73 protein-coding genes, 1 tRNA gene, 4 pseudogenes and 2 riboswitches (1 of these 80 cut by a window edge) are annotated in these 55837 nt (G+C 35.1%); of the genes and pseudogenes, 16 read left to right on the forward strand and 62 right to left on the reverse strand.

From position 1 onward, the window contains the following. Positions 1–58: 58 nt before the first annotated feature. The 25 genes and pseudogenes from EKQ63_RS22625 to EKQ63_RS22725 all read right to left on the reverse strand — a co-directional run bounded on the left by EKQ63_RS22625 (position 59) and on the right by EKQ63_RS22725 (position 11324). A complete protein-coding gene (locus EKQ63_RS22625; protein ID WP_001012146.1) occupies positions 59–601 on the reverse strand; it encodes a site-specific integrase in 543 nt (180 codons plus the stop codon). Then, positions 601–1083: an ArpU family phage packaging/lysis transcriptional regulator gene (locus tag EKQ63_RS22630; RefSeq protein WP_098487824.1), complete on the reverse strand. Its 483-nt coding sequence runs from the start codon at positions 1081–1083 to the stop codon at positions 601–603. The genes EKQ63_RS22625 and EKQ63_RS22630 overlap by 1 nt, the downstream gene beginning before the upstream one ends. Before the next feature lie 27 nt (positions 1084–1110). Next, positions 1111–1281: a hypothetical protein gene (locus tag EKQ63_RS29980; RefSeq protein ID WP_081366284.1), complete on the reverse strand. Its 171-nt coding sequence runs from the start codon at positions 1279–1281 to the stop codon at positions 1111–1113. Positions 1282–1385: 104 nt separating this feature from the next. After that, positions 1386–1568 carry a hypothetical protein gene (locus tag EKQ63_RS22635; RefSeq protein WP_143881520.1) on the reverse strand — a complete coding sequence of 61 codons (183 nt, stop codon included), beginning with the start codon at positions 1566–1568 and terminating at the stop codon, positions 1386–1388. A 20-nt stretch (positions 1569–1588) separates the two neighbouring features. After that, entirely contained in the window at positions 1589–1711 is a 123-nt protein-coding gene (locus EKQ63_RS22640) for a DUF3983 domain-containing protein (protein WP_048539310.1), read from the reverse strand. Between the two features lie 23 nt (positions 1712–1734). Continuing rightward, a complete protein-coding gene (locus EKQ63_RS22645; RefSeq protein WP_143881521.1) occupies positions 1735–2034 on the reverse strand; it encodes a hypothetical protein in 300 nt (99 codons plus the stop codon). 26 nt (positions 2035–2060) lie between these two features. Further along, positions 2061–2228 (reverse strand): hypothetical protein, encoded by a 168-nt coding sequence (locus EKQ63_RS29985; RefSeq protein WP_176520097.1) that lies wholly within the window; start codon positions 2226–2228, stop codon positions 2061–2063. 73 nt (positions 2229–2301) lie between these two features. Beyond that, a complete protein-coding gene (locus EKQ63_RS22650; RefSeq protein ID WP_143881522.1) occupies positions 2302–2535 on the reverse strand; it encodes a hypothetical protein in 234 nt (77 codons plus the stop codon). 36 nt (positions 2536–2571) lie between these two features. After that, positions 2572–3499, reverse strand: a pseudogene (locus EKQ63_RS30395) (DNA cytosine methyltransferase). A 43-nt stretch (positions 3500–3542) separates the two neighbouring features. Further along, positions 3543–4922 carry a DNA cytosine methyltransferase gene (locus EKQ63_RS22665; RefSeq protein ID WP_143881523.1) on the reverse strand — a complete coding sequence of 460 codons (1380 nt, stop codon included), beginning with the start codon at positions 4920–4922 and terminating at the stop codon, positions 3543–3545. Between the two features lie 47 nt (positions 4923–4969). Continuing rightward, a complete protein-coding gene (locus tag EKQ63_RS29990; protein WP_190240622.1) occupies positions 4970–5125 on the reverse strand; it encodes a DUF8088 domain-containing protein in 156 nt (51 codons plus the stop codon). A 40-nt stretch (positions 5126–5165) separates the two neighbouring features. Further along, positions 5166–5885: a hypothetical protein gene (locus EKQ63_RS22670; protein WP_143881524.1), complete on the reverse strand. Its 720-nt coding sequence runs from the start codon at positions 5883–5885 to the stop codon at positions 5166–5168. A 250-nt stretch (positions 5886–6135) separates the two neighbouring features. Then, positions 6136–6645 carry a dUTP diphosphatase gene (locus EKQ63_RS22675; RefSeq protein ID WP_143881525.1) on the reverse strand — a complete coding sequence of 170 codons (510 nt, stop codon included), beginning with the start codon at positions 6643–6645 and terminating at the stop codon, positions 6136–6138. Between the two features lie 19 nt (positions 6646–6664). Beyond that, positions 6665–6916 (reverse strand): helix-turn-helix domain containing protein, encoded by a 252-nt coding sequence (locus EKQ63_RS22680; protein WP_074565272.1) that lies wholly within the window; start codon positions 6914–6916, stop codon positions 6665–6667. 25 nt (positions 6917–6941) lie between these two features. Then, the gene (locus EKQ63_RS22685; protein WP_000717826.1) at positions 6942–7109 is read right to left on the reverse strand and encodes a DUF3954 domain-containing protein; all 168 of its coding nucleotides are present in this window, start codon (positions 7107–7109) and stop codon (positions 6942–6944) included. Positions 7110–7127: 18 nt separating this feature from the next. Beyond that, complete coding sequence (locus EKQ63_RS22690) at positions 7128–7487, reverse strand: cell division protein SepF (RefSeq protein WP_143881526.1); 360 nt, start codon at positions 7485–7487, stop codon at positions 7128–7130. Further along, positions 7480–7758, reverse strand: coding sequence for an AbrB/MazE/SpoVT family DNA-binding domain-containing protein (locus EKQ63_RS22695; protein ID WP_073543801.1), 279 nt, complete (start codon positions 7756–7758; stop codon positions 7480–7482). Before EKQ63_RS22695 ends, EKQ63_RS22690 begins: the two co-directional genes overlap by 8 nt. Positions 7759–7774: 16 nt before the next feature. Continuing rightward, positions 7775–7969, reverse strand: a complete 195-nt coding sequence (locus EKQ63_RS22700; protein ID WP_143881527.1) for a hypothetical protein — start codon at positions 7967–7969, stop codon at positions 7775–7777. Between the two features lie 34 nt (positions 7970–8003). Further along, a complete protein-coding gene (locus EKQ63_RS22705; protein WP_143881528.1) occupies positions 8004–8879 on the reverse strand; it encodes a DnaA ATPase domain-containing protein in 876 nt (291 codons plus the stop codon). Beyond that, positions 8821–9669: a phage replisome organizer N-terminal domain-containing protein gene (locus EKQ63_RS22710; protein WP_000852573.1), complete on the reverse strand. Its 849-nt coding sequence runs from the start codon at positions 9667–9669 to the stop codon at positions 8821–8823. Before EKQ63_RS22710 ends, EKQ63_RS22705 begins: the two co-directional genes overlap by 59 nt. A 5-nt stretch (positions 9670–9674) precedes the next feature. Continuing rightward, entirely contained in the window at positions 9675–9851 is a 177-nt protein-coding gene (locus EKQ63_RS29995) for a hypothetical protein (protein ID WP_000364156.1), read from the reverse strand. Positions 9852–9880: 29 nt separating this feature from the next. Continuing rightward, a complete protein-coding gene (locus EKQ63_RS30000; RefSeq protein WP_190240623.1) occupies positions 9881–10045 on the reverse strand; it encodes a hypothetical protein in 165 nt (54 codons plus the stop codon). A 12-nt stretch (positions 10046–10057) separates the two neighbouring features. After that, complete coding sequence (locus EKQ63_RS22715) at positions 10058–10318, reverse strand: hypothetical protein (protein WP_000626615.1); 261 nt, start codon at positions 10316–10318, stop codon at positions 10058–10060. Positions 10319–10351: 33 nt separating this feature from the next. Beyond that, complete coding sequence (locus tag EKQ63_RS22720; RefSeq protein ID WP_143881529.1) at positions 10352–11083, reverse strand: ORF6C domain-containing protein; 732 nt, start codon at positions 11081–11083, stop codon at positions 10352–10354. Beyond that, positions 11046–11324, reverse strand: coding sequence for a helix-turn-helix domain-containing protein (locus tag EKQ63_RS22725; protein ID WP_143881530.1), 279 nt, complete (start codon positions 11322–11324; stop codon positions 11046–11048). Before EKQ63_RS22725 ends, EKQ63_RS22720 begins: the two co-directional genes overlap by 38 nt. Positions 11325–11578: 254 nt before the next feature. Here EKQ63_RS22725 and EKQ63_RS22730 point away from each other — a divergent pair, with 254 nt between their 5' ends. Further along, positions 11579–11923, forward strand: a complete 345-nt coding sequence (locus EKQ63_RS22730; protein WP_074602597.1) for a helix-turn-helix domain-containing protein — start codon at positions 11579–11581, stop codon at positions 11921–11923. A 13-nt stretch (positions 11924–11936) separates the two neighbouring features. Here the strand turns inward: EKQ63_RS22730 and EKQ63_RS30515 are convergent, their stop codons facing one another. The 3 genes from EKQ63_RS30515 to EKQ63_RS22735 form a co-directional block, all read right to left on the reverse strand. Beyond that, positions 11937–12059 (reverse strand): hypothetical protein, encoded by a 123-nt coding sequence (locus tag EKQ63_RS30515; protein WP_263053820.1) that lies wholly within the window; start codon positions 12057–12059, stop codon positions 11937–11939. Between the two features lie 129 nt (positions 12060–12188). Next, positions 12189–12341, reverse strand: a complete 153-nt coding sequence (locus tag EKQ63_RS30005; protein ID WP_190240624.1) for a hypothetical protein — start codon at positions 12339–12341, stop codon at positions 12189–12191. Between the two features lie 32 nt (positions 12342–12373). Beyond that, positions 12374–13516, reverse strand: a complete 1143-nt coding sequence (locus tag EKQ63_RS22735) for an AimR family lysis-lysogeny pheromone receptor (protein WP_143881531.1) — start codon at positions 13514–13516, stop codon at positions 12374–12376. 494 nt (positions 13517–14010) lie between these two features. Here EKQ63_RS22735 and EKQ63_RS22740 point away from each other — a divergent pair, with 494 nt between their 5' ends. Next, a complete protein-coding gene (locus EKQ63_RS22740; RefSeq protein WP_143881532.1) occupies positions 14011–14355 on the forward strand; it encodes a helix-turn-helix domain-containing protein in 345 nt (114 codons plus the stop codon). A 192-nt stretch (positions 14356–14547) separates the two neighbouring features. Continuing rightward, positions 14548–14916, forward strand: a complete 369-nt coding sequence (locus EKQ63_RS22745) for a hypothetical protein (RefSeq protein ID WP_143881533.1) — start codon at positions 14548–14550, stop codon at positions 14914–14916. Between the two features lie 42 nt (positions 14917–14958). Here the strand turns inward: EKQ63_RS22745 and EKQ63_RS30520 are convergent, their stop codons facing one another. After that, on the reverse strand, positions 14959–15084 hold the full coding sequence (locus EKQ63_RS30520; RefSeq protein ID WP_263053821.1) for a hypothetical protein: 126 nt from the start codon (positions 15082–15084) through the stop codon (positions 14959–14961). A 169-nt stretch (positions 15085–15253) separates the two neighbouring features. On the opposite strand from EKQ63_RS30520, the gene EKQ63_RS22750 reads away from it, so the two are divergent. Further along, positions 15254–16423, forward strand: a complete 1170-nt coding sequence (locus EKQ63_RS22750) for a site-specific integrase (RefSeq protein ID WP_143881534.1) — start codon at positions 15254–15256, stop codon at positions 16421–16423. A gap of 142 nt (positions 16424–16565) precedes the next feature. On the opposite strand, the pseudogene EKQ63_RS30525 reads toward EKQ63_RS22750, so the two are convergent. The 6 genes and pseudogenes from EKQ63_RS30525 to comGA form a co-directional block, all read right to left on the reverse strand. Continuing rightward, positions 16566–16754, reverse strand: a pseudogene (locus tag EKQ63_RS30525) (prepilin-type N-terminal cleavage/methylation domain-containing protein); the annotation flags it as partial. Further along, positions 16724–17026 (reverse strand): competence type IV pilus minor pilin ComGE, encoded by a 303-nt coding sequence (gene comGE, locus EKQ63_RS22760; RefSeq protein ID WP_143881781.1) that lies wholly within the window; start codon positions 17024–17026, stop codon positions 16724–16726. The pseudogene EKQ63_RS30525 and the gene comGE, both read right to left, overlap by 31 nt. Beyond that, positions 17019–17474, reverse strand: coding sequence for a comG operon protein ComGD (comGD, locus tag EKQ63_RS22765; protein WP_087954300.1), 456 nt, complete (start codon positions 17472–17474; stop codon positions 17019–17021). Before comGD ends, comGE begins: the two co-directional genes overlap by 8 nt. Beyond that, positions 17471–17770, reverse strand: a complete 300-nt coding sequence (comGC, locus tag EKQ63_RS22770) for a competence type IV pilus major pilin ComGC (RefSeq protein ID WP_001178694.1) — start codon at positions 17768–17770, stop codon at positions 17471–17473. Before comGC ends, comGD begins: the two co-directional genes overlap by 4 nt. 11 nt (positions 17771–17781) lie before the next feature. Then, on the reverse strand, positions 17782–18813 hold the full coding sequence (gene comGB / locus EKQ63_RS22775; RefSeq protein WP_088326717.1) for a comG operon protein ComGB: 1032 nt from the start codon (positions 18811–18813) through the stop codon (positions 17782–17784). After that, on the reverse strand, positions 18806–19849 hold the full coding sequence (comGA, locus tag EKQ63_RS22780) for a competence protein ComGA (protein WP_087954298.1): 1044 nt from the start codon (positions 19847–19849) through the stop codon (positions 18806–18808). The genes comGB and comGA overlap by 8 nt, the downstream gene beginning before the upstream one ends. A gap of 205 nt (positions 19850–20054) precedes the next feature. Between comGA and EKQ63_RS22785 the strand changes: the two genes are divergently transcribed. The 3 genes from EKQ63_RS22785 (at position 20055) to EKQ63_RS22795 (ending at position 22619) form a co-directional block, all read left to right on the forward strand. After that, positions 20055–20750, forward strand: coding sequence for a helix-turn-helix transcriptional regulator (locus EKQ63_RS22785; RefSeq protein ID WP_000434105.1), 696 nt, complete (start codon positions 20055–20057; stop codon positions 20748–20750). A 125-nt stretch (positions 20751–20875) separates the two neighbouring features. Next, positions 20876–21118 carry a DUF2626 domain-containing protein gene (locus EKQ63_RS22790; RefSeq protein WP_000440714.1) on the forward strand — a complete coding sequence of 81 codons (243 nt, stop codon included), beginning with the start codon at positions 20876–20878 and terminating at the stop codon, positions 21116–21118. A gap of 106 nt (positions 21119–21224) precedes the next feature. Beyond that, positions 21225–22619 carry an L-cystine transporter gene (locus EKQ63_RS22795; RefSeq protein WP_001094339.1) on the forward strand — a complete coding sequence of 465 codons (1395 nt, stop codon included), beginning with the start codon at positions 21225–21227 and terminating at the stop codon, positions 22617–22619. A 174-nt stretch (positions 22620–22793) separates the two neighbouring features. On the opposite strand, the gene EKQ63_RS22800 is transcribed toward EKQ63_RS22795, so the two are convergent. Beyond that, complete coding sequence (locus EKQ63_RS22800) at positions 22794–23201, reverse strand: hypothetical protein (protein WP_088326719.1); 408 nt, start codon at positions 23199–23201, stop codon at positions 22794–22796. 87 nt (positions 23202–23288) lie between these two features. Then, positions 23289–23504 (reverse strand): DUF3912 family protein, encoded by a 216-nt coding sequence (locus EKQ63_RS22805; RefSeq protein WP_001008331.1) that lies wholly within the window; start codon positions 23502–23504, stop codon positions 23289–23291. Positions 23505–23757: 253 nt separating this feature from the next. On the opposite strand from EKQ63_RS22805, the gene EKQ63_RS22810 reads away from it, so the two are divergent. After that, positions 23758–24069 (forward strand): hypothetical protein, encoded by a 312-nt coding sequence (locus EKQ63_RS22810; RefSeq protein ID WP_029439923.1) that lies wholly within the window; start codon positions 23758–23760, stop codon positions 24067–24069. A 35-nt stretch (positions 24070–24104) separates the two neighbouring features. Here EKQ63_RS22810 and EKQ63_RS22815 read toward each other — a convergent pair whose 3' ends face one another. The 8 genes and pseudogenes from EKQ63_RS22815 to EKQ63_RS22850 form a co-directional block, all read right to left on the reverse strand. Further along, the gene (locus EKQ63_RS22815) at positions 24105–24593 is read right to left on the reverse strand and encodes a hypothetical protein (protein ID WP_140421179.1); all 489 of its coding nucleotides are present in this window, start codon (positions 24591–24593) and stop codon (positions 24105–24107) included. 79 nt (positions 24594–24672) lie between these two features. Continuing rightward, positions 24673–25047, reverse strand: coding sequence for a nucleoside 2-deoxyribosyltransferase (locus EKQ63_RS22820; protein ID WP_087954293.1), 375 nt, complete (start codon positions 25045–25047; stop codon positions 24673–24675). A gap of 95 nt (positions 25048–25142) precedes the next feature. Then, complete coding sequence (locus EKQ63_RS22825; protein WP_000817964.1) at positions 25143–25403, reverse strand: DUF3966 domain-containing protein; 261 nt, start codon at positions 25401–25403, stop codon at positions 25143–25145. A gap of 243 nt (positions 25404–25646) precedes the next feature. Next, positions 25647–26471 (reverse strand): annotated as a pseudogene (gene murG, locus EKQ63_RS22830) (undecaprenyldiphospho-muramoylpentapeptide beta-N-acetylglucosaminyltransferase); the annotation flags it as partial. A gap of 141 nt (positions 26472–26612) precedes the next feature. Next, on the reverse strand, positions 26613–27665 hold the full coding sequence (locus EKQ63_RS22835) for an RNA-guided endonuclease InsQ/TnpB family protein (protein WP_263053828.1): 1053 nt from the start codon (positions 27663–27665) through the stop codon (positions 26613–26615). Positions 27666–27713: 48 nt separating this feature from the next. Beyond that, positions 27714–27950, reverse strand: a pseudogene (locus EKQ63_RS22840) (glycosyltransferase); the annotation flags it as partial. Positions 27951–27968: 18 nt separating this feature from the next. Beyond that, complete coding sequence (metH, locus tag EKQ63_RS22845; protein ID WP_087954289.1) at positions 27969–31367, reverse strand: methionine synthase; 3399 nt, start codon at positions 31365–31367, stop codon at positions 27969–27971. Next, a complete protein-coding gene (locus tag EKQ63_RS22850) occupies positions 31367–33199 on the reverse strand; it encodes a bifunctional homocysteine S-methyltransferase/methylenetetrahydrofolate reductase (RefSeq protein WP_087954288.1) in 1833 nt (610 codons plus the stop codon). Before EKQ63_RS22850 ends, metH begins: the two co-directional genes overlap by 1 nt. Before the next feature lie 70 nt (positions 33200–33269). After that, a riboswitch (SAM riboswitch) is annotated at positions 33270–33379 on the reverse strand. 203 nt (positions 33380–33582) lie between these two features. Beyond that, positions 33583–33692, forward strand: a riboswitch (SAM riboswitch). A 94-nt stretch (positions 33693–33786) separates the two neighbouring features. On the opposite strand from EKQ63_RS22850, the gene metI reads away from it, so the two are divergent. The 4 genes from metI (at position 33787) to EKQ63_RS22870 (ending at position 37458) form a co-directional block, all read left to right on the forward strand. Beyond that, entirely contained in the window at positions 33787–34899 is a 1113-nt protein-coding gene (metI, locus tag EKQ63_RS22855; RefSeq protein ID WP_000103876.1) for a cystathionine gamma-synthase/O-acetylhomoserine thiolyase, read from the forward strand. Further along, positions 34896–36059, forward strand: a complete 1164-nt coding sequence (gene metC / locus EKQ63_RS22860) for a cystathionine beta-lyase (RefSeq protein ID WP_143881536.1) — start codon at positions 34896–34898, stop codon at positions 36057–36059. The genes metI and metC overlap by 4 nt, the downstream gene beginning before the upstream one ends. Positions 36060–36221: 162 nt before the next feature. Further along, the gene (locus EKQ63_RS22865) at positions 36222–36734 is read left to right on the forward strand and encodes a cysteine hydrolase family protein (RefSeq protein ID WP_143881783.1); all 513 of its coding nucleotides are present in this window, start codon (positions 36222–36224) and stop codon (positions 36732–36734) included. 433 nt (positions 36735–37167) lie between these two features. Beyond that, positions 37168–37458, forward strand: a complete 291-nt coding sequence (locus EKQ63_RS22870; protein WP_000894375.1) for an ArsR/SmtB family transcription factor — start codon at positions 37168–37170, stop codon at positions 37456–37458. Between the two features lie 144 nt (positions 37459–37602). On the opposite strand, the gene EKQ63_RS22875 is transcribed toward EKQ63_RS22870, so the two are convergent. Beyond that, the gene (locus tag EKQ63_RS22875; protein ID WP_143881537.1) at positions 37603–38715 is read right to left on the reverse strand and encodes a class I SAM-dependent methyltransferase; all 1113 of its coding nucleotides are present in this window, start codon (positions 38713–38715) and stop codon (positions 37603–37605) included. A gap of 9 nt (positions 38716–38724) precedes the next feature. Beyond that, on the reverse strand, positions 38725–39354 hold the full coding sequence (locus tag EKQ63_RS22880; RefSeq protein WP_000871248.1) for an MBL fold metallo-hydrolase: 630 nt from the start codon (positions 39352–39354) through the stop codon (positions 38725–38727). Positions 39355–39524: 170 nt separating this feature from the next. On the opposite strand from EKQ63_RS22880, the gene EKQ63_RS22885 reads away from it, so the two are divergent. Then, a complete protein-coding gene (locus tag EKQ63_RS22885) occupies positions 39525–39698 on the forward strand; it encodes a DUF2759 domain-containing protein (protein WP_000524853.1) in 174 nt (57 codons plus the stop codon). An 80-nt stretch (positions 39699–39778) separates the two neighbouring features. Here the strand turns inward: EKQ63_RS22885 and glcK are convergent, their stop codons facing one another. From glcK to EKQ63_RS22955, 15 genes are all read right to left on the reverse strand, one after another. Beyond that, positions 39779–40762: a glucokinase gene (glcK, locus tag EKQ63_RS22890; RefSeq protein WP_000391706.1), complete on the reverse strand. Its 984-nt coding sequence runs from the start codon at positions 40760–40762 to the stop codon at positions 39779–39781. 19 nt (positions 40763–40781) lie between these two features. After that, the gene (locus EKQ63_RS22895) at positions 40782–40982 is read right to left on the reverse strand and encodes a YqgQ family protein (RefSeq protein ID WP_000253699.1); all 201 of its coding nucleotides are present in this window, start codon (positions 40980–40982) and stop codon (positions 40782–40784) included. A gap of 103 nt (positions 40983–41085) precedes the next feature. Then, positions 41086–41664 carry a 5-formyltetrahydrofolate cyclo-ligase gene (locus tag EKQ63_RS22900; RefSeq protein ID WP_087954283.1) on the reverse strand — a complete coding sequence of 193 codons (579 nt, stop codon included), beginning with the start codon at positions 41662–41664 and terminating at the stop codon, positions 41086–41088. Between the two features lie 104 nt (positions 41665–41768). Continuing rightward, complete coding sequence (gene rpmG / locus EKQ63_RS22905) at positions 41769–41918, reverse strand: 50S ribosomal protein L33 (RefSeq protein WP_001265616.1); 150 nt, start codon at positions 41916–41918, stop codon at positions 41769–41771. Between the two features lie 69 nt (positions 41919–41987). After that, the gene (locus tag EKQ63_RS22910) at positions 41988–44342 is read right to left on the reverse strand and encodes a sugar phosphate nucleotidyltransferase (protein WP_143881538.1); all 2355 of its coding nucleotides are present in this window, start codon (positions 44340–44342) and stop codon (positions 41988–41990) included. 380 nt (positions 44343–44722) lie between these two features. Continuing rightward, entirely contained in the window at positions 44723–45379 is a 657-nt protein-coding gene (phoU, locus tag EKQ63_RS22915; RefSeq protein ID WP_071726941.1) for a phosphate signaling complex protein PhoU, read from the reverse strand. 167 nt (positions 45380–45546) lie between these two features. Next, positions 45547–46362: a phosphate ABC transporter ATP-binding protein gene (gene pstB / locus EKQ63_RS22920; RefSeq protein ID WP_000226683.1), complete on the reverse strand. Its 816-nt coding sequence runs from the start codon at positions 46360–46362 to the stop codon at positions 45547–45549. Positions 46363–46390: 28 nt separating this feature from the next. Further along, entirely contained in the window at positions 46391–47257 is an 867-nt protein-coding gene (gene pstA / locus EKQ63_RS22925; protein ID WP_001242551.1) for a phosphate ABC transporter permease PstA, read from the reverse strand. Between the two features lies 1 nt (position 47258). After that, a complete protein-coding gene (pstC, locus tag EKQ63_RS22930) occupies positions 47259–48209 on the reverse strand; it encodes a phosphate ABC transporter permease subunit PstC (protein ID WP_143881539.1) in 951 nt (316 codons plus the stop codon). A 27-nt stretch (positions 48210–48236) separates the two neighbouring features. After that, on the reverse strand, positions 48237–49154 hold the full coding sequence (phoX, locus tag EKQ63_RS22935; RefSeq protein ID WP_087954281.1) for a phosphate ABC transporter substrate-binding protein PhoX: 918 nt from the start codon (positions 49152–49154) through the stop codon (positions 48237–48239). A gap of 65 nt (positions 49155–49219) precedes the next feature. After that, positions 49220–49363: a hypothetical protein gene (locus tag EKQ63_RS30010; RefSeq protein ID WP_173601265.1), complete on the reverse strand. Its 144-nt coding sequence runs from the start codon at positions 49361–49363 to the stop codon at positions 49220–49222. 117 nt (positions 49364–49480) lie between these two features. Next, positions 49481–51607, reverse strand: a complete 2127-nt coding sequence (locus EKQ63_RS22940; protein WP_087954280.1) for a peptidoglycan D,D-transpeptidase FtsI family protein — start codon at positions 51605–51607, stop codon at positions 49481–49483. A gap of 109 nt (positions 51608–51716) precedes the next feature. After that, complete coding sequence (locus EKQ63_RS22945; RefSeq protein WP_087954279.1) at positions 51717–52994, reverse strand: MFS transporter; 1278 nt, start codon at positions 52992–52994, stop codon at positions 51717–51719. 116 nt (positions 52995–53110) lie between these two features. After that, entirely contained in the window at positions 53111–53722 is a 612-nt protein-coding gene (gene sodA, locus EKQ63_RS22950; protein ID WP_001052031.1) for a superoxide dismutase [Mn], read from the reverse strand. Positions 53723–53943: 221 nt separating this feature from the next. Beyond that, a tRNA-Ile gene (locus tag EKQ63_RS22955) sits at positions 53944–54017 on the reverse strand. 242 nt (positions 54018–54259) lie between these two features. Between EKQ63_RS22955 and EKQ63_RS22960 the strand changes: the two genes are divergently transcribed. The 3 genes from EKQ63_RS22960 to ispG all read left to right on the forward strand — a co-directional run. Next, a complete protein-coding gene (locus tag EKQ63_RS22960) occupies positions 54260–55024 on the forward strand; it encodes a DUF1189 domain-containing protein (protein ID WP_000021910.1) in 765 nt (254 codons plus the stop codon). A 53-nt stretch (positions 55025–55077) separates the two neighbouring features. Beyond that, positions 55078–55443, forward strand: a complete 366-nt coding sequence (locus EKQ63_RS22965; RefSeq protein WP_143881540.1) for a hypothetical protein — start codon at positions 55078–55080, stop codon at positions 55441–55443. A 164-nt stretch (positions 55444–55607) separates the two neighbouring features. Further along, on the forward strand, positions 55608–55837 hold the 5' portion of the coding sequence (ispG, locus tag EKQ63_RS22970) for a flavodoxin-dependent (E)-4-hydroxy-3-methylbut-2-enyl-diphosphate synthase (protein WP_011040674.1). It continues 874 nt past the right edge of the window; 230 of the gene's 1104 nt are visible here — the first part of the coding sequence; its start codon is at positions 55608–55610; its stop codon lies beyond the right edge, outside the window.

Raw genomic sequence — 55837 nt, forward strand, 5'->3', positions numbered from 1 at the left:
AGTTACACAGTACAAAATTTATGAGTAACTGTATAGATTTAAAAAGAAAAAGCAATGCTTAGATTTTAAATCTAGTCATTGCTTTATCCATTGCATCTTGGTTTACCCCTATATAACGTAATGTGACCTTCTCTGACGAATGATTGAATATCTCCATAAGTAATGCTATGTTTTTTGTTTGCATGTACATATGATACCCGTACGTCTTTCTAAGCGTATGTGTTCCTATTTCATCTAATCCAAACTCTGCGGCTGCTCCGCTTAATATCTTATATGCCATACTACGACCAATTGGGCGATTCCTACCTTGTCTACTTTGCAATAAGTACTCATTATCTTCTCTTTCTTCAATAAACCATTTAAGCTCTCTTTTCAGTGCTGCAGTAATTTGTATTCGTTTCTGTTTCCCTGTCTTCTTTTCTCTCATAGATATATGACTACCTTTGACATCTCCTACCTTCAATTTCAAAATGTCCGAGATTCTTAAGCCTGTATTGATTCCCATAATGAAGAGAATGTAATTACGTAAGCTCTTCTCCTTAAAATAATCTTTTAGCTGCTGTATTTGCTCTGGATCACGTATTGGTTGAACAAAATTCATTATTCATTACCTCCCGTTTCTTCTGTCTCGTAAATTTCTAATCCAAGTGCAAAAGCAAGTTTATAAAACGCTTTAGACTTCCAACGTCGATAAGTGCGCTCTGACATCCCTATTTCGTTGTAAACCATGTAATCACATACGTCCTCTTCTTCTAAATAACGTTTATAAATAATATCCCTTTGAATAGTTCCTGCGCGTCCGTTTCCTAATCGAGTTAAAAATTGATCAATACGTAATGACATTCTCTCAAGCCATTCTTCTCGTTTACTTTGTTGAATATTTGCTATAGCAACATCTTCTAACGGTTTTCCGACTGTATGTGTAGGACCATGCTCACGAATTTCATAAGAAGGAGTGACTTTCATTTCTTTACGCATCATCCCAAATTGTCTATGTATACGTACGCTTTCCAACACACCTTCTAATTCCTCTTGTGTTGCTACTCTATCGATTTTTGGTAAGAAAGATAATTGTTTAGTCATGTAAGACCACTCCTTTTTATTTTTAAATTACTTTTGTCTTAACGCTCCACGTCTGCGTTCATAACGCGGTCCACGAATCCCCATTAAATCCTCTATATCACGCGTACTTAACTTCTCTTTTTTTCTTTTCTTATTTTTCTTCTTTCCTTGTTTTGATTGCTTTTTCCACTCACGTAATTGATCTCTTAGCACCTTCATTTCCCCATCTCCCTTTTCAAAATAAAAAGGACACCTATTCCTAAAACAGCTGTAATTGCTGCTTTAATGAATTGGTGTCCTCTAGTTTTCTAGCCGGACTATATTTATTTGCTTTTAGCCTTCTTGCTTCCCTTATAAAATCCATAACGATGATCGACCTCTGAAATAAAAATTACAAGTACCATAATGATTCCCGCTTGTATGAAGCTTTTTGAATTACTAAAGGTCACGAACATAATGATTAAGTAAAGAGCCCAATACATTCCGAAAAACTGTTTACTATTCATTTTCTATTCCTCCAGTATTGCTATTTTATAATTCCAGCTTGTACAAAGATGTTTCTCCAAGCTTTATTAACTTGATGCTTCTCCACTTCTTTTGTGCGACGAGCAATTGCTTTTCTAATTTTTCTTTTCTTTAAAGCTTTCATTCTCCCAACCTCGCTTTCTATTATTAGTCATTCCACTTAAAATGAATGTAATGTTCGTAGTAAGATCCACCTAAAAGGCTCTTCCTTTCTTCTTTCTTAAATTCAACTTTCACACCGTCCATCAATTCTTGTAACTTTTCTATAAAAATTTTCGAAAGCATCATATGTTTATCTGGATTATCATAACGAATTTGATACTTATAACCTGAATATCCCTTTCCAGCACTTTCGATTATTGCCGATTCCATTTCCCCTGCAAATTCCAATACTTTTTCATCTATTGTTTTTTCTTGGATTTCTTTCAAATTCTCCACTAATGACATTTTCATTCTCCTTTTCTACAAGAGGATTATTTTGTTGAGTTTTCAATTTCTAAATTTATAACTTCCGCATCATCTAACATAAGTAATAAACTTTCAACGACATGCTTTGATTCTGGATTGTTATACGTAAGGTAATTACCATCTACCTCTACAATTGTCATTACTCCCGAGTGAGTTAATTTTATATCCTTCATTTCTCTTCCTCCCTTGAATAAAACTCAATATTCCGTCAATACTGTAGACAACCCATTTCTATTACCTGAGCAGTTAGCTTTTGCTAGCTGCTCTTTTATTTTCACGAACTAATGAGACAAAGTTTCGAATCGTTACTTTACTGTATTTATATCTTCTACAAATCCGTTCTTCAATTTCTCTTATCCATTCAATACCGTTATATGTTTCAACTATATTCACGTGGGCATTTCCCCACTCCCAATGCCCACCTTCGTTACGAATAAACATATAAGAAACCCAATAGTCATATTCAGTCGTTCTCTCCATATCCATTCCCCTTTTCTACAAAATGAAATTTTTATACTAATCTTTCTCATAACCCATTCGTTCACCGATAAATCTTGCTATATTAACCGTTAAGCCGTTACCAGCCTGTGCATATAATTGATTTGATGATGTTACTTCTTTTGCTCGATCAAAGTATTCGTCAGGAATGCCTTGCAATCGCCACGATTCTCTTTCAGTAAGCCAATATAGTTTTCCATCACGCAGCGTACATTGTTCCCTGGATCTAAGTAATGTTTGTGCTACGCCGTGCCCTATGCGACCCCTTCTCGTTTTGGATGTCGGTACTGCTATATTAATAGCATCACCTACATGACCAATATCGTATCCTTTTATCGTGGCTTGTCTAACTTTTACATGTTCGTCAGTTACTTCTAATATGCAATCTTTATATTTCTCTGTATCAACTAAATATTCGCTTGATACGTTGTCCTCTAAGATATCCTGCAATGAATATTCTTTTCCTTCTTTGAGGGATTCCAACCTCTGTTGAGGTGATAACATCCCACTCCGCATCATACCCGACTCCATCCATTTCAGTGAGAATACGGGCAAAGTCCCATCCTTTATTGACTGATAATATGTTATCAACGTTTTCAAAGAGCAGGTAGGCAGGTTTCTTATGTTCAGGTACTTCTTTGATGAGCCGGATAACTTCTGTAAATAGTCCTGATCGTTCTCCTGCAAGTCCTTTTTGTTTTCCATTTTTGGAAATATCGGTACAAGGAAACCCTGCTGTCCAAATATCAGCCCTCGGAATAGTAGTTCCTTTTGCATTTCTGATATCATGTTCCGTCCACTCTCCTTCTGTATCATGCATTGCTTCATATGTTTTCCTTGCAGGTTTGTTCCATTCGCAGAAACCAATACAGGTATGCCCTGCTTGTTCTAATCCGATTCTCATCATCCCCACACCTGCGAATAAATCTATAAAAGTAAGACTCATATCACCACCTCGCTTTCTATTAAAATGAAGTTTTTGTTCAAATTTATATTGCCATTGCACGTTTAAATTTATTGTCTTCTACTGCTACACACATTTCTGGTAAATTCGCCCTTACTAATTGTTCTGCAAATGGTGGTGGTACTGCATTTCCACATCTCGCTACCTGGTCCTTTTTTGAATATCGGTTCCCTTTATAATCTGTATCAATCACATAGTTCTCTGGAAAACCTTGAGCTGCAAATAACTCATGTGGCTGTAACATCCTCATTCCAATATCAACAATCCTATAATCCTGTCCTTTTACAGTTACAATCCCAAACCTGTCTTTTGTAGTAACTGTATGTAAAGGCTGATCTATTTGCTGTCCCGTATCTGAACCATAATACTTAGTTAAAAATGTAGTTACTATACTAGCTTTATTTACAGCTGTAACTGTATTTAATGGTTTTTCTAAAATATGACCAGTTGAAGTGCCAAAGTGTTGCGCTACAAATGCGGTTGTAACATCCTCATTTCTGTCTCCAATTTGAGCAACTGTAGGACTAACTAAGCAATGTTCTGCTTTAGTTGTGATAGTTGTTAACGGTTTATCTAATGAATATTGCAACCTATCTCCACCAAATCCTGTATGCCCTATTCTCACAATGAAAGGACTTGGATTTTCAACTACAAATCTCTGAATCCCTCGAGCTATTCTTCGTAGTGTATTATCAGAAAGCGGCTTTTTACGACTGAAAATTGAAGGACACTCTATTGACCAATCTATTACTTCAGCCGCTGTTCTCCATGGTTTTAATTTCCCTTTCCGCACATCTTCACTTTTTGGATCGCCATGAGTTTGCTTTGGCCATACAATCGGATGACCGTCACATCTTGCTATTAAAAAGAATCTTTTTCTTATTGTAGGTGCTCCGTAATCACATGCTCTCAACTCTTTAAATTGGACCTCGTATCCCAATGCTTCTAAAGATTTTACAAATGATTTAAAAGTAAGCCCTTTTTTATCTTCATCAGGATAACCGTTTTTTAAAGGCCCCCATGTTTTAAATTCCTCTACGTTTTCCAACATAATAACTCTTGGTCTAACAGCGATTGCCCACTTAACAGCAATCCATGCTAGTCCTCTTATTTTCTTTTCTACAGGTTTACCACCTTTAGCCTTACTAAAGTGTTTACAGTCTGGGGAGAACCAGGCAAGTCCTACTTTTCTCCCCTTAACAGCTTCTACCGGATTAACCTCCCAAACACTCTCACAATAATGTTCTGTATCTGGATGATTTGCTTTATGCATCGCAATGGCAGCCGGATCATGATTGATAGCTATATCTACCGAAAGACCTGTAGCGAGTTCAATTCCAGTGCTTGCTCCGCCACCCCCAGCGAAGTTGTCGACTATGATTTCGCGAAATAAATCCAACTGCATTCCTCTTTCCCCCTCGTTTTCTAATAAAATAGCGTTTTGGTTTTGGTTTAGTTTTCTTCTTTAATTTCCTTAGTTAATTTAACCGTTCCAATTTCTTCTTCAGGTTCAATTGCATATCCACGTTTTCCTAAGAATTTAACTATTTCTGTCATGTCTTCCCAAGCTGGTGTACCTTGACCGAATTTAATAGTTACTGTATTCATTTTTCATTCCTCCATTTTTTTATTCAAATAACGATTTTGTTTAAATTTCATGTAATTCGCCAAGATAGGCTGTGACATATCGAATGTGCGCTTCTCTGCTTCTTCTCCCGCTCCAAGTTTCCATCCCTGTAATTTGTATGCTTGGAAATCTCTCTTCTAAAAGTTGTACCAGTAATTGCTTGTTTATATCATTGTCAGCAAGATGTACTTCTCTATCTTCCTCCGTAAAAATAAATCCTTTATTGCGCAGTTGTTGTATTTTGTCTTCATCTTCTTCCTTATCCGATACAGGTGTACTACTCAATAATCTTGAAAGCCTATCTAATTGAAATCCAAACTTTATATCTAATCCGCCCCATTTGCTAAAACTCATTTCCGAAATGTAATTGAATCCAAGTTCATCCCACCACTCATCAACTTTGCGAGTTAAACCTGCTAATTGCTCTTTTAATCCATCAATTGGCTTCATTTCTGCCATCTGTTGTTCCAATTCGTGAATACGCATATTGGCATTACGAATATCTGCGTGACGATCTGCTCTTTCCTTAGCAAGATTAGATTCATAGTTTGTTGCTTTTGCTACATCCGAAATGTGGGACTCTGATAGTGAAATTAATATCCCTTTCATTTCTTCAGTTAAATTATCTTTTGATAACCATTCATGCATTTGTTGTGCTGCAAAGAACAAGTCCTTTAATCCTTTTAAAGCAACTGCCTTTTGATCTGCATTTAAAACAACTAATTTCTCTTGGTTTTCCATCTCTCATTCTCCTTTTCGATTAAAATAACGCTTTTGTTTAATGAAAATCAATTAACTATAATTTGAAAAATCGGAAACATTTACTCAATGATTTCTCTGAATACTCATGCTATTATTTATGTGCTGATGTTCACCATCCCAAGAACTCAGTAATTTCATCCACAGGCTCCACTCTCACCCTTTTGAGAGTGGAGCCTTTATTTATAAGGTCTATCCTCAATATTTATTTTAATAAAATTCAAATTTTGTCTTAATATCCGTTATCCTGGCGCTGATGGTTCACTTCATTCTTTTTGTAATAACCTTGCTCAATCTCTTCAAATGTGAATCCTAATTTCTTACCTAACCCTAAGAACGAGTACAATAATTCCTCATAAAGCTCAATGTCTTGAGTTGCACGAAATTCCGATACAGCTTCATATACATTGTTAAATTGATTGACTAAAGTACTTGCGGTATAGACGTTTGCATTATGTTCTAATGACTTAAAACTATATTCATTAGGATTAAATTCGATACCATTCCCTAATGAAGCTATAAAATGAAATCCATCTACATACTCCATTAAAATGACTTCTTTTTCACTAGGACCTTTATTGCTCCAATGCTTAAAACATCTTGTTTCATTTGCAAGTTCTCCAATTTCAACCTGTAAAGCAAGAATCATATTGTAAAATAAATTTTGCCCTTCTAATCCGTGTTCCTTGATGATTCTTGTATCTAACACCTTTTGCATTCCGAATATTTTAGTTAAGTTCATTTTGATTTCCCCTTCCTATTTAGCAAATTCCTAATCCTATCGGACGATTTTCAATTAAATACTTATCAGCCTGATCTATTACAAGGAGCGCAACTTCCGCTTGGTGTCTCCTTAATGCTTCTGCCATCTCTGGTAAACTCATACCTTGATTCCACATTTCACGAAAACGAATTACATCTCTTTCATCCCAAATGAAGTTAGCTTCTTCTAAAGCGATGTAAATTTTCAACCTCGATTCCTTCATCGCCTCATGATTTCTTGCTACACTCATAAGCGAACCTACTTTCTAAAAATGATTATTTTATCTTTTCAGTAAACTTAGTATCCACACGATCAACTTTACCGTTGACCCAAACCGCGACTTGCTCACCAAATCCACTCATTGGTGGATTTACTGCTGTTACATTTCCATCCTTCACTATTAAAAGCTTGTTGCTGCTAACATCAATTTCTATTTTTTTCATATGTCCCTCTCCTCTTTACTACCGCATGTACTCGACAACATCAGGTTTAAAACCACTTCCTAAGTAAATCCTTACCGGGATAATTTCTTTTTTATCTCTTGCTGCCTTACATAACTCTTCCGCTGTATCCCAACTAAAGACTTTATCTACAGCTCTTTGAAATCTCCAAATTGCCATTACATATTGTTCAAAGATGTCATAGCGATCATCTTGTTTAGTTGTGCGTGGTAGTTCATCCGTACCCTTTGCATTTCTCGGAACTTGGACACGTACATCTGCATATGTAACGCGTCCAGCTCCTTTTTTTACATTTGCTTTCATTACATCAAACTCGCAAATCGCTGGCTCTACATCGAAAATATTCAATTGCTTAGGCATGTACCTTCACACTCTTTTCAAGAATGTCCAGCAATTCAGTTGCCCCTTCCTTGCTCAAAAACATTCGTCCGTCCAGCAATTCCATGTTTGATTCAGAAACTTCACCTGTTACAAAGCATGACTTTTCTTGTTTTCTTAAAACAATGTTTTCACCCTCGACATGAAAGCCTAGTGCCGTTCCTTCAATAATCCCCAAATTTCTGCGTAACTCTATTGGAATTACCACTCGCCCTAGCTCATCCACTTTTCTTGCAACACCTGTATTTTTCATAGCTTTCTCCCCCTTGTTAACTAGCTTTTTGCTGTTTATTTCTTTCTAATTCTTGTTTCATTGATTCAAATTTTATTAACCATGCTTGCCAACGCTTATCGTTTTCTTCTTGCTGTTGTTTTGCTACCTCACAATTACAACCGTTCGTTTCAATTACACCTGGATAAGTTTCTTTACGAATAATTCCTGTATTACGGCATAATACACACATCGTTATTCCTCCTTATTTTTAATAGATTTACTTATCAGAAAGGTAAAGATTTCTTACGTCTATCAGGTGTGTTTTTAAAGGTCATGGCTGATTTGCAACCAAGTATCCTAGATGTGATTCGTTGGTCATAACAATATGTGATTGCTGCACCTACTAAATTTGTAGCAATTCCATTAGACTTTCCTTGTCTACCATCAAAAATTGTCATATAAGTATCGTTCATATATTTTGTTGCTCTTTGGAGATCGGTAATATTCCCTTCGCCTTTTTTATTGTGAAATTCTAGTGCTTTCAAATTGATATCTCTGTAATCGCCTAAAGTTGAACCGAAATCATCAAATATCACTACATCCGCGTCAATTATCTTTTGTAAGTAATCATCCTCAGATAACTCAGAATCTCTTTTGAATGTAGCTTTTAATTTTTTGAATAAAACACTCTCACTTATAAACAATACGGTTTGCGTTCCGTTCTCATTAATTTCTTCAGCTATGGCATGCATTAAATGACTTTTTCCTCTTCCTGCATCTCCAGAAGCTACTAATGTATATTTCATATCACTTATAAAGTTATGGGCATGTTTTACGGCTTGAGCTTTATTTCTCTCTTCTTCCTCACATTCAGGTATAAAATTTTCAAATGTTGCATTCATAATTGTTGGGTCACTGATTAAACTATGATTATGAAAATAAGCTTTTCTTCTCCGTTCCTCTTCGCCTTTGTAATACTTGTTGCATTCTGCATACAATCTATCGTGATCTTTTTGTAAATAACACTTAGGACAAACTTCCTCACCTTGAAATATCATTGTTCGTTGTTTAATTCCTTTTTCTTCACAAACTTCACATAGATTAGAAGTCAAATTCAGTTTCGTTGTAGTAAATTGCTCCGTTGCTTGCAATTGGATCATTATTTTTCACTCCTTTTTTAGAATTCATTTGAATAGTTAGTTGATCAAACTTTTCACGTAGCTTTTTAGGAGATAAAATGTTACCTTGCCAGAATGGATCAGCTTGGCACCAATCAATAACATCTTTAATCTCTTTTAATTCACGGTTATCCTTTTCACGCATCAATCTAAAATCATTTGCCCAAGAATCAAAGTTCGGTTCTTTTTGTTTAGGGTTATTTCCCTTAATTTTCTCAAACAAATACTTAGCCCCGTTGGTGTCGCAAGTTTCAAACTTGTGACGAGAAGGTTTTTCTTTCTTCTTTTTATCTTTTTCTTTATCTATATCTAATTCTTTATCTTCTTCTATATCTGTTGCGTGACTTCGCGTGATTGTCTCGTGACCGTCACGTGACATCTCTAATTTAAGTTTTTCTCTCTGTTTTTGTTTGCGTAATCGATTTTGTTCACGGATTTTTTCTAATCCATCAACGTTTTGGTGTTTTTCCCAATTCGAAATACAAATGTACTGATCCTCTGTTATCTCAATCATTCCAAATTGCTGAAATGTTTGAAGCGCCAACCTTACTGTCGCAATTGGTCTATTGAATAGAGTTGCAAGCATTTCATCTGAATAAGGAATGTTTTTACTAAGAAAAATGTACCCACTCGCATTTGTTTTCCCGGCTTGCGCTAATAATCTAATCCATATAATCAATAAGGTATCAGCTTCAGGCATGCTCTCAATTAAACGTATTTTTTCATCCTCAAACATACTTGTTGAAAGCTTTATCCATTTAACTTCTGCCATTATATTTACCTCCTCGTACAAACTGCCACATATGCTTGTCCACTTTGGATAATGCGTTGTATTTCATAATGTGGATACCCAACCTTAAAGTACTTTTCAATCATTCGTTTTAATTCATCTTTGCTTTTTGCCAAATCCCAAAACTTATTAGGTAATAGCACTTGATATTCGATTAAATCCATGTACTATTTCCCTACTTTCCGTGATATACTTATAACAACTTATTTTTACTAAAGGACCCATTGCCGTGGGTCTTTTTATTTTGTTTTACATCACTCCAGGCCCATCTTCTTATCGGTTCGTAAGTAATGTAAAGTAGCAATACACTAAATGCTATAAACACTGCGAATGCTACTAATGATGTTGTATCTTCCACTAAATCACCTCCTTATTGTTCAGATATCCATTGCAACAAGAATTCTTTTACTTGTTGAGCTGGGAAATACCATTTACCTCCTACTTTGTGTTTCGGAAATCTAGGATCAAAAAAGAATGTTTTTTGAATGGTATTCCATCCCATACAAGTTCTTCGTTTCAATTCATTAGCATCCCAATATACTAACTCCGCATCGATTTCTTTAACTACTTCTTCAACTTTTGCAAGATAAAGATTTCTTACTTCTTTTTCATCGACTTGAACACTAATCATTTTCATATCTCCCTTTCTATAAAATTTTATCTATTAAGAAATATAATCATTTAATGCCCTAGGTCTTTCTGGGGGATACCATCCTGCGATAAATTTCATAGCATTTTGATAATATTTCCTTGGAATTTTATCGTATTTAGCTACACCAAAATGTCTTTTCAACGCGCCATATATCCCCTGATACGATGCGTTATCATATCCTTCTTTTTTCAGTTCAAAAACACGTTGTTTTACTTTTCGTTGTACAGCTCCTTTATGTTGCTCAGTAAGCCATAATTCGTTATCTACTAGAAGTTTCATTTTGTTCATTTCTTCTTCTGTATGATCTTGTCGTGATTTTATTTGTTTTAGTTCAGTCATACTGTAGATAATTGCATCCTCAACACTTTTAGGTTGTTGCTGTAACTTTTGAATGTGTTCTTTCATTCGCTTGAATTCTTGTAAGAACTTAATTTTCATTTTCATTGCTTCTGGTGTTATGTAACTCATTGCAACAATCGCGAATGCATCTTCTGTAAGATTGAACTTTGGATACCATTGTTTATTTTGATAATGCTGGTATTGGGTAGGCTCAAAGTTGAGCTGCCCCCACTCCGTTTCGTTTGCTTCTATCAATTTTTCTAGCTGAACCTCGATATCTCGAATTACATTTTTATGTTCTTTTCCAAACATTTGAGCCATCGTTAAACTGTCTGTAACCACTTGATTTCTTTCCATAAAAACGAACTCACTTACTGGATGATACGCAACTTGTAATTGATTCATTTTCTTCTTCCTCCACTTCTTCAGTTGTCATTTTGACAACTTTTTGAGTAAAAAAAAGTTCATCTATTGATACTCCAAGCGCATTCGCTAAGGTAGGTATCTTTTCTGCATCTAATCTTCTCTTGCCATTTTCTATGAAAGAAATAGCTGAAGCGTGGCTGAAATCAAGCTTCTTAGCTAATTTTTCTTGAGTAATATTCTTTTGTTTGCGAATATCCCGGACTCTACTTCCAAAAGTCATATCCGCTTCACCTCCTGTCGTTGTCGTTTTGACAACTTCTTGATTTCATTATAGGTTGTCATTTCGCAAATGTAAACCCTATTTTGTCATTTTGTTAAATATTTTTTTACAGATAGTGAAAAGTTGTCAAAAAGTATATATACTGTAATTAAGCAAAAGTTTTGCAACACACGAGAAGGCAGTGTAACACACCTTAAATTAAGGCAATGCACATTAGTAATGGGATATTATTTATAAAGGGGAATAATAAAATTATGAACTTAAACGAAAGATTGAAAGCGTGTCGTGAAAAGAAAGGTTATACGCAGACTTTCATCTCAGAAAAATTAGACGTGAATAAAGCAACTTTATCTAGTTATGAATCAGGAAGACGTAAACCTGATTATGAGACATTAACCAAATTAGCAGACATATACGAGGTTTCTATTGATTATTTATTAGGAAGATCGATGCATCAAAAATTAACAGTTAAAGAAACAGAAGAAATACACAAAGAAACTAATGAATGGATGAAACTGATTAACCAACTTTCCGAGGACAACAAAGAGTTATTTAAATCAACAATACAAAACTTTATATCTAAAAATAAAACTCCGTGAGACTAATAATTGTCTACGGAGTTTTATTTCGTTCTTTTTCCTGTTCAGCAAGTTCTTTTAATAAATCGCGTAAATGATTTACATTTACCCCTTCAGCTTTTTCTATTAATAAAACTTGCGTTATCATTTCTTTCATTTGCCTTTCCCCCTGCATCCTCTTTTAGTTATACACATCGTGGAAAGCTTTCGACCATTCGGTCATTTACTTTCCATCCCTTATAAAGCACGAATGACGCTATCTCTATGATAGCGTCATTCTTTATTTTCAGCCGCCTCCAGCACCAGGATCGACCATCATTCTATATTCAATTGGAGTTTGAGATTGTTGTGTTACCTCTTTATCATTTTTGGTTGGCATGAAGCCAATAGAAGCAATAATTGCTGCTGTTATTGCTATTTTGATAGCCTTTAACTTCAAATAAAATCACTCCTTTTCATACCACAATTATATCATTTTAAGCACTCTCTTGGTAGTCTGGAATAGAAAAAATCCCCTAATCTTTCAAAATCTTCTATTGATTCTTTGAAATAATTTTCTTCCCCAGTAGCTAGGCCTTTGTAATATTTTTGTATAGGACTTAGTTTTTTATTTTCTTTTTCTAATTCGTCTAACAATAATAAGGATTTCTCCTCACGACCGGTTACAGCATATAAAAATGCTTCTTCAGCCTTATCTGTAGGTCTTATTTTTTCTAAATCCATTCTCCAATAAATCTTTAGGAAATTAAGAGTATTCTCTATTGCTTTTTTTCTTACTATACTTTTACGATTTGACGGAGAATCCAACGTTGATATCCCTTGTTCAAAATAATACTTAGCAATATTGTAATCCTCTAAAATATAAGTTTCACCTAAAATACAGTATGCTAAAGCTTTCATGCACTCATATTTATTCAAAGGATCATTTACAATTTCACAGCAATATTTTCTTGCTTGTTCTAAATCATTTGCGTGATGGTTACTTGTAGCTAACATCTCTTTAGCCCTTAATGTAAAAGATGTTTTCAAAGTTCCTTTTTTGATTTCATCAATATATGGCATCAATTGCTTGGTGTATTTTAAAACCATTTTGTGATCGTTAAAATCTAGATGCGAGTATATTAACGCGAAATCAGAAATTATTTTCAATTCATTAGTCGATATTTTTCGTGAATTTCGAAAATCATCTACCGCCCGAAAGAATTCGTGTTTATTTATAAATCCTTCATTACGTAACGCTAACAACTGATATACTTCTGCCACCTTTTTATTCAATCTCGCATTTTTATTCGTTTCTGTATTATTTTGGATCTTAGAAATTAATTTTTTTTGTAGTTCAAATTCTCCATACATATTTAATACTTCAAGTCCTAATCTTTCGTTATTGGGAGATAAGTCATTAAACGACTTCAATAATGACTCTCTTCGAAAATTAATATTCTTAGGTTCATATAATCGTAATGTTTCAACATAGTGCATGAAATCAAATTTAGTACCTTGAGAAAAATAGCTATTAACTGTCGTATGACTAACATTAAATAGCGCCGCTAATTTACGGTTGGTGTAACCGTTTGACTTTAAATCTTCATGCATCTTTTCCAATAACAGTTTCATTTTGCTCCTCCTTGCCGGAACAAAAAGACACGTTAAACCCATTTTTAACTTTTAAAGGAAAACGCGTCACTACATTCAAATGATGTGTTATAATTTATGTAAGACTTGCAGTAAGTGTTTTCCCTAGCCGGATTAGGGAAAGCGGTGTAAGAGTGCGCTAACACTACTTATACACGCTGTGAGTCTTTTTTACGTCCGTTTATTTTATTATTATCATAATATCACATTTTTTCCAAAATTCAGTCGTGTTGTTATCAGATAATTATTGAGAAAGTTGAAAAAGCGTTATATATCAACGTATCTCAAATTAAATAAAAATAAATATGCAATTATGCATTTAACGTATGAAGACCTCATATGCATATTTTACCACAAAACCGAACTTTTGTTCTATTTTATTTTAAGTTTTAAATAGTTTTTCTATCACGATAACATAAATGACAATAAATCTATCATTTATAGTATATCAATATGTCTATAATTATACTTGTACTATGAAGACATTTAGTGAAACTTTAAAAACGTTAAGAAAAAGTCGTTCGTTAAGGCAAGAAGATTTAGCTCATGAACTAAACCTTAGTAGAAGCCAAATAAACAATTACGAAAATGGTTTTTCTGAGCCTGATCTCACTACATTATTTCGCCTCGCTTCCTATTTCAATGTAACACTAGATGTGCTTACAGGTCGCACTGATAATTCGGATGATGAAATGTTACATAATACTTTGATTGGCGTTCAGAAAACATATGGGGTGTTATCTGAAAATCAAAGAAAAAACTTCTGCAAACAACTAGATTATTATGTACGTTTCCTTGGTGAGAATAATGAAATACTATGATTTGATTTCATAATAAAAGAAATCATTTCCAATTTCAAATTGTAAAAATTTCTTCTTTTTACAATTTGAGTAAGAGAGCTATTTAGCTCTCTTTTATATTTGTTCATTCGACACAATATAACAATTTACTAATATTATATTTGCTATGCTATCTTCAGAAATCTTACATTTTATATACTTGGAGGACTAAAAATGAAAATATCTAATAAAATATTTATTTTAGTTAGTATAGGAATACTAGCTATACTTTTTATTAGGGGGATCTATAATAGTATTGAATTTGGAGACTCTGAATATAGAACAGCATATGCTCTAGGTCAAGTGGTCGGTGGAACGATAGCTTGGTTCGGTATAATTGCACTTTTTACATCAATAGTATTATTAATTATTTGGTTAATTAATAAAAAGAGAAAAAAACCAATTTTCATGAGGTCCGCTATAACTTGGGGAATAGTGATTGTTTCATTTGTAATACTATTTGTTGTTATTTTTGTCTCAATGAACATTGAAAATAAAGCAAATGATACAAAATCAAAAAATAGTGAAGTAACAAAATACTGATTTTATCTACAAAAAAAAGACACTTAAAAAGTGTCTTTTTTGTTATACCCCAGTGCCAGGTCCAAATAACTTTTGTTTACCCATTCCACCACCTGGTCCATATAATGATGACCATCCTCCTGGATCAGTTATTTCGTGACCACCTGGTTCTCCAGCAAAACTCTTCATCTTTCCATCCACCTTTCTTATTATGAATATATAAGCATTTTAGCACGCATGTTCTACATATGTAAGTTTTCTTTTACAGTAATTAGGTTATCGTGATATTATTCTAATTAAGTTTGACAGTGACATATCCCACATCAATTGCTATGTCACGATATAAGGAGGATTTTATATGGCGACTTTCAGAAAGCGGGGCAAAAAATGGGAATATCGAATCCGATATGTCGATAAAACTACCGGAAAGAAAAGAGAAATCAGTAAAGGTGGTTTTGATTCAAAAAAAGAAGCTACCTTTCATGCTAATGAAAGAGAGCGTCAATTGTTCCACGGAATGGCTGCTGACAGCAAAAAAACTCTATTAAGTGAATATCTAATTGAGTGGCTAGAGACTTATAAAAAAGGAAAAGTGGGGCAAAGCACTTATATTCTCCATAAAAACAATATTAACAATCACATAATCCCGTATTTTAAAAACATCAAATTAGCGGATATGAATAAAATTGAATACCAAAAATTTATTAATCACCTTATAAACAAAGGTTATTCCAAACGAACAGTAGAAATTGTTAATTCAACAATGTCAAATGCGATAAAACGCGCTATTGATTTAGAAATGGTTTACAAGGATTTCACAAACAGGATTCTAATTGCTGCAGATCGTTTCAACCAACATTCTATAAAAGAAAACTATCTAACAAAAGAACAAGTATCGAAATTACTAAATACAACTCACAAAGACAAAATGATATATTATGTATTATTTTATACTTTAGTAGAAACTGGTATGCGTAAAGGCGAAGCGACAGCATTAGAGTGGGACACAAATATTGATTTAGATAACAAAATGATTCACATCGATAGAACTATAAATTATCACGCTTATACTCCTGCAGGACAGAAGAATAGTAAAGACCTAATAGGTAAAACAAAAACTTATGATTCTGTGCGTTCAATTACTATATCAGATAGACTTGTCTCTGTACTAAAAACATTTAAAACTTATCAAAATGAGTGCAAGCTAAAACTCGGTGCTAGGTATGATAAGACTTTTGATTTTGTATTTACAACTACAGGTAAACCAATACCAAAATCAACATTGAAAAATGTTTTAGATCGTATTCTAAAAAATGCAGAATTACCTCAAATCAGTGTTCATGGATTAAGACATACTCATGCTGTTCTTCTTTTAGAAGCTGGAGTAGAAATGAAATATATCCAAGAAAGATTGGGGCATAAAAATATCGAAATTACTTCTAATATTTATTCTCATGTCACACCTAAAATAATAGAAAATGAACAAAGTAAATACGAAGCTTATGTGGGGCAAGAATTTATTTTTTAGAAAAAGCGGGGCAAAAGCGGGGCAAATCAGTTTTTATAAAAAGTTCCTCCCTTCCTAACTAACTGAAAACAAACCCGCAAAACCCTTATGTATCAACATATTTCATGATTAACTAAATTATAATTAAGACAAGGAAAATAATTAATTGCATCTGTCCTACAAACACATCCCATTCCCAATTATTTAACCCTTTTGATTGCTTGTTTTCTATTCCAATAAAGTTTAAACGTGGTAAGAGTAAAAAGAACAGTGATAACAGAAAAAAACATACGATCATTTCAATTAATGTAAATCCAACTTCTAATTCATTTTTTCTCCCGCATAAAAGCATTGTTCCATCATTTTTCCTTTCACATCTTTCCACATCGTACAAACTTCATTTCCTCCCCAATATGTGTAATATACATTTCCGTTTATGACTTTTTCTTTCTGTTGTTTTGCCTCATTCTCATACATATATAAAGCTGCTTCTTTTTTTAATAATACAAATGCCTTATAATGAATTTGTATGTTTTTTCGTTCTTGCATAATCAATACTGTCTGAGGAAGTAGTAAAGATACCATCATCATTACTATACTTAATACTACAAGCATTTCAGCCATCACTGACCCTTTTTGACATTTCACGATACGTAAATCTCCCTCTTCCAAGCTGGAATACAATCTCATATTTATAACTTTGATACGAAAGTAAAATCGTGCCACCTCTATTAATATTTCCACTCGGATTATATGTCATCGGATTTGGAAAAGTATTCAAATCCAATTGTATATCGCTATCATATTCTCTTTTAATGATAGAAAGATCCGTACTCGATTCCCCTATATAATACATATGTCTATCTTTATGCCATCGTAATGTATAGTGTTTTTGACGGTTTATGGCTAATTGTTGCATATACAAAATATCATTTGAAAACTGTCTTAAAAATTGTTCAATTTTTTGTTTTTCATATAAGGAGTATACGTTAAAATACGTGACCATACTTAGTACAGAAATTGCAAATAAAACGAGTAGCATTTCTAAAAGGGTAAAACCTTTTTGCTTCACAGTTTCCCACTTGTTACTGTGCCATCATTGGAAATATGAATAGCTTCACCATTCGGACACTCATCCTTTGTAATATATTTCCCATCAATTAGCTCTTTTAGCGAGGGAATTTTATTATGTTGTAGTTGATATACTTGTATTTGCGCTTCTATAGATTTCACATAGGCTTTACATCCTTTTCCTTCGACGGATGAACGCTGCGTAACTACATTCGGAATAATTAATAGTAATAATACAGTGATGACGACCATAACTAATAACATTTCTAAAAGGGTAAACCCTTCCTCATTCTGCATGTAAATGCCTCCTATATAGAATTCATCATTTGAAACATTGGCATAATCATCGCTAAATACATAAGAACGACTATTGCTCCAATACACGTAAATAAAATTGGTTGAATAATCACTAACATACGTTTAATTTTTTGCTCCATCTTTTCCATAATCAGATCACTATAATCACCTAATTCAATCGCCAAATTACCGTTTGCTTGGCCATGTGTAATAATATAAGAAAGTTCTTCCTCATAATATCCGCTTTTAGCAATAATAGATTGCAACGGTTCTCCCGCAATTAATTGGTGTTTAATTCGGCCCGCTTCATACTGAAAGAACGGATGATATTTTTGCTCCATCATTATTGTTAGAGCCTCAAGTACTGATAGTCCTCCGTGTAATAAGCCGCTCAATTGAGTAGCGAAATAATGCGAATGCTTTAAAATAAGAAATGTTTTTATGAGGGGAATACGAAGCATAATTTTTATCTGCTTCATATGCGGGAGTTTCCGAAAGTACAATATATATACACTACAACCCACCATAACAATAAAAATAGTGCTAAAAATAAGGTAGGGGAGTAGCTTAATTGTACTTAATATTTGTTCTGTGAATAACGGTGCTGTAGAACCAAATGAACTATATACCATGTCAACCTGTGGTAATAAAATGCGGTTAAAAATCAAAATCATGATTATTAAAAAGAACGCCAAAAACATAGGATACTGCATTATTTTCATCATATCTTTCCTATACTTATCCTTTTTATAAAGAAGTGCACTCCCTTGTTGCAACGCAAAAGAAATATCACCATGTTGCTCGGCATAAAATAAATAGCTTAACATCTCCTGATGAAACTTTAATTGATGAAAAGAATCGTGTAGACTTTTTCCATTTTTTAATCCATCAATCATGCGCTGCAATTGTACTTTCTTTTCTAAAGGTAATTGAAACCGTAAAAATTCTAATGCCTGCAAAAGAGAATATCCTTTTTCTAATAGTTCTCCTAATCGTTTCAGTAATATTACTTGATCACTTAAACTCCATATTTTCTTAAACATAAACATCCTCTTCTAAAAATCCTAAAGCGTACCCTTTTCGCAGCGAAGACTCTAATGTCTCATGCTTGTACGTGACACATTCCCCGTTTGCTTCTTTAATCGCTTGTTTTAATTCATACCCATATAACAACTCATAAATACTCGCTTGCCTTACTTGCCTCATTGATTTACATACAGTTGAGCACTTTCTTTTGCAAAACGGACACTTCAATTCAACAAGTCGCTGTGCAGCTATAGCCAATAAAGATTGTTCAATCTCTTGCCTTGTTATGCCAAAGTCCATAAACCGAAGTATTGCTCCTTTCGCATCATTCGTATGCAGTGTCGTCATTACTAAATGGCCAGTCAAACTTGCTCTTATAGCGATTTTTGCTGTTTCTTCATCACGAATTTCACCGACTAAAATAATATCTGGATCATGACGTAAAATAGCCTTCAGTCCCGCCTCATATGTTATACCTGCTTTTTCATTTATTTGAATTTGTAATACATCGTCATTTCTTTTTTCAACTGGATCTTCCAGCGTAACGATGCGACGTGTTTTCTTTTTTCTAATTACTTCTAATAATGCATACATTGTTGTTGTCTTTCCTGAACCAGTCGGTCCCGTAAAGACGAGTAATCCATGAGAATAATGTAAAAAAGAAAGTAGTTTCTTCGCTGTACTTGGAAATAACGAAAGATGAGATAACGGCTGAATAGATGCTTGTAAATGAAGACGAATAACGAGACTTTCTTGATATACGGTTGGAAGCGTGGAAAGGCGTAAATACACTTCTTGTCCATCTATTTGTAAATACAGTGAACCGTTTTGTGGTTTCCGCCTCTCTCCTATATCCATGGATGCTAAAAATTTAAAGTGTGAAACAAGTTTTTCTCCAAATTCCTTTTCAATGTATTGTTTCGTCATTAAATCTTTTCCTATACGCAGTTGAACCGCTACATCCTTCTTCCGGGGCACAATATGTAAATCCGAAGCTTGTACCCTACACGCCTCTTTCAAAATCATATTCGCAAAGCTTTCAATTCCATTCATCATTTTTCCCTCCCCACTATGTATATAGCATGAAGAAATCCATCTGAAAAATCGGTATTTTTGCATTTTCACTAGATGAAAAAGGAAAAATATGTTTGTGAAATTATGAACAATTTCCGAATTATTGTCTAAAATTACCTATACCCATGTTTATCTGTATTATAATGTTATTATCTTGGATAAAGTGATAAAGGTGGAGATCCTCATGGAACAAGCTTTAAAAATTACAGGTGTTTTAGCTGACCCAACTCGTTATTACATTTATAAATATATTTCTCAAAAACATAGTTACGTAACTGTACAGGAAATTGCAGATGAGTTTGACATTCATCCAAACGTAGCGCGTTTACATTTATCTAAATTAGAAGATGTTCATATGCTGAAATCTGAAACGAAGAAAACTGGAAAAGGCGGACGACCAAGCAGATTATATGTATTATCTGAAGATGTTATCCAATTACAATTCCCATTCCGTGACTATCAATTGTTAGCAAGAATCGCGTTTAATTCTTTACTTAGCCTTGGTGCTGCTGGTGAAAAAGCGCTCTACGAAACAGGGAAACAATTCGGGGCCGAATTAATGCAACAACATATGCAGCGTTTAAATGTGAGTGAAGATGCCTTAACAGTTGAACAAAAAATTCAAATTGCAAAAGAAGCCTTTTCGACAGCTGGCTTATCACCTGCATTTGAATTAAGTGCAGATGGAACGAAAATTTTCTATGATGTACACAATTGTCCATTTAAAGAAGTTGCTGTCCATCACCCAACTGAAATTTGTAATATGCACGGAGATATGATGAAAGGGATTTTTGAAATCCTATTCCCTAACACGGAATTAACACGAAACGATAGTTTACTAGATGGATGTAAATCTTGTAATTATAAACTAACAATTTAATCTCTCATATAAAAAGAAGCCAATTATAATTGGCTTCTTTTTATATGAACGAATATTTACAATAGTAAGAAAAATAAACTATAATGAAGTGAGGTTTACTTTTTTTAGAAAAGGAGGGAGATGGCATGGAGCGCATGTTTCGCGTTCTCGGCTTTTGGACTGGAATTTTCTCGGTTATGTTTTATGTAGGGGATATGCACTCGACCGCACTACTATTTTTAGGACAAACAGGATTCTTCGTACTTTTAAGCTATTTAAATTTAACAGAGCGTATGTATATATACGTATTTGGGGCATATTTAACTGTTTTCTTCATAGGATTTACATACTACACGACGTTTTTACTTGTCCCTGGGGCTGGACATTAAAAGATGGCATTTTGCCATCTTTTTTTAATTCCGCAATCTCCTAGTTGACTTATAGGTTTTATTACCTTATATTCTATATAACAGATTGGAATTAGGGGGAATCAACATGAATACACTGCTTGTCGGAATTAACGTTGCAGTCATGCTCATTTTAGTTGGCGTATTATATTATATGCAACGTAAGCATGTATCTTTTAATAAACGCGTATTTACCGCTTTAGGAGTCGGAATTATCTTTGGTCTTATATTACAATTTATTTATGAGCCAACTTCTAAAGTAATTATTGAATCAAATACTTGGTTTGGCTTAATCGGTAACGGTTATGTGAAATTACTTCAAATGATCGTTATGCCACTTATTTTAGTATCTATTATTTCAGCATTTACAAAATTACAGTTAACGAAAAACCTTGGTAAAATTAGTGGTCTTATTATCGGAATTTTAATTCTTACTACAGGAATTGCTGCAGCTGTCGGTATCGCTGCAAGTGCAGGATTTGATGTATCTGCAACAGGCCTACAACAAGGTGATGCAGAATCTGCTCGTCTGAAGCTAGTTGAAGAAAGATTTACTTCTATTGAAAAAACAACAATTCCAGATAAATTATTAGAACTATTGCCTACAAATCCATTTCTTGATTTAACAGGCGCTCGTCCAACATCAACAATTTCTGTTGTAATATTTGCAGCCTTTATCGGCATCGCCTTTATAGGTGTAAAACGAAAATATCCAGAACAAGCAGAGCTATTTAAGAAAATGCTTGATGCTGTATATGCAATTGTAATGCGTATGGTAACATTAATTTTACGTCTTACTCCATACGGCGTATTAGCTCTTATGGCAAAAACAGTTGCTGGTAGCGATATAAATGCTATTTTAAAACTTGGTAACTTCGTGTTAGCGTCTTACGTGGCACTTATCGTAATGTTCGTTATCCACTTATTATTAATTGCTCTATCTGGTTTAAATCCAATTCAATATTTGAAAAAGGTGTTCCCTGTATTAACATTTGCATTCACATCTCGCTCTAGTGCTGGCGCAATGCCATTAAATATTGAAGCGCAAAAAGAAAAACTTGGTATTTCTGAAGGAATCGCTAACTTCGCAGCATCATTCGGAGTATCTATCGGTCAAAACGGTTGCGCAGGTATTTATCCAGCAATGCTTGCAATGATGGTCGCTCCAACTGTAGGAATCGATCCATTACAACCACAATTTATTTTAACTTTAATCGCTGTCGTTGCGATTAGCTCATTCGGTGTTGCCGGTGTTGGTGGCGGTGCAACATTCGCAGCATTAATCGTACTATCTACAATGAACTTACCAATCGGTATTGTTGCTCTTGTTATCTCAGTTGAACCATTAATCGATATGGGGCGTACAGCTCTTAACGTAAGTGGTTCTATGACAGCAGGTCTTATTTCTAGTAAATGGCTTGGTGAATTAGATCAAGATACGTACAACCAAGATGATACAAAAACTGGTGAAATTGCTTCATAATAAAAAGGACGCTAACAGTTTTGTTAGCGTCCTTTTTTAGTTCTTTTCATCTTCCTCTTTATCTTTTATACATAAGGCATAACATATTGTTTCAAACACTATGTATAGATATAAAGAAATTACACCGTTTTTCATTTTTTTAATAACTATTAATTATAAACTAAAGACTAACTATTATTCCTCATCTGCAAACTGTAAAAACTCCTCCAACCGCTCCTTTAACTCCTCCTCTATCTCACAATAAGATTCATCAACAAGTTCACCACTTAACTTACTTCCCCAATACCTTATTTGAAGCGGTACTCCTAAAAAATAACTACAACATTCCCAGATAGGAACTGTATAAAATTCAATCATCTTTCCTTCTTCATCTAATACAGCTATCGAAATGGATGAAGAATATCCTGTTTCAAAAGGATGTTCTTTATCTCTGATGAGTTCTATAAATAATTCCATGTTTTTTTCTATGTACAAATGTGAATAATCTTTAAAAAGTTTAAATGATATTCTCTCTATTTCATTCTCCATGCATTGAATCTTCTCTTTTAACTCCAATGTAAAATCTCTTTCTGTATACTTCATCTCCGTCTCCTTACACATAGAAAAAGAGAATACAATAACATATTCTCTTTCCTCACATATATTTCATTATCTCACAGCCCGTCCTTTTCACAAATAACCATTTTGTTCGCACCATTTATGAAATTGTCCTACGTCTACTCCAACTAACACGATATCCTTTAGCTCTACTTCAATGATTTGTTCTCCAATTACAATAGCAAACTGCGATTCTAATTTTGTCTCGTTTTTCTTTACAATTCCAATTCGGTTCCGATGCGGTCCATCTTTTATATATGCTTTTTGTCCTACAATATCAAAGTTCAAGATCTTCACCTCTTTTACTGCGCTCAAATTGGAAATACGATCTCCACCTCTGAAAATTTCCTTTCATTGCACTATTTCTCTATATATATGACGAAACAATAAAAGAGTCCTTCCTTCTTTACAATTATTTTTTCTTTGTTTCATTTTTGTGATTGAAACGTAAAGTTTATAATAAAATACACTTGGAAGCGCTTTCTATGTAATTTTTTATGTTATAATGTATAAGTAGAACTTCGTAAAGAGGGTTAAAAAAATGAATACAAAAATGATTAAAAAAGTAATTGAAGCATTAAAAGTATATGGCTTTCAGAATGTATCATTCTGTGACAAAACGAAGCAATTTTTATTTCATAACGAAACCGATATTATGAGCGGCTATGCAGAAATAACGTATAGTAGTCAATTTGAAAAATTCAACGTACAAATTCATCCTATTGAAACGCATCACCAAGGAGAGTTACAAGAGGTTGAAAGACATATACAAGCCTGTATAAGAAAAGTGGAATATTTAAACGCACTTCTTAGCGGACAAACAAAACTAGATGATAAAATTATTATAATGTAAAAAAGAACGTGATAGCCTCACGTTCTTTTTTTACATTATACGTTCATCTTTTCCTTCAGCTGTAATCCCGTAATGGACTCTAATACATCCATTGCTTCTCCAAATGTCATATCAAAAATTGTCTTGTCCTCTATGTATGGAAATTGTCTGAAACGCTTTTCTAACGTTTTCACGGCGTCTGACGTAAAGTGTGCACTATCAATGCCAAATTCTGTTTCAAGAAGAACGATCCAATCTAACACATGAAAACCTAATCCATTTACAAATGAAATAAGTTTTTCTTCTGGCTGTGAAGATAAGAATACGTGTCGTTCCATCTCACTAAAAAGTTCTTCTCCTAAAATATGAGCTAATTCATCATCATGTTCGCGATCAATGATTTCTTCATAACCATAATCATCAACAAGCTCTTCTACTTCTTCACTATCTGCAAAAAGTAATTGGTTAAGCTGCGCATCTTTCTTGAATTCACTATTTTGTACGACTTCTAAAAAACTCGTTTCCCATCCATTTTCTAATTTCATATTATGTACTCCTTTATATACATTTCTTATCATCACTGTACCCAAAAGATCACTTTTATAACCTTGTAGACAGTTACTATTATTTCACATGATTCATAACATAAGATGCAAATTCTGCTGCATCTCCTCCAAAAATATTTATTTCTGGCAAATGATAGAACGTTGTTTGGAGCAGGTTTCCTTCATGATATACATATATATTTTTCTCTAGCGCAATCGCCATTCCAAACTCTGTGTGGCTACCGTTTCCACCATCTAATATAAGTAAAAATACATCCGCTTCTTTAATAGCATTCTTTTCTGCCTGACCAATTTCTCTTAATTGATCTTGATTCACCGCTCTTTCATTTCTTGTCCAATCATATGTATGGTGCCATCCTGCATGTTTCAGTTCATTTGCTATAGAACGTACAAGGTGTTTATTTTGGAATCCTGAGGCGATATAAAAATTCATTTATATACACTCCCTCATTATATAAGGGGAAACTCCATTTTAGCGTTATTTGCTATAAACATAATAAAGAATAACTTCAAAAAAAATCCCCATCTTTAAAACTTATTTGCGTTTAAATGATGGGATGCCTCATGGTCTTCTTTTATTTTTTGTTTTTTATAACTTTCATCAGCTAACATTTCTAGTTCAGCTGTTATTTCTGATTTTTCAAGCTCTCTTTCTTGCGAAAACTTCCTTGAAATATAAACAATAACACTACCAACGTACAACACAAAGCATATAATAAGTGCAGTATTTTCATAGAGACTTAGCTCCAACACAGTCACTCCTAATCCATTCGTATTTTCACGCTTCATTAATCGGAATTTCCCTACTAACCATTTGTTACCCCGCATTAACGGGCAGTACGACCCCCCACCTCAAAATTCAGCGAACACAAAGAAGTTAGGTGGGGGATTAACTGCCCGTAAAAGCCCGATTGGTTCAACTAATAATCAGTGGGGGTGAACCTCCCACTGATTAAAGTTTCACTTTATTGTAACATAAAAACACCGTTTCTTGGAATCTTTCACCCTATTAAAAGAGGCATGATTGTTTCATCATGCCTCTGAAATATGTTGAATGATTGTTTGAATTGCTTCTTTTCCATTATATTTTTTTAGAGCTGTTTTATACATTTCATTATTTTGATTTAATTCTTCGACATGCTTTATAAGAGATTTCACAGTCACATCTTCTTCATACAATACGGAAGCATATCCTTGTCTCTCAAAAGACTCCGCATTTAGTATTTGATCTCCACGACTTGCAAATTTCGATAGTGGAATTAAGACCATCGGCTTTTGCAATGTTAAAAACTCAAAAATGGCATTAGAGCCCGCACGTGAAATAACAAAATCTGTTATCGCTAATATATCTGGCAATTCTCCGTGTACATACTCAAATTGTCTATATCCTTCTTTATTTTGTAAACTATCATCAAGATTACCTTTTCCGCAAAGGTGAACAATTTGATATTTTTTCAGAAGTTCTGGTAACGCTTCTCGAACCGTTTCATTAATTTTTTTTGCGCCCAAACTTCCTCCCATGATTGTAATAACTGGCTTTTTACGTGAAAAGCCTAAAAATGCTAAACCTTTTTCACGATTTCCCTTTAGTACTTCTTCACGTACAGGAGAACCTGTATAGATTACTTTTTCTTTCGGTAAATGTTTCGCAGCTTCTTCAAATGTAACAAATATTTTCGAAGCGAAACGGAGCGCAATTTTGTTTGCTAGTCCTGGCGTCATATCAGATTCATGTAATAAAACTGGTACCCTGTTTAACCATCCTCCAATTACGACTGGTACAGATACGAAACCACCTTTTGAAAAAATCACATCCGGTTTTAGTTTTCGAATTCTTACATATGCATCCATAACACCGATACGATAAACTTAACTAAATCTATACAATTCAATCAAATTTACACGAGTTAGTGCTTCATCGTGTTCTCGCAGCCCCAAAGGGACGAGGGGTATAACACTCCACACGAGGCAGTATCGTTACCTCCTATTATCAAGCATTTATTTTACCCATCTTGATAAATTTATCGCAGCATTTACATCCCTATCGTGATGGCTATTGCATGAAGCACAACACCACTCACGTATTTTTAAACTCCACTGTCCTTCTGGTTGAACTGAATGGTCGTATTTAACTCCGCAACATGAGCAAATCTTGCTTGAAGCGAACCATTTATCAGCTTTTACATACGCAATGCCATACTTCTCGCACTTGTATGATAAACATTGAAAGAAGAAGTGTAATTTTTGAAATGAAAATGCTTTCGATAGTTTTTTGTTTTTTAACAGGTTTGAGATAGATAAGTCTTCCACAACCATTCTCATTGGTTTGGTTTTCACCAATTTAGCTGTTGCTTGATGGATATGGTTATTTCGGATATTCATAATTTTCCTAGATAACCGCAGGTTCTCGATTTTTGCTTTTTCATATCCAGCAGATTGAATTTTTACACCTTTTTTAAATCTCCTAGACATATCTCTTTGCGCTGACTTTTTCCTTTTCAAAAGTTTTTTAACCTTGGCGTCTTTGTTTATATTTCGTTCTTTCGTACCATTAGAAGCTACAAACAGCTCTTTTAAACCAACATCCACACCGATTGACTCATTGGTTAGTTCTTGTGATTCAAAATCTTCTTGGAACCCCATACTAATCCACCAGTGACGACCATCAAATGTAACTCTTGGATTGGATGGTTTTTTATTTCTTGGTAGTTGTTGGCTTGTTTTCACTTCTCCAATAGACTGAATATGAACGACTTTCTTTCCTATAATCAGCCTTTCATAATTGGCATAAAATCCTTGGATTACATCTTTTTTAGATTTATAAGAAGTGTGATAACCATTTTTGTACTTTTTGAACGAATTTTTTCTCGCCGTATCAAAATCTTTTGAAGCCTGTTTAGGAACTTGTGCATTAATGTCTTGTAACCACTCATATCTCTTTCGCTTCTTGATCTTTGTAAATCGTTTCTGTAAAGCTAACTGTGAAACAGATTTTCCAAATAGCTTATAGTATCTATCACTCATTCTTTTACAATAGTTATAAGCGAATATTTAATTAACTTTCGTTATAATTGGTTAAATAAATCGTAACAGTTAGTTACCCTTCATCACAAGAAATGGATCTTTTATATTTTTCAAATCAAAATAACGGCGTAGCTTTCCGCTCGCAATACTATAGTACGGAATGCCTTCCTTTTCTATAATTGTTTTCTCAATTCCTTGATGAGAACCAATATAAGAAATATCCCAATTTTGTTCTTGTAAATGCGGAATGATGGCTAAATTAGGTGTTACATGCCCTGCCGAACCGCCACCTGTAAAGACTATTTTCTTCATACGTCTCCCCCTTCTACACTATAATACACTAAAATATCTTGCCTCAGGGTGAGAAAATACCATAGCCGTTACAGATGCTTCTGGCTCCATCATAAATCCTTCCGTTAATGAAATGCCTATTTCTTCTGGATGAATAAGTCGAAATAATTTTTCTTGATCCGCGAGTTCTGGACATGCTGGATAACCGAAGGACACGCGTATCCCTCTATATTTTGTACGGAAACGTTCTTCCATTGTCAGTTCTGGTGAATCTGGAATACCCCAACGATCACGAATAAGCATATGTGTCTTTTCAGCAAGTCCTTCTGCTAGTTCGAGCGCTAACGATTGAATGGCATGACTGCGTAAATAATCACCTTTCGCTTTCCACTCTTCAGCAATGTCACGAACACCTTCTCCAACCGTAACAGATAGGAAAGCAACGTAGTCCATCTCATCTCCAACTGGGCGTAAATAATCACCTAAAGTACGATATGGTGCTTTTCCTTGTCTTGGGAATGTGAAACGCTCTATAACACGCGCATGATCTTCTGGATCATATATTACAATATTTTTTCCGTCGCTTTGCGCTGGGAAAAATTGATACACTGCTTTCGGCTTTAACCAAGATTGTCCTTCCTGCAATAATTCGTCTATTAAATCATTTAATTCATGTGCTCTTTTATCTCCCTCTTGCAAAAGCTTCTTCACACTTCCTTTTAATCCAAGGTGATGTCCAAGTAGCATTTGTCTATTTAAAAATGGAGCGAGATGAAGGGCGGGAATATCGCGTAATACAATTCGTTTTGTTGAATCAGGCACGATAACCTCAGCCTTCGGTAATGGCTCAATTACTGCTGGAATTTCTACTTTCTTCTCTTCTTTTGTTACGATATGAAGATGACGTTCTTTTTTATCTTGTTTCATCTTCTCACGCTCTTCTTCTTTTTGAAGCTTATTAATAATATCAAGACCAGTCATTGCATCACTCGCATAACATACGAGCCCTTTATAGGATGGCGAAATACGATTATCTGTAAACTTTCTCGTTAACGCTGCCCCGCCTACAACGATTGGAATATCAATATCCGCTGCTTTTAAATCTTCAGCAGTCGTTACCATTTGTTGCGCTGATTTTACTAGTAAACCAGAAAGCCCAATAATATCCGGCTTCTTTTCTTGTACTTCTTGCACAATTCGATCGGAGCGAACATTGATTCCTAAATTAATAATCTCATATCCATTATTCGCTAAAATAATTTCAACAAGATTTTTCCCAATATCATGTACGTCACCTTTAACAGTTGCTAATAATACTTTCCCTTTTTTCGCACTATCGCTAGATTCCATATGCGGCTCTAAATAACTTACAGCAGCTTTCATACTTTCAGCACTTTGCAATACTTCAGCAACGATAAGCTCATTATTATTAAATAATCTTCCTACCTCATCCATTCCTGTCATAAGCGGACCATTAATAATATCAAGAGGTTTCCTTCCTTCTGTAAGTGCGAGACTTAAATCTTCGTGTAAACCTTGTTTCGTACCTTCCACAATATAATTTGCTAGTCGTTCATCAAGAGTCAACGTTTCTTGCACAACGACATCTTTCTTTTTGGCGACTCGGTAAAAGTTTGTAAATTCTTCTAACGTCTCTTTCGTCGTTTCAAATAATAATGCATCTGCAAGGCGTTTTTCTTCATCAGGAATTGACGCATAGCGCTCTAATTTTTCCGTATTTACAATCGCGTAATCTAACCCTGCTTTCGTTGCATGATATAAAAAGACGGAATTTAACACTTCGCGGCCAGCTGGTGGTAAACCAAATGATATGTTACTTACACCTAAAATCGTTAAACACTCTGGTAATGCTTCTTTAATAAGGCGAATCCCTTCTATCGTCGCAGCCGCCGAGCCAATATACTCTTCATCACCTGTCCCTACAGGAAATACAAGTGCATCAAAAATAATATCTGACGGGCGTATACCATATTTCGTCGTCAATAACTCATAACTTCTTTTCGCAATTTCTAGTTTTCTTTCCGCACTTACTGCCATTCCATCTTCATCGATTGTTCCAACTACAATTGCAGCACCATATTTCCGAAGAAGCGGTGTCACTTTTTTAAATCGCTCTTCTCCATCTTCTAAATTAATTGAATTAATAACAGCTTTTCCTTGAATATAAGTAAGAGCTCGCTCCATCACATGTTCATCTGTTGAGTCAATCATAATCGGTACTTTTAACACTTTCGTAACTTCTGCCAAGAAGTTTTCCATATCTTCTATTTCATCGCGGTCCGGGTCTGCCATACAAATATCAATAATATGAGCATTTTTCTTCACTTGCGCTCTAGCGATTTCAGCAGCCTCTTCAAATTTCCCTTCTGCTACTAATCGTTTAAATTTACGTGATCCAATAACATTTGTTCTTTCACCAACAAATAACGGTCTCATAGAGTCATCATATTGCAGTGCCTCTAATCCACTAACCCCATGTCCCACTCTCTCTTGCTGTTCACGAGGTTTAAGAGACGTTAATGCGGATTTCATTGCTTTTATATGTTCTGGTGTTGTACCACAACAACCACCGATAATATTAACCCATCCTTCTTCAGCAAATCGCTTCACCTTTTCGGCGAGAGAAGATGGAGATTCATGATAATGTCCATCTTCATCAGGAAGACCTGCATTTGGATAACAAGAAATGTAACATTCCGATAAATCAGATAGAGAACGAATATGGTCTCTCATAAACTCCGGGCCAGTCGCACAGTTTAATCCAACAGATAATGGCTTCATATGTTCTACCGATAAGTAAAAAGCCTCAATTGTTTGCCCAGCTAAGGTCGTTCCCATTGGTTCAATCGTTCCCGAAATCATGATAGGTACAATTGTATTTAGTTCATCAAAAGCCGCTTGAATTCCAATATAAGCAGCCTTCACGTTACGCATATCTTGACTCGTCTCAACGAGTAATACATCCACTCCTCCTTTCAACAATCCTCTTGCCTGCCGGGTATAAGCTTCAATTAATTCTTCAAACGTCACACCACCAGTAACACTAATCGCTTTCGTTGTCGGTCCCATTGCTCCCGCAACATATACTTCCTTCCCGCTTTCTTCGACTGCTTGCTTCGCTAAACGCGCTGCCTTCTCATTTAGCTCCTCGTCTAAATGAGATAACTCATAATCACTTAGTACAATATTTGTCGCCCCAAATGTATTTGTTTCAATAATATCCGCTCCAGCTTCAATATAAGCTTTATGAATCTTTAAAATAACATCTGGTCTTGTTTCTACTAAATACTCATTACAACCTTCGTACTCCTCTCCTCCGAAATCTTCCGCAGTTAAGTCCTCTTGCTGGATCATCGTTCCCATTGCACCATCTAATATTAAGATGTTATTTTGTAATTTTTCTTCTATACATTTCATCAATTAATACCTTCTTTCACTTCTTGCTTTTCTCTCACATATTTAACAAGATGTTCTGTAATTTCATATTTTAGAAATGGTGTAATAAGATAAATGCCGTTAAAATATTTCATCGCCGCATCAATTAGTTCTTGTGAAATGCGAACTCCTTCCTCAATTGCTGCCTCTTTCGTTTCATGCCCATCCATTCTCTCCCTTACTACGTCAGGCAGCGTAATGCCTGGCACCTCAAAATGAAGGAAATCTGCATTCCGTTTACTTATTAATGGCATAATCCCAATAAAAATAGGCTGTTCCAAATGCTTTGTCGCCTCATACACTTCTTCAATTAACGCGATATCGTAAATTGGCTGCGTTAAGAAGTATTCCGCTCCAGCATCTATTTTCCGTTCCATTCGCTTAACCGCTGCTTTTAAATGTCTTACATGCGGGTTAAATGCACCGCCCACAGAAAACCTTGTTGCCGGTCCAATGGATTTCCCTAAAATAGAGCGCCCATCATTCATTTCTTTAATCATTTTAATGAGCTCAATAGAGGATAAATCATATACAGAAGTGGCACCTGGAAAATCACCAACACGCGCTGGATCTCCAGTTAAAGCTAACACTTCTTCCATACCTAATGCTGATAGACCTAGTAAGTGAGATTGTAGTCCGATGACGTTATGGTCTCTACATGTTAAGTGCGTCAATACCGGAATATCATGCTTCGTTAATAATGCTCCCATTGCCATATTCGAGATACGAGGCGATGCTAATGAATTATCTGCTAGTGTAATAGCATCTGCTCCAGCTCTTTTCAATGCTCTTGCGCCTTCAAAAAATCGCTGCGTATCTAACGTTTTTGGTGGATCTAATTCCACTACGACTGTCGTTTGTTTTTTTGCTTTCTCTGCTAAAGTGACATGAGCTTTTGAACGTTTCTCATGTGTATGAACTACTTTTGGTCTTTGAACCGTATCCTTTTCTATTACAGGCGTAACATTTAGAGTAGCACGTTTCATACTTTCAATATGTTCTGGAGTCGTGCCACAGCAACCACCCAATAACCGAATACCTTGCTCAATAAATTTCGGTGTCATCGCTTCGAAATAAGCTGGACTTCCCTCATATACGTAGCGTCCCTCCACATAATTTGGGAGACCTGCATTTGGATATGCTGACAAGTAACCATTTTTCGGAATCGATATCATTTTAAAAGCTTCCGTCATATGAAGTGGCCCTAGTTGGCAGTTCAATCCAACAACATTTGCACCGTAATCTAAAAGCTGTTTTAATATTTCATTTACATCATTTCCATTTTGAGTCGTACCCGCCTCATGTAACGCCAATTGCGCTACAATTGGAATATTCGTTTCTTTTCGTAACACCTGAACAGCATGAAGTAATTCAAACTCATCATAAAAAGTCTCTAATAGCAGTCCATCAACCTGTTCTTCTAATAATGCACTTGCCTGTTCCAGTAACATAAATTCTCGCTCCATATCAGTTGTCGTAACCGCCCCGATATGTTTCATACCACCAATTGTGCCTAAAATTGCATTTCTGTCTGTAACAGATGCTTTCGCCAGTTTTACTGCCGCTCTATTAATTTTAGTAACTTGATTTTCTAATCCATACATACGTAATTTCGCTTCATTTGCTCCGTACGTATTTGTTTGAATCACATCTGCCCCAGCCGCTACATATTGCTTATGAATCGATATAATTAAATCTGGATCAGATATATTCAATTCTTCAAAACTACTTTGCAAACCATGTGAATGTAATAACGTCCCAACCGCACCATCACCTATTACAATTCCTTTTGATAATAAATCTAGCAATTTCACAAATCTCCCTCATTTCTATCAATATAAAAACCCCCTCTTCACTTTGAAGAGGGGGACATAATCGATCCTCCTCTTATTATGCAAAACATTCGTTTTGCAGGTATTAGCACCGTTTCAAACATTTCGTTTGAAGGTTGCCGGGTTTCACAGGGCCTTTCCCTCCACCGCTCTCAATAAGAGTTTGTCTTTATTATTTTATTTATGTAGCTAAAAGGAAATGCGTTCCCCTTTTAACAATGTTTGTTAATTTTTTTATAAATTTAGCACGCACAAATACAAAAGTCAATGACACTTGCGGAAAAATAAAAATCATTTAAAATAAAGTTGCAATTCAATTATCTTTTGTTGTAAAGTTAAAACCATAATAAAATTTCATACGAACATTCTTATCTAGAGAGGTAGAGGGACTGGCCCTATGACGCCTCAGCAACCATTAACATTTGTTAATAAGGTGCTAATTCCAGCAAATTGTGAAAGATTTGACAGATGAGAAGAAGACTCTATTCAAACCGAAAGCCTTCTTCTTAGAAGGCTTTTTTTATTTTATATTCAATTAATGGTTCAATTTAAAAAGGAGGAATTTTCACATGTCAACTATCGAAACAAAACTAGCGCAAATCGGAAACCGGAGTGAAACTACAACAGGAACTGTTAATCCACCTGTTTATTTTTCAACTGCTTATCGTCACGAAGGAATTGGTAAATCTACTGGATTTGATTATTCACGAACTGGAAATCCAACGCGCGGCCTATTAGAACAGGCAATCGCAGACTTAGAATGCGGCGAACAAGGTTATGCCTGTAGTTCAGGGATGGCAGCCGTTCTTCTTGTTCTTTCCCTATTCCGCTCTGGGGACGAACTTATTGTTTCCGAAGATTTATACGGTGGCACTTATCGATTATTTTCTGAGCACGAAAAAAAGTGGAATGTTCGATGTAGATACGTAAATACACAATCTATTAAACAAATTGAGCAAGCCATCACAACGAAAACGAAGGCTATTTTCATAGAAACTCCAACTAATCCATTAATGCAAGTTACCGATATTGCCGCTGTCGCAACTGTAGCGAAAAGACACGGACTACTTCTTATTGTAGACAACACATTCTACACGCCTTATATACAACAGCCATTAACAGAAGGTGCCGATATCGTACTTCATAGCGCAACGAAATATTTAGGTGGTCATAACGATGTACTAAGCGGACTTGTCGTTGCAAAAGGAAAGGAACTTTGTGAGGAAATCGCTCATTATCACAATGCCTCTGGTGCGGTCTTAAGTCCATTTGACTCATGGCTATTGATTCGTGGTATGAAAACGCTAGCGCTTCGCATGAGACAACATGAAGAAAATGCAAAAGCAGTTGTTGCTTATTTAAATGATGAGGACGGGGTGACAGATGTATTTTATCCTGGAAGAGGCGGCATGATCTCATTTCGTCTGAAAGATGAAACATGGATTAATCCATTCTTACAATCTTTATCCTTAATTACATTTGCTGAAAGTCTCGGTGGTGTTGAAAGTTTAATGACATATCCAGCAACGCAAACACACGCTGATATTCCAGAAGAAATTAGAACAGCAAACGGTGTATGTAATCGTCTTCTTCGATTTTCCGTTGGCATTGAAAATAGTAACGATTTAATTCAAGACTTACAGCAAGCCGTTAAACTTGTAAAAGAAGGTGTAAGAATATGAATTATTCTATAGATACACTCTTACTGCACAACCAATATAAACATGACTCGCAAACAGGAGCTGTTAACGTTCCTATCTATAACACATCAACATTTCACCAATTTGATGTAGATACGTTCGGGAAATATGACTATAGCAGGTCAGGCAATCCAACTCGTGAAGCTCTTGAAGACATCATTGCTTTATTAGAAGGCGGAACAAAAGGATTTGCCTTCGCATCAGGAATTGCAGCGATTTCTACTGCATTCCTCCTCCTTTCACAAGGTGATCACGTACTCATTTCAGAAGACGTATACGGAGGGACTTATCGAATGATAACTGAAGTTCTCTCCCGTTACGGTGTTTCACATACATTTGTTGATATGACCAATTTAGAAGAAATAAAGCAAAACATTAAGCCAAATACAAAACTCTTTTATGTAGAAACACCTTCCAATCCACTTTTAAAAGTGACAGATATTCGTGCTGTTTCTAAACTTGCAAAATCTATTGGCGCCCTTACTTTTGTTGATAATACATTTTTGACACCACTATTCCAGAAACCACTTGACCTTGGCGCTGATGTCATTCTTCATAGTGCCACAAAATTCATTGCCGGTCATAGTGATGTTACTGCCGGATTAGCAGTTGTAAAAGATGCCGATCTCGCTCAAAAACTTGGCTTTTTACAAAATTCATTCGGCGCTATTCTAGGCCCGCAAGATTGTTCTCTCGTACTTCGCGGTCTAAAAACATTGCATGTACGTCTTGAGCATTCAGCTGCTAATGCCAATAAAATTGCACACTATTTACAAGAGCACGCTAAAGTTCAAAATGTCTATTATCCAGGATTACACACACATCTTGGATTTAACATTCAACAATCTCAAGCTACATCAGCAGGAGCTGTCCTATCTTTCACTTTACAATCAGAAGACGCACTTCGCCAATTTTTATCAAAAGTAAAATTACCTGTCTTTGCGGTTAGTTTAGGGGCTGTCGAATCGATCCTTTCCTACCCAGCTAAAATGTCACATGCAGCACTATCGCAAGAAGCCCGTGATGAAAGAGGTATTTCAAATTCATTACTTCGGCTATCCGTCGGTCTTGAAAATGTTGACGATTTAATATCCGATTTTGAAAATGCCCTTTCTTATGTAGAAGAGCCTGTAAATGCATAGAGAGCAGAGAAGATATGAAATTAAGTTATCATATCTTCTTTTTTACGCTGATAAGTATATTTTTCACCCCTTCGTATAATTCATAAAAAAATGACAGATCACTATCTATTTTCAAGTAATGAATTAATTGATATATTAAGAAGTAAAAAAGGGGCAAAAATAATGGATACATGTGCAGATGTTTTAATCGTTATCGATTTACAAAATGGAGTATGTTATAGTGAGGGGCATTTATTTAATTTACAAAATTTACTTACAAAAGTAAATAAAAGAATTTCTTCATATAGAAAATCAAATAAACCAATTCTTTTCGTTCAACATTGTGATGATGATTTAGTACCTGAAAAAGAACTTTGGGCTATTCATTCAGATTTAGATGTTCAAAAACAAGATTTTTTTGTAAGAAAAACACATGCCAATTCTTTTTATAACACAAACTTGAAAGAGATTTTAGATCAATTATCTGTACATCGTATTGAATTTTGTGGTGCTCAAACAGAGTACTGTATGGATACCACGATTAAATTTGCCCATGGACTAGGGTACGAAAACTTCATGGTCCAGAAAGCAACCTCTACGTTAAATAATCCATTTATGTCCGCAAAAGAGACAATTGATTTTTATGAAAATATATGGAACCACAGATTTTTAAAATTGATGAAAGATGAAATCTAGAATACATAACTAACGTCTTGGTAATTCTAAGATTTATCAGCTATATTCAAACATTTCATTTTCACCATAAAGAAGCTGACTACATTCGGCTTCTTTTCTTTTAACCTGTTTTATATTCTATATATAACATTATAATTCCTTTGTCATATTATTTTAAAAATTTTGTATATTCATTTGAAAGAATAAGAAAATCATGATAAAATTGTGTTACAAATATATCTATATCTTTCAATTTTTAAAACGCATCGAAATTTTCACCCAAAAATGTCATTTTACAAAACCGTGCTAAATTATCTACTTTATTTACATCAGGGTCTCTTTTCTTACAATTTCTTTACTTTAGGAATGTTTTTCTGCAACAACTGTTTTCTTTTCTTTAATTTTTTGGTATGTATAGTATGGTATAACAGCTCACACGGAGGTGGAAAAGAACATGTTAGAAACCTTTCAAAAAGAAATAGAACTATATGAAAGCAATGCAGAATTATTGAAAGTACTTGCTCATCCTGTTCGCTTATGTATTGTAAAAGGATTAATTGAACGTGGTCCAAGCAACGTTTCTACAATGTACACTGGCTTAAACATGCCACAATCTACAATTTCACAGCATTTAGCAAAGTTAAAAAGTGCTAAAATCGTTTCAAGTGAAAGAAAAGGATTAGAAATTTATTACAAAGTAGAAAACGAAACAATTATTCAACTCGTTCGCGTATTATTGGGTTAGGGACTCATAGACAGAGAAAAAGGACGTATTTTATATTTTTTATCTCATATCTTTAATATAAATATATATCATGAGAGGAAATATATGATGCTACATAAGTCGTATTAAAAAACAAGACACAGAACTATGCTGTGTCTTGTTTTTTTATATTTTCAAATACCGATCCAAGTGTAACTGTTGCATATGTTTCGTATGTATAACAACATCACATGCACTCCCTAATCCTCCGCTCAAAATCATAGAATGAACTGCACGATTTTGTTTTTGAATTTCAGAAAAAGGATCCCTATCTTGATGATTCGTAAGCAGCTCTAGTATTCCTGCCGCTAACAAAAACTCAGATTGTTTCTTATGCCATACCATATCCATACCTTGCAGGCTAAACATTTCTTTCAGTTCGTCCCAATGAATATGAGTAGTAAGATCCATTTCACCTGGATACGCTAAAGGATTACGAATTAACTTATGCTCGTAATATCCTCGTAAACTACCTTCTTGATGTGCAGGATGCATCCATTCTTCTTTTGTATATCCATAATCAACTGTAATACATAAACCTCGTTGAAACCATTTCGCAATTTCTTTTATATATTCTTCCATCGCAATCGGCACTTCAAAACGCTGACCTTCAGCAAGATGAATATTATATTTCAATAAGTATCGACCAATTCTTTTATGTAACGGCCTACATACTTCTGCAAGTTTCCCTTCCTCTGTGTACGTAACACGTACTTCATACAATATTCCATTTCTCTTCTCAATTACTTCAACAGGAAATGCATCAAATAACTCATTCGAAAAAAGAATCCCCTCGAACGATTCTCCCATTTCACTATGCGACGTATAATATGACACATTAGAAAACGAACAAAGAGTTTTTTGCTGCAATTTTCTATGAAAAGGGCTCATTTCAATTATCGAATAGTTTAAATCAATAAAGGTTTCCGGTGATAATTGCTTCCATTCTTGTAAAACATCATAGGCAAACCTTCCTGTCCCCCCACCAATCTCACAAATATGTGGAGCAACTTCACCATTTTCAACAAGACGAATAAAAAACTTAGCAAAGGTTTTTGCAAACACAGAGGATACGTTGCTACTTGTAAAAAAATCCCCTTGTCTTCCTATTTTTTCACGTTCTTTCATATAATATCCATGTTCCTCTGCGTATAATGCGAGGTTCATATATGTACTGTATGAAATTGAATAATCCTTTTCTTTTTCCATCCATTCTTTTAAAATGAGCTCCATCTCCATACTAGCTCCTTACTGTAAAAATGGATTATTTTCTTTTTCAAAACCAATGCTTGTTTCTGGACCATGTCCACATAACACCGCTGTTTCATCAGGTAATACAAATAATTTCTCTTCAATACTTCCAATCAATTCTGCAAAACTTCCACCAGGTAAGTCTGTTCTTCCAATACTCATTTGGAACAATACATCTCCAGAAAATACAGCATTCGCCTCTTTACAGTAATAAGAAATACTGCCTGGAGAATGTCCTGGTGTCTCAAAAATTTCAAAGTTAAATGAACCAATTGCTAATGCACCTTCTGCATCAATAATATGATCTGCTGGTTTTGCTGTAATGCTGCGATTCATCATAAAGATTTGAGAACCATTTACAGTTGCATCTCCTAACCAATCTGCTTCTTCTTTATGTACGTACACAGGAATATGAAAAGCGTCTCTTACCGCATCAACAGCACCAATATGATCAAAGTGAGCATGTGTTAATAAAACAGCCAGTGGCTTTAATTGTTCTTCTTGTAAATATGTAACGAGCTTCTCTCCTTCGTGACCAGGATCAAAGATAATACACTCATTTTGCTCATTCGTTAAAATATAAGCATTTGTTTGTAATGGGCCTAACGGCATTTGTATCCATTTCATATGAAAATCTCCTCCAATTATTAAACTTACTTTCAATGATACAACATTTTTTTCTCTTAGGAAAAGAAAGGATGCTATCTCGACAATCATTTTTAAAACATGTACAATATAAAAGAGTAAATATTCCAAAAACTCATATTAAGGAATGGGTAGACAGAGGAGGATATTGTATGGGCCTTGTTATTATTTTTACGCTTGTCACTCTGTTAGCTGTATTTGCTACGCTTAGAACACTTCGCGAAAAGAATTTTCTCGCGGGCGGCTTTGCAATTGCAACTGTACTCGTTTTCGGATGGTTTACAATCATGACTGTTCTATATAACGGGTACCCACCAGCAGCTTAATTCATTTACATGCTCGTCTTCATCAAGATTTCGCACAAAAAGAGGAAGGGTTTCCCCTTCCTCTTTTCATACTTCACAACTTATATCATCTTCGCTTCGTATTTGTGCTTTTTTACAAGCCAAGCTCCTCCGATAACACCTGCATCATTACCAAGTGTTGCAATAGCTAACTTCGTGCTCTTTACAGCACGTGAGAAAGCATATTGCTCAAAATAGCGTTGAATTGGTTCTAATAGTGCATCTCCAGCTTTAGAAACGCCTCCGCCAATAACGATTTTCTCTGGGTTCAACGTGCTAGAAAGGTTCGCTACAGCTAATCCTAAATAAGAAGCTACCTTTTCTACTACTTCGCCTGCTAGTTCATCACCTTGTCCATGTGCTTCAAATACGTCTTTTGATGTGATACGTCCTTCTTCTGCTAACATAGAACGTAGAATACTTTCTTTATCAGTCTCTTGTATTTTTTGCATAGCAACACGCACAATACCTGTTGCAGATGCTACAGTTTCTAGGCAGCCAGACTTCCCGCAATTACATGGGAAAGCATTTTCTGTAACGACTGTAATGTGTCCGATTTCACCAGCAGCACCGCTTACACCGTGTACAATCTCACCATTGGCAATTACACCACCACCAACACCAGTGCCAAGTGTCATACAAATTAAATCTTTTGCTCCTTCACCAGCACCTTTCCACATTTCACCAAGCGCTGCTAAGTTCGCATCATTATCAATAACAACAGGTAATCCTGTTTCTACTTCTAATAAATCTTTTAACGGATAGTTTTTCCATCCTAAGTTAACCGCTTCATAAATCATTCCAGACGCCACGTGTACAGGACCAGGAGCTCCCATACCAATACCGATTAACTTACTTTTTAATTCGCCTAACTCTTCTAACTTTTTATCAATAGCTTTCGCTACATCAAGTGTAATATGTTTTCCTTGCTCATTTGTATTCGTAGGGATTTCCCACTTATGTAAAATTTCACCGTATACATTAATAAATGCTAATTTAATCGTTGTACCACCAAGGTCAACACCAACTAACCATTTCTCTTCCATGTTGCTTACCTACCTTTATCTAATTCTTATTTAGCTCTTTTTGAATTTCTTGCTTCAATAAAAATAAAGCTGTTTGATAGTCTTGTGGATCAATTAGCTGTGATTGATTTAATTCACGCAATTCATCTTGCATTAATTGTAAATCTGCAATTCGATCTCCCGTATAAATAATCGTACCAAATTTCTTTAGCAATTGCTGAATATCATATATAGATACCATTTCATCACCCTCTATGCTCACTTACTATACAAAATTATAATAAGAAAACGTTCACATATTTTATTATAATCAAGAAGAAAAAGTCTCGTCAATTTTTATTTGTCTATACAAGCCCATTTTTAACCATTGTTCCTTTTTCTGTAATAATTTTTTCTATATTTTGATCAAACGGCTCTATTGGAATATGGTCCACCATTTGAAAACTATAAGCTAATGATAGCGTTTTCCCTTTATAATGCATGAGATAACGATCATAATAGCCACCACCATATCCAATCCGTTCTCCTCGCTCTGTATAAGCTACACCTGGTACAATTTGAAGGTCAATTTCATCTGCATTCACTTCTTCCGTAAGCGCTGGAATTGGCTCACGTAAATTCATATACACTGTTTCTAACTGATCAAAATTGCTAATTTGCCTAAAGGACATCGTTCTTGTTTCTTTATTGCACTTCGGAACAACAACTTTCTTTCCTTCTTCCCAAGCTTTTTCGATAATAGAATATGTATTCACTTCATTTTCCATTGAGAGAGTGATTCCAATTGTTTTAGCTTCAGCCCACTCTTTTTGCGCATACAACGAAAATGCTATTTGCTCTGATAAATTTGTATACCGTTCTCTTGATAAAGAATTCATGTGCTCTATTATTTGTTTACGTAAACGTAGTTTCTCTTCTCTCACACATTTCCCCCCTCACAGTGATACTTTGCTCTACGATGATAGTGTATCACTTTTAAGAGAGGAATCGAATAAAAAAAGAAACAGTAGGAAAATATTCCTACTGCTTACTTTGTTTCACGGTGTAACGTAGACTTCTTGTCACGCTTGCAATACTTTTTAAGCTCGATACGCTCAGCGTTGTTACGTTTGTTTTTCTTTGAGATATAGTTACGATCTCCGCATTCTGTACATGCTAGAGTAATATTCACACGCATTCTTATTTCCCTCCAGTACTAATAACTTAAATCAGACTATACTATAATACCACTTTTAAAATAAAAATTCTACACCTTTTGATATTGTCTAATTTTTTCTATAAGATTTTTCATGTTTTCCCTTGCTATTACTGGGTTTCTAGCATGCGAATACACTAAAAATTTCGGTTGTTTTGTGTCAGAAACGATATAAGACCACTCTTTTTCGGTATATTTGAACTGCACTCCTTCAAATATACCTTCTTCCTTTCTTTCGATATCAGCTAATAATTTCCTCATTACTTTCCCTTTTTCATTCCACGAACATACAACTTCATCACAAAGTAAATAGAGCGGCGGCGATTGCTCTACTATGCTGAGAAAGGTTTTTCCCTGCAATGCTATTAACTCAAATAATTTTCCAATTCGATATAAAATATCTCGCTTCCATCTCGCTTGAAACGATTTTTTTTCATCCTGCGTATAAAACAAAAGGTAACATTCTCCTAATTTCAAAGACATTGGGTAAATATTTCCTGCCGACTCCAGTAATAAATCTGGTATATCTACCTCTTCAAAATTTGTTCCTTGGTAAATATTACTATGATTATCATATAACTCAAAATAATTTCCTTGCTCTGAAAACATAAGCGCCATATTTGCTTTACTTGATTTCATCAAAGCTTTCACATGATCCTTTTGTTCGCCCGCATAAATCCACGTAACTGTGCATCCGAGCCTTTGCAAAAAGAGCATAAGCAAATGTTGTAACATATCATTTCTCTTATTAATAAGAAGATGGAACTTCTGTTTTTTTATTTTCTCAGTATCAATACGCTCTAATACAGCCTCTATATAATCATGTAAAGAAACGTGTACTAGCTTATTCCGCCCCATTTCCTTCTCACATACGTAATAAAACGACTCAGACATATACACTTGTTCTATCGCTTTTTGCTGCTTATACGTTAACTGTGCCCCATCCTTACCATACAACTTTATAACAACCTCTTTTTCCTTTTCCGCTTGAATGAAAACCCCGCCCGCACATTGCAAATCTTGAATGCTGTACTGAAAAAGTGATTCGTTCATTTCTTTGCATTCCATCGTATGAATCCCAATACCATGAATCGCATGAAGAAAAAGATTTTTATAAGAAGTCATTTCTATATGTTCTTGACTCCCGATTAATACACTTTCCCCTTTGGCAAAAAGAGAGCCGTACGCCATCGCAACCTTTACAATAAATTGAGGCGTAATCTCCACATTACCTCTTCCTACAATGCGGCTTTTTTGCAACCATCCTGCACTCTTCTCACTTTCTTGAACACCAGCCGATCCGACTACCGAATGACTGTCAATTGCCTTATATGGCCATAGCTTTCCCTTTTGCTTAATTACCGTACTTTTCCCTATATGGCAATGGTCCGCTACAATGCTTTTTTGAAACAGTGTAACGTCATCTTCTACCATTGTATGTTCTCCTATTGTCGTTTCTAATAACTCACAATATTCCCCAATATGCGCATTTGCAAAAATAATACTTTTTTGAAGATGAGAATAACTTGAAACAACACTATTTTTCCCAATAATAGAGTACGGCTCAATTACAGCACCAGCACCAATTTTTGCTCCCCCTCCAATAAAAGAAGGGCCGTGAATTTTCGTTCCTTTTCCAATCGTTACCCCTTCTCCCATCCATACCATCGGTAATACTTCCGTATATGGAATAGGTACTTGCAATTTTTTCGTTAACAAATCAAATTGGGCTTGTCGATATTGATCAAATGTACCGATATCTAACCAGTAACCTTCTGACAAATATGCAAATAATACATTCTTATCTGCTAATAAGGGAAACACATCTTGACTGAAATCAAAAAATTCTCGGGGCGGTATGTAAGAAAAAATTTCTGGCTCCATAATATATATACCTGTATTTACAATATTAGAGACCACTTCATTCCAACTCGGTTTTTCTATGTATCGTGTAACCTCTTGTTCTTTGTTCATTACAACTAAACCGAATGAGAGTGGATTTTCTACTTCCTTTACAAACATAGTTACCATTCTTTTCTTTTGTTCATGAAACGTAATTCCTTCTGATAATTGAAAATCAGTTAACGCATCCCCACTTATGACAACAAACGTTTCATCCAAAAATTTTTCCGCTTGTTTAATACTCCCTGCAGTTCCAAGCGGTGGAGAGTCTTCAAAGTAGTACAAATTGACGCCCCATTTGCTACCGTCACCAAAATATTGCTTAATGGCCGTACTCATATACTGAACAGTAATTGCAATCTCACGTATACCATGCTGACGTAATAATTCAATATTGTATTCTAAAACTGGCTTTTCTAATAATGGCAACATCGGCTTTGGAGTATTACATGTTAATGGTCTAAGGCGTCGTCCTTTTCCTCCAGCTAAAATAACCCCCTTCATATACTTCAGCCTCCACTTATATAATGTTCAGTAACTTCATATACGATATGTATATTATCTACCCAGCATTAACTAGCAGTATAAAATAAAGTGAAACTTTAATCAGTGGGGGTTTTCTTCATCCCCTACTGATTACTAGCCTTGACCAATCGGGCCGACAGGCAGTAAACTTCCCCTTATATACATTCACCTTTCAACAACTGAAGAAAGCGCTTACTATTAAATTTGTAAAATATTACTTAATAAGCGAATAACATATACGCCCTATTTTTTCCATTATATTATGATACATCTTATCATCATAAACTAAAGGAAACAACGAGCTTTTTTTGTCATGTTTTGACTAAAAAAAGCAGGTGATGTTTCACCTGCTTTTTTCTTTATTCATTTAATAAGTAATGCTTTCCTTTTACTAAATAAAAAACATTTTCAGCAATATTTGTAATATGGTCTGCTACACGTTCAATATATCTCGCTACAAAGGATAACTGTGTAATTTGTGTAATTGCTTCTGGTTGTTCTGGAACTGAAGATATAAATTCACGAATCGCTTTCCCATATATTTCATCAACAGAATCATCCATTTCGGCAATTTGCTTTGCAAAAGTTAAATTTTCTTGCTCATATGCATCTAACGCTAACTGTAACATCTTATTTGCAATCGCAAACATCTCATCAAGATTGTGCAAACTAACCGACACGTCTTTTTCCCCGAGACGAATGGTTGATTTCGCAATATTAACAGCATGATCTGCAATACGTTCTAAATCTGTCGCTGTTTTAATTGAAATGAAAATCCTTCTTAAATCACTTGCTACAGGTTGCTGCTTCGTAATAAGCATAAGCGCAAGATCATTTATCTCCTCTTCTAAATGATCCATACGATAATCACCATCTATTACCTCTAACGCTTTCTCTACATCCTTTTTATGAAGGCCTTCCATAGCAAGCAATAAAGCTTCTCTCGCTAGTTCACCAAGCTCAATCACCTTTTGCTGTAACGTTTTTAAATCACATTGAAATTGTTCTCGTACCATTGTTTCTTCCCCCTCAATATTATGTGCCAATATATATAACTCTCCTACCTAGCCTACTTATAATAAGCCTTAAGATAGGAGAAGTATTACTTCTCTAATTTAAATGAGGTAAAAATAAGAAATACCCTCTGTTAAGAGGGTATTTGCTCTTAGCCTTGCTAGCGACATCAACCGAATCGGCCTGTAATATAATCTTCTGTACGCTTATCTGAAGGTGTCGTAAATAATTTATTTGTATCTGTATACTCCACAACTTCTCCACTTAAGAAGAAAGCAGTTTTATCTGAAATACGCGCAGCTTGTTGCATGTTATGCGTTACGATAACGATACTAAAGTCTTTCTTTAACTCTTGAATTAATTCTTCTACTTTTAATGTTGAAATGGGATCTAGTGCCGATGTTGGCTCATCCATTAAAATAACGTCTGGTTCAATCGCTAAACAACGTGCGATACATAGACGCTGTTGCTGTCCACCAGATAAACCGTATGCATTATCATGCAAACGATCTTTTAACTCATCCCAAATCGCTGCTCCACGTAAACTTTTTTCAACGATTTCATCTAGCGTTTTCTTGTCGCTAATACCATGAATTTTCGGCCCGTATGCTACATTTTCATAAATAGATTTTGGAAATGGATTTGGTTTTTGGAACACCATTCCTACATGTGTTCGTAATTCTTCAACTGGGTATGATTTATCAAATATATTGCGCTCTCTATATTCAATTACGCCTGTAGTTCGCACGATTGGTACTAACTCTACCATACGATTTAATGTTTTTAAGTACGTTGATTTACCACAACCACTTGGCCCGATAATTGCCGTAACTTCATTCTCATGAATGCTTAAGTTAATATCTTTTAAGGCATGGTCTTCTCCGTACCATAAATTTAAGTTTTTCGTATCAAATACTACTTTCTTTGGCGCAGTCTCAATTTTCTCCTCGTTTTTCACCTGTACATTTACTACTGTTGCTACCATTTGAATTCCCCTTTCATCCATTTCCAACTTATTTTCGATTTCGTAACCATAGGACAAATATATTGATCAAGAGCAATAAACCTAACAAAACAATCATCCCAGCAGCTGCTACATACTGAAATTCTTCTTGAGGTCTACTCATCCAATTAAAAATTTGAATTGGTAAAACTGTAAATCTATCAAACATACTAAACGGAACATAATTTGCAAATGCAAGTGCCCCAATAACTAATAACGGTGCCGCTTCTCCAATCGCTCTTGATATCGCTAACGTACAACCCGTTATAATTCCTGGGAAAGCATATGGCAATACAATTCGATACATCGTTTGCCACTTCGTAGCACCTAATCCGTAAGAAGCTTCTAATAATGAGCTTGGTACTGATCGTATCGCTTCTTGACTTGCTACAACAACTGTAGGTAAGACGAGTAAACTCATCGTCAGTGCCGCCGCAATGATACTCTCACCTAAATGAAGAGCATATACAAAAATAGTTAAGCCGAGTAATCCAAATACAACGGAAGGTACTCCTGCTAACGTTTGATTATTAATTTCTATTACCTTTTTAAATATAGATTCTTTCGCATATTGTTCTAAATAAAGAGCAGTTCCGACTCCAAATATAAAGGAGACTGGTATAACAATACTCATAAACAATATTGTTCCTGACAATGCCGCAGCGATCCCAGCTTCTTTCGGATTACGCGAAGCGAAGTTTGTAAAGAACTCTAACGAAAGATAACTTATACCTTTTTCAAAAATTTGAAAAAGCAAAATAAGCAGTATTACTATTGAAAACAAAATAGCTATATAAAATAACGTTTTGTAAACTCGATCTTTTAAAAAACGTGATGCCATATTTTCTTGTATTTTTTTATGATTCAACATTCGCATATTATGTCACCCTCCTAAAACGGCGCATAATAAACTGAGAAATGATGTTCATGATAAAAGTAAATAAGAATAACGTTGCGCCTACAGCGTACATGCTGTAATAAGTAATTGTTCCATGCGGAGCATCACCTAAACTCACTTGCACAATATAAGCCGTTAACGTTTGAATAGAGTGTGTCGGATCGAGCGATACGTTCGGCGTGGATCCCGCTGCAATTACAACGATCATCGTTTCACCGATTGCTCTGGAAGCAGCTAATATAATCGCTGCCATAATCCCTGTAAAAGCCGAAGGAAACACGACTTGTTTTACCATCTCAAACCGAGTTGATCCAAGTGCTAACGAAGCTTCTTTCGTTCCTTTCGCTACAGCTCTCATTGCGTCTTCAGAGAGAGAGGCAATTGTAGGTATCATCATAACGCCAATCACAACACCTGGACTAATCGCATTAAAAAACTGTAAATCAGGTATAATCCGTTGTAAAAGCGGTGTAACAACTGTTAATGCAAAAAAGCCATATACAATTGTCGGGATACCTGCTAATAGTTCTAACATCGGTTTTAATACTTTTCTTACACTGTTTGAAGCATATTCGCTTAAAAATACGGCACACGCTAAACCGATAGGAATTGCTACGCACATAGCGATTGCTGTTACAAGTACCGTTCCACATATAAGTGGTAATATACCGAATTTAGGATCTTCAAAAAAAGGTAACCATTCTTTCTCTGTCAAAAAGGAGAGCAATGATACTTTTTGAAAAAACATTATTGTTTCATTAGAAAGCGTAAAAATAATTCCAAGTGTCGTCGCAATAGACACGCTAGCAATTATTTTTAGTAATAATGGAACGATTCGATTGATTCGCTGCGTTTTTTTTCTTTGTTTTGTATTTCTTTCAATCAAATGTTGTACAGAAAATGTAATTTGACTTTTGTCATTATAAGCCAAAGATGAAAACCCCTTTCCACCCTGACATTACCTTTTTATTTCTGTTAACATCCGCAGCTGTTCATTGTATTTTTCTTTTGGTAATTTTACATATCCTACCTCTTCAGCGAGATTACCAACATGCTGAATCATAAACTCAATATAATTTGCTACATTCATTTTATTTCGGATAGATGCATGATTCACATAAACAAATAGCGACCTAGATAACGGCTTATACTCACCTGATTGAATGGTATCTTTCGTCGGAAGTACACCATTTACTTTTATTGCTCTCACCTTATCTCGATTGGCCATATAATAAGCATATCCTACAAAAGCAATGGCATTTTTATCATTCATTACCCCTTGCATAATAACTTGATCATCTTCAGACAAAGAGACTTTTTTTACAATGCGACTTTTTTGTAAGATGACATTTTGAAAATAATCATACGTACCAGAGTCTACACCTGGCGCATAAAACTTTACCTGTTCACGTGGCCATGATGAATGAATTTGTGACCATCGCTTTTCACTTTCATCTTCACTCCATAATAGACGTAACTCGTCTACCGTCATATTGTCTACCCAAGTATTTTGACGATTCACAACGATTGTAAGACCATCGTAGGCAACTTCAAACGGTGTAAACTGAATGGAGTTTTTCTTCATTTCATTTTCTTCCACTTGTTTCATTACTCTCGAAGCATTATTTATATCTACTTCTCCTTTACTGAAACGATTAAATCCTCCTCCTGTTCCAGAAACACTGATGGAAATTTTCACGTTCGGATGCACCTTTGTATATTCCTCCGCTACTGCTTCTATAATAGGAAAAACCGTTGAGGATCCATCAACTCTCACTTCTCCCATTTCATTCACAGCAAATGCAGTAGACGTGCCAACATAAAAGAAACATATCGACAGTATGAAAACTTTAATCGATGCACTTATCCATTTCACGTGTTCTTCCTCCTAGAAGTAACCGGAAATAACAGGATTACAGATATAAGAATACTGCTAAACTATTAATTCGGTTTTAATTGTTTGTAAAAGTTTTGTAAAGTTCCACAAGAATCAACATTAGGTAAATTATTAATCCGTAACCACTGTTCATCTTCACTGAGGATTGGTCCATAAAATCGCTCCCATAGTGAATGCATACGTATCATTTGTGAGATCCCTTAAAATTCCGATATGATCTGCTTGTCCACTTTATTAAAACGTATGCATGAACCATAAAAAAAAGCACACTATCTTTTCAGATAGTGTGCTTTTTTAAAACTTTTTTATTCATCATCTTGCTCTTTATTTTTCTTTTTATTATCTATTTCTTCCTTTGTAGCTTCACCATTTTCTATTTTTTTTAAATCAAAGTACGCGTCCATAATGTCACGACTAATATATCCGTTAATACCTGATTTATCATCTACCCAAGGTACAACAACAGAAAATGCTACTTCAGGGTCTTCAAGTGGCGCATAACCTACTAATGTTAAGTTATATGTTTCTTTACGCTCACCGTTTGCTTTTCTACCAATCTCTTTATCTCCGCCATACACAGTTTGAGCTGTACCTGTTTTACCAGCAGCTTTATATGATGCGCCTGTAAAGTATTTCGCAGCTGTACCACCAGACTCATTAAATACTTGTCTAAATCCTTCCTGAACACGTTTAATTTGTGATTCAGGCATATCAATACGGTTTAGTACTTTCGGTTCCATTGAATGAACGACTTTTCCAACTTCACCTTGTTTCGCTTCTGGTTGACGAATTTCTTTTACAACTTGCGGCTGCATACGGTAACCACCATTTGCAATTGTTGAAACATACTGTGCTAATTGAAGTGGTGTATAAGTGTCATACTGCCCAATTGATAAATCTAATAAGAAACCTGGCTGATTTCCTCTACCTGTTTGACCCGCAGATTCATTTGGTAAATCGATACCTGTTTTTACACCAAGTCCAAACTGCCCGAAATAATATCGCATCGTATCAAATGCTTTTTGTGGTATATCTAACGTACCACCTTTCACATATTGAACACCTGCGATATTCATCGCTGTTTTAAACATATATACGTTAGAAGACATTTTTAATGCTGTTAAATCATTAATGTATCCCATCGTCTTCCACGAAGATTTTTGTGGCGTTCCCTTTAATCTGATTGGTTCATCAAGTTGAACTGAACCTGGTTGAATGGCACCTGTCTGATACCCAGTAAGTACTGTCGCACCTTTTACAGTTGATCCCATCGGATAAGAACTTGTCATCGTTCCTAATGCGAAATCTTGCACTTTCGTTTCGCCATTTTCTTCTACTAACTGTTTCCCTGCCATAGATAAAACTTCACCATTTTTGGGATTCATCATTACAACGAATGCACGATCTAAAAGAGGTTGTCCCCCTTTATATCTCAATAAATTTTTCGTGATAATTTCTTCTACACGCTTTTGTAATTCCATATCAATTGTTAAATTCAGATTGTTACCACTTTGCCCTTTTGATACATTAATCGTTTCTAAAATATTACCGTTTTTATCCGTAATATTTCTCACTTCCGCTTTATTACCGTGCAAACTATCTTCATATTGCTGCTCAAGATAACTTTTTCCTACGCGGTCATTTCGGTTATAATCACGAACAAGATAGTAATCTAGTCTTTCTCTCGGTAAACCTTCATCAGACGTTGACACCCCGCCAAGTACACTTCGGAATAGATCATCATAAACGTATTTTCTATCCCAATCAACATTCGTATCTACACCCGGTAATGCTGCTAGATTTTCACTAATAATCGCATATTCTTGTTCTGTAGCATCCTTTTTAATGACTTGTGGCGTCATCGCATATCCGCCGTCCATTTTGCTTTTAATCGCTAGTACTTCTAAATCTTTTGCGGATAATTGATTCACTTCTTCTTCCGTCACGCGATTTCGTTGACGCTCATCTAATTCTTTATCGTCAATTTTTTTATCTTTAAACTCTTGACGATCTTTTTTCGTAATTTTTTCTTGCGCTTCTTCTTTATGAATAGCAAGCCAATAATCTTTTTTATCGCGATCTGTTAATTTATCTGTCGGTACTTCAATCAAATCTGCTAATTTTTTCGCTGTTTCTAAGCGAGCCTCTGCAGTTGATCCTTTCATTTTTGTAAATGTAATCGTACGTACAGCTGCATTATCTACTACAGGTCGCCCATAACGGTCAAATATTTTCCCACGTGGTACAGGATTACTTATCGTCGAGTTTTCTTTCCTCTCCACTTCATTCTTATATTCCTCACCGCGAACAATTTGTACATAACCAAGCCTTACAATAACCGCGGAGAACATTAAAAACACGCAGAAAAACAGCACGTTTAACCGAAAAGGAACGTGAGTCTTTTTCTTTTGTTGTTTCTGTTTCTTGCCCATACAAACCCCCTCTACCAACAGCTATGTAATTTGAAAGGGACACCTTCATACAGGTGTCCTCACTGCTGTCTTACATCTTTTTCTATTCTAGCATAAAACAAACGATAAGTTAACCTTCTGGTTCTGTTTGATTCTGCGTGGTTCCTTGTGCTACAACACTTGTGTTCCCTGCATTTCCTTCATCATATTTGACATTTTTAACTGCAAAATAAATAAGAAAATGTCCAGCACCTAAAATACATAGTAAGAAAGGTAAACTCTTTTCAGGCGGAAAGAATAATACAGCACATAAAAAACTTAAAACTGAACAAATTCTCCCAGCATTTAACCATAATTCTCGGACAACAACATACTCTACACGCCACTCTCTCGCATTTTTCGCTCTACCAATTACATCATATGTCATCGATCCATATGGAACGAGTAAAATAGGGTATGCAATCGCAATGCATGCTGCATAAATAAGTAATTTTGTGTATGTAACATTGAATATAACTAAAAATACGACAGCATATAAAATAATGCCTCCAAGTAAAATTGCTTTTTTTCGCCACTCTTTCTTTAACATACGAGCAACTAAATAGTAACATACAAATGATACAGCAGAATTTACTAAGCTATATTTCCCTAATGCAAGCTCACTATCAGTTGCTAAGTACACGTATACTGAAATAACAAAAATGAATGTTCCCTCTCTCAATCCTTGGAAAAAATGAGCACGTGTAATTCTCCCCCAATTTTTATCAATCCGTCGCTCTTTCAAAACTTGTGTAACCTCATAACGCCCTTCACATTCTCTCTTAGATACAAAAAAGCTTAAAACGACAGCAATTGCAAATAACAGTAACGAGAGGAAGAATATGACCGTATAACCACTCCACTTCTCCATACGTGAAATTGTGTATCCAGCTGCTATCGGTCCAATCATGCCAGAGAAGGATGTAAGAAGCCCAAGAAACCCGTTAAAGAAATCTCTTGTTTCTGGTTCTGTAATCTCAAATGTTAATAAGTTAAACGCGAGCCAGTAAAAACCATATCCGACTCCTAAAAGAGCCCCCATTAATAAAATATAGTGAGAAGCGCTTTTTCCCGCTACTAAAACAACGATAAAAAAAATTGCTAACGTGCCTACGCCTATTCGTAACAAGATCGAGCGATCAATACGCTTCGCTAATTTCCCACCTATAAGAAATGTGAGGGGCTGCAATACAACGCTGGCCAAATTATACAAGCCGAGATTCACATAATTTTGTGTTTGTTTCCATAAATAAATGTTAACAAACGTATTCGATAAAGAAATTGCGAGCGTGTATAAACCTCCAATAAGGAGTAATAACACTAAATCCCGATTCACTTCAACGTCACCAATTATATGTTTCCACTTCATACACAACTCTCCTTTACTTCATGTTCTAGTCTTCCAAAGACAAGCCCAATTATGTAAAAGGAAAGCATAGAAAAAAGCTAGGAGCATTCTCCTAGCTTTTTCTATCGTTATTACAATTATTTTGCTTCTTGGTAACGTTTTTCAGCAGCGTTCCAATCTACAACGTTCCAGAATGCACCGATGTAGTCTGGACGACGGTTTTGATAATTTAAGTAGTAAGCATGTTCCCAAACATCTAAACCGATAACTGGAGTTTTACCTTCAGTTAGAGGAGAATCTTGGTTTGGCGTGCTTGTTACTTCTAACTCACCATTATTTACTACTAACCAAGCCCAACCAGAACCGAAGCGAGTTGCGCCAGCTTTTGCGAATTCTTCTTTGAATGCATCGAAGCTACCGAATTTCGCTTCAATTGCAGTTGCAAGTTCGCCTACTGGTTGTCCGCCGCCGTTTGGAGATAAGATCGTCCAGAAGAATGTGTGGTTAGCATGTCCGCCACCATTGTTACGTACTGCTGTACGGATTGCTTCTGGTACTTCGTTTAAGTTTGCAACTAATTCTTCTACGCTTTTGTCAGCTAATTCTGCATGACCTTCTAAAGCAGCGTTTAAGTTTGTGATGTACGTGTTATGGTGTTTTGTATGATGGATGTTCATTGTTTCTTTGTCAAAGTGAGGCTCTAAAGCATCATACGCATAAGGTAAATTTGGTAATTCGTGTTTTGCCATTGTTATATTCCTCCCAGTTTATGTATTGCCACTTAAGTGACATACAACTACATTCTACCCTAATTGCCATAGGGTGCAAACAAATAAATCACATTGTCTTGCTATCATTAAAGTAGCAAAATTCCCACTTCTTTTCAATTAAAATGCTCATATATTTCATAAAAAAAGCCCCCTTCTACAAGGAAGCTTCCTACTGACATAATAAACACGTGAAATGGATATGGACCCTGTAGGACTCGAACCTACGACCGGACGGTTATGAGCCGTCTGCTCTAACCAGCTGAGCTAAGGGTCCACAATTATGTATGTAACAATACATCAAATAAAGGAATTCCTATCAGATATATCCTTTAAGAAATGTAAGATAAATTTACCATATAGAAAAGAAAAGTGTCAATTGTATTTTTCTCATTTAAAAGAAGAAAATTAATAAAAAGAAATTTAGTTATCTCTACTATATGTAAATATAATATATCTTGAGATTCCCTAGATTCCTACGTTACAATGATTTTATACATACATAAAGGAAGTGAATCTATGTCCATATTTACCCAATTAGTCAAAAGCGTATATTCGCCTAAAGATATGGCGCTATTCCGTTTTCAAAAAATCGGAAAAACCATTTTGTATATTATGCTACTTTGTCTAATCACTACTATTCCAAGAACATTCTTTTACGGTAGCTTTATCCAAGATAGTGTTACTATGGTAAATCAAGCAATTGAAAAAGATTTACCTGATTTTAAAATCGAAAATGGTGAACTAAAAGCTGATATTGAACAACCTATTCAAAAAGAAGAGGGAGATGCTCTTTTCGTATTTGATCCAAATACAACAGATATCGAAAAGTATCAAAATAAAACTGGTTTATTTATTTTAAAAGATAAAGTAGTTTCTATAGGAAATGGCCAGACGCAAACATACTCCTACAATGATTTATTAGGGACATCTCTTGAGAAAAAAGATTTGCAAGATTTCATTTCTGTATTCGATAGTATTTATCCAATTTTACTAGCTGTTATCGGAGTCTTAGTATATCTATTCCAATTGTTCATTACTTTCTTAGGAATTACTTTACTTGCGTTTATCGGTTCTGCTATGAGTGGTCAACGTAAATTATCTTATAAGCAAGTATGGACGTTAACTGCCTACAGCTACACAATTCCAACAATCTTCTTTATGATTATGGATTTATTCAAAATCGTTGTACCTGGCTCAACATTCATTTATATCGCAGTTGTTTTAATTGTTCTATACTTAACAATTAAAGAAGTTCCAAAACCGAACGAAAAAAATGCCTAAATAGGCATTTTTTTTTTGGACAAGCATATATTCCTAGCAAAGGAGTGAAGAATATGAAGAGATTAGGTATATTCTTATTCGTGCTTGTTCTTGGTTATATATTTTATTACGATATAAAAATCGGCACTTTACCGATGTTAAGTTCATATAAAAAGACAAATGCGGCCGAAACGATAAAACAAGAAAGTACAAATACAAAACAAAAGAAAGAAAACAAGGCGGAAAAAGAAACAGATGTCACTTATAAAACAATTGAAGTCAAAACAGGTGATACGGTTCTTTCCATTACAGAAGCAATTAATAAGAAGAAAATTCCTTCTATCGAAAAAGTAATTGATGATTTTAAACAATTAAATAAAAATACAACTGCTACAAAAATACAACTTGGAAAGTCTTATAAATTCCCGTTATATCAATAAGCAATCACTTAATCCTTGTCAATTACATAAAGGCGCTGATACAATAGTAAAAGTGAAACCGAGCACTTCGGTTTCTATAGCCCTGTATCACGTATACTATCATTGATATAAGGGACTAAATAAGAAACTTCTTTTATAAGGAGAGCGATCTATTCGTGAATGAAATGACTCATCGTACAAAAACACGTCCAGTTAAAGTCGGTAATTTAACAATTGGCGGTAATAATGAATTAATTATACAAAGTATGACAACAACAAAAACACATGATGTTGAAGCAACAGTTGCTGAAATTAAACGTTTAGAAGAAGCTGGTTGTCAAGTCGTGCGTGTTGCTGTTCCAGACGAACGCGCAGCAAATGCTATTGCTGATATTAAAAAACAAATCAACATTCC

Source organism: Bacillus sp. BD59S, assembly GCF_007363175.1.
Classification (GTDB): domain Bacteria; phylum Bacillota; class Bacilli; order Bacillales; family Bacillaceae_G; genus Bacillus_A; species Bacillus_A pacificus.

Bases quoted from the DNA above. Each gene is read 5' to 3' on its own strand.
- EKQ63_RS22625 (WP_001012146.1), bottom strand. From the start codon at position 601: ATGAATTTTGTTCAACCAATACGTGATCCAGAGCAAATACAGCAGCTA.
- EKQ63_RS22630 (WP_098487824.1), bottom strand. From the start codon at position 1,083: ATGACTAAACAATTATCTTTCTTACCAAAAATCGATAGAGTAGCAACA.
- EKQ63_RS29980 (WP_081366284.1), bottom strand. From the start codon at position 1,281: ATGAAGGTGCTAAGAGATCAATTACGTGAGTGGAAAAAGCAATCAAAA.
- EKQ63_RS22635 (WP_143881520.1), bottom strand. From the start codon at position 1,568: ATGAATAGTAAACAGTTTTTCGGAATGTATTGGGCTCTTTACTTAATC.
- EKQ63_RS22640 (WP_048539310.1), bottom strand. From the start codon at position 1,711: ATGAAAGCTTTAAAGAAAAGAAAAATTAGAAAAGCAATTGCTCGTCGC.
- EKQ63_RS22645 (WP_143881521.1), bottom strand. From the start codon at position 2,034: ATGTCATTAGTGGAGAATTTGAAAGAAATCCAAGAAAAAACAATAGAT.
- EKQ63_RS29985 (WP_176520097.1), bottom strand. From the start codon at position 2,228: ATGAAGGATATAAAATTAACTCACTCGGGAGTAATGACAATTGTAGAG.
- EKQ63_RS22650 (WP_143881522.1), bottom strand. From the start codon at position 2,535: ATGGAGAGAACGACTGAATATGACTATTGGGTTTCTTATATGTTTATT.
- EKQ63_RS22665 (WP_143881523.1), bottom strand. From the start codon at position 4,922: ATGCAGTTGGATTTATTTCGCGAAATCATAGTCGACAACTTCGCTGGG.
- EKQ63_RS29990 (WP_190240622.1), bottom strand. From the start codon at position 5,125: ATGAATACAGTAACTATTAAATTCGGTCAAGGTACACCAGCTTGGGAA.
- EKQ63_RS22670 (WP_143881524.1), bottom strand. From the start codon at position 5,885: ATGGAAAACCAAGAGAAATTAGTTGTTTTAAATGCAGATCAAAAGGCA.
- EKQ63_RS22675 (WP_143881525.1), bottom strand. From the start codon at position 6,645: ATGAACTTAACTAAAATATTCGGAATGCAAAAGGTGTTAGATACAAGA.
- EKQ63_RS22680 (WP_074565272.1), bottom strand. From the start codon at position 6,916: ATGAGTGTAGCAAGAAATCATGAGGCGATGAAGGAATCGAGGTTGAAA.
- EKQ63_RS22685 (WP_000717826.1), bottom strand. From the start codon at position 7,109: ATGAAAAAAATAGAAATTGATGTTAGCAGCAACAAGCTTTTAATAGTG.
- EKQ63_RS22690 (WP_143881526.1), bottom strand. From the start codon at position 7,487: ATGCCTAAGCAATTGAATATTTTCGATGTAGAGCCAGCGATTTGCGAG.
- EKQ63_RS22695 (WP_073543801.1), bottom strand. From the start codon at position 7,758: ATGAAAAATACAGGTGTTGCAAGAAAAGTGGATGAGCTAGGGCGAGTG.
- EKQ63_RS22700 (WP_143881527.1), bottom strand. From the start codon at position 7,969: ATGTGTGTATTATGCCGTAATACAGGAATTATTCGTAAAGAAACTTAT.
- EKQ63_RS22705 (WP_143881528.1), bottom strand. From the start codon at position 8,879: ATGATCCAATTGCAAGCAACGGAGCAATTTACTACAACGAAACTGAAT.
- EKQ63_RS22710 (WP_000852573.1), bottom strand. From the start codon at position 9,669: ATGGCAGAAGTTAAATGGATAAAGCTTTCAACAAGTATGTTTGAGGAT.
- EKQ63_RS29995 (WP_000364156.1), bottom strand. From the start codon at position 9,851: ATGGATTTAATCGAATATCAAGTGCTATTACCTAATAAGTTTTGGGAT.
- EKQ63_RS22715 (WP_000626615.1), bottom strand. From the start codon at position 10,318: ATGATTAGTGTTCAAGTCGATGAAAAAGAAGTAAGAAATCTTTATCTT.
- EKQ63_RS22720 (WP_143881529.1), bottom strand. From the start codon at position 11,083: ATGAATCAATTACAAGTTGCGTATCATCCAGTAAGTGAGTTCGTTTTT.
- EKQ63_RS22725 (WP_143881530.1), bottom strand. From the start codon at position 11,324: ATGACTTTTGGAAGTAGAGTCCGGGATATTCGCAAACAAAAGAATATT.
- EKQ63_RS22730 (WP_074602597.1), top strand. From the start codon at position 11,579: ATGAACTTAAACGAAAGATTGAAAGCGTGTCGTGAAAAGAAAGGTTAT.
- EKQ63_RS30515 (WP_263053820.1), bottom strand. From the start codon at position 12,059: ATGAAAGAAATGATAACGCAAGTTTTATTAATAGAAAAAGCTGAAGGG.
- EKQ63_RS22735 (WP_143881531.1), bottom strand. From the start codon at position 13,516: ATGAAACTGTTATTGGAAAAGATGCATGAAGATTTAAAGTCAAACGGT.
- EKQ63_RS22740 (WP_143881532.1), top strand. From the start codon at position 14,011: ATGAAGACATTTAGTGAAACTTTAAAAACGTTAAGAAAAAGTCGTTCG.
- EKQ63_RS22745 (WP_143881533.1), top strand. From the start codon at position 14,548: ATGAAAATATCTAATAAAATATTTATTTTAGTTAGTATAGGAATACTA.
- EKQ63_RS30520 (WP_263053821.1), bottom strand. From the start codon at position 15,084: ATGAAGAGTTTTGCTGGAGAACCAGGTGGTCACGAAATAACTGATCCA.
- EKQ63_RS22750 (WP_143881534.1), top strand. From the start codon at position 15,254: ATGGCGACTTTCAGAAAGCGGGGCAAAAAATGGGAATATCGAATCCGA.
- comGE (WP_143881781.1), bottom strand. From the start codon at position 17,026: ATGGCTGAAATGCTTGTAGTATTAAGTATAGTAATGATGATGGTATCT.
- comGC (WP_001178694.1), bottom strand. From the start codon at position 17,770: ATGCAGAATGAGGAAGGGTTTACCCTTTTAGAAATGTTATTAGTTATG.
- comGB (WP_088326717.1), bottom strand. From the start codon at position 18,813: ATGTTTAAGAAAATATGGAGTTTAAGTGATCAAGTAATATTACTGAAA.
- comGA (WP_087954298.1), bottom strand. From the start codon at position 19,849: ATGAATGGAATTGAAAGCTTTGCGAATATGATTTTGAAAGAGGCGTGT.
- EKQ63_RS22785 (WP_000434105.1), top strand. From the start codon at position 20,055: ATGGAACAAGCTTTAAAAATTACAGGTGTTTTAGCTGACCCAACTCGT.
- EKQ63_RS22790 (WP_000440714.1), top strand. From the start codon at position 20,876: ATGGAGCGCATGTTTCGCGTTCTCGGCTTTTGGACTGGAATTTTCTCG.
- EKQ63_RS22795 (WP_001094339.1), top strand. From the start codon at position 21,225: ATGAATACACTGCTTGTCGGAATTAACGTTGCAGTCATGCTCATTTTA.
- EKQ63_RS22800 (WP_088326719.1), bottom strand. From the start codon at position 23,201: ATGAAGTATACAGAAAGAGATTTTACATTGGAGTTAAAAGAGAAGATT.
- EKQ63_RS22810 (WP_029439923.1), top strand. From the start codon at position 23,758: ATGAATACAAAAATGATTAAAAAAGTAATTGAAGCATTAAAAGTATAT.
- EKQ63_RS22815 (WP_140421179.1), bottom strand. From the start codon at position 24,593: ATGAAATTAGAAAATGGATGGGAAACGAGTTTTTTAGAAGTCGTACAA.
- EKQ63_RS22820 (WP_087954293.1), bottom strand. From the start codon at position 25,047: ATGAATTTTTATATCGCCTCAGGATTCCAAAATAAACACCTTGTACGT.
- EKQ63_RS22825 (WP_000817964.1), bottom strand. From the start codon at position 25,403: ATGAAGCGTGAAAATACGAATGGATTAGGAGTGACTGTGTTGGAGCTA.
- metH (WP_087954289.1), bottom strand. From the start codon at position 31,367: ATGAAATGTATAGAAGAAAAATTACAAAATAACATCTTAATATTAGAT.
- metI (WP_000103876.1), top strand. From the start codon at position 33,787: ATGTCAACTATCGAAACAAAACTAGCGCAAATCGGAAACCGGAGTGAA.
- metC (WP_143881536.1), top strand. From the start codon at position 34,896: ATGAATTATTCTATAGATACACTCTTACTGCACAACCAATATAAACAT.
- EKQ63_RS22865 (WP_143881783.1), top strand. From the start codon at position 36,222: ATGGATACATGTGCAGATGTTTTAATCGTTATCGATTTACAAAATGGA.
- EKQ63_RS22870 (WP_000894375.1), top strand. From the start codon at position 37,168: ATGTTAGAAACCTTTCAAAAAGAAATAGAACTATATGAAAGCAATGCA.
- EKQ63_RS22875 (WP_143881537.1), bottom strand. From the start codon at position 38,715: ATGGAGATGGAGCTCATTTTAAAAGAATGGATGGAAAAAGAAAAGGAT.
- EKQ63_RS22880 (WP_000871248.1), bottom strand. From the start codon at position 39,354: ATGAAATGGATACAAATGCCGTTAGGCCCATTACAAACAAATGCTTAT.
- EKQ63_RS22885 (WP_000524853.1), top strand. From the start codon at position 39,525: ATGGGCCTTGTTATTATTTTTACGCTTGTCACTCTGTTAGCTGTATTT.
- glcK (WP_000391706.1), bottom strand. From the start codon at position 40,762: ATGGAAGAGAAATGGTTAGTTGGTGTTGACCTTGGTGGTACAACGATT.
- EKQ63_RS22895 (WP_000253699.1), bottom strand. From the start codon at position 40,982: ATGGTATCTATATATGATATTCAGCAATTGCTAAAGAAATTTGGTACG.
- rpmG (WP_001265616.1), bottom strand. From the start codon at position 41,918: ATGCGTGTGAATATTACTCTAGCATGTACAGAATGCGGAGATCGTAAC.
- EKQ63_RS22910 (WP_143881538.1), bottom strand. From the start codon at position 44,342: ATGAAGGGGGTTATTTTAGCTGGAGGAAAAGGACGACGCCTTAGACCA.
- phoU (WP_071726941.1), bottom strand. From the start codon at position 45,379: ATGGTACGAGAACAATTTCAATGTGATTTAAAAACGTTACAGCAAAAG.
- pstB (WP_000226683.1), bottom strand. From the start codon at position 46,362: ATGGTAGCAACAGTAGTAAATGTACAGGTGAAAAACGAGGAGAAAATT.
- pstA (WP_001242551.1), bottom strand. From the start codon at position 47,257: ATGCGAATGTTGAATCATAAAAAAATACAAGAAAATATGGCATCACGT.
- EKQ63_RS30010 (WP_173601265.1), bottom strand. From the start codon at position 49,363: ATGATACGTATGCATTCACTATGGGAGCGATTTTATGGACCAATCCTC.
- EKQ63_RS22940 (WP_087954280.1), bottom strand. From the start codon at position 51,607: ATGGGCAAGAAACAGAAACAACAAAAGAAAAAGACTCACGTTCCTTTT.
- EKQ63_RS22945 (WP_087954279.1), bottom strand. From the start codon at position 52,994: ATGAAGTGGAAACATATAATTGGTGACGTTGAAGTGAATCGGGATTTA.
- sodA (WP_001052031.1), bottom strand. From the start codon at position 53,722: ATGGCAAAACACGAATTACCAAATTTACCTTATGCGTATGATGCTTTA.
- EKQ63_RS22960 (WP_000021910.1), top strand. From the start codon at position 54,260: ATGTCCATATTTACCCAATTAGTCAAAAGCGTATATTCGCCTAAAGAT.
- EKQ63_RS22965 (WP_143881540.1), top strand. From the start codon at position 55,078: ATGAAGAGATTAGGTATATTCTTATTCGTGCTTGTTCTTGGTTATATA.